This window comes from Aestuariivivens sediminis (assembly GCF_022662105.1).
GTDB lineage: Bacteria > Bacteroidota > Bacteroidia > Flavobacteriales > Flavobacteriaceae > Aestuariivivens > Aestuariivivens sediminis.
Window position 1 is genome coordinate 576715 of record NZ_JAKMCP010000001.1, and the last position, 57671, is coordinate 634385.

At 39.1% G+C, this 57671-nt stretch carries 45 protein-coding genes and 1 tRNA gene (2 of these 46 only partly in view); 35 read left to right on the plus strand and 11 right to left on the minus strand.

The annotated features are described in order from the left end of the window. The 31 genes from MR054_RS02345 to cysC all read left to right on the plus strand — a co-directional run. Positions 1–1668 carry the 3' portion of a beta-N-acetylhexosaminidase gene (locus MR054_RS02345; RefSeq protein WP_242155798.1) on the plus strand. Its footprint begins 672 nt before the window's first position, so only the last 1668 of its 2340 coding nucleotides appear in the window; the start codon falls outside the window, past its left edge; the stop codon is at positions 1666–1668. 159 nt (positions 1669–1827) lie between these two features. Further along, positions 1828–4179, plus strand: a complete 2352-nt coding sequence (locus MR054_RS02350; RefSeq protein WP_242155800.1) for a PSD1 and planctomycete cytochrome C domain-containing protein — start codon at positions 1828–1830, stop codon at positions 4177–4179. A 4-nt stretch (positions 4180–4183) separates the two neighbouring features. Beyond that, on the plus strand, positions 4184–5644 hold the full coding sequence (locus MR054_RS02355; RefSeq protein WP_242155802.1) for a DUF1501 domain-containing protein: 1461 nt from the start codon (positions 4184–4186) through the stop codon (positions 5642–5644). Between the two features lie 3 nt (positions 5645–5647). After that, positions 5648–6691 (plus strand): NHL repeat-containing protein, encoded by a 1044-nt coding sequence (locus tag MR054_RS02360; RefSeq protein ID WP_242155804.1) that lies wholly within the window; start codon positions 5648–5650, stop codon positions 6689–6691. Continuing rightward, positions 6688–7503, plus strand: a complete 816-nt coding sequence (locus MR054_RS02365) for an FN3 associated domain-containing protein (RefSeq protein WP_242155806.1) — start codon at positions 6688–6690, stop codon at positions 7501–7503. The genes MR054_RS02360 and MR054_RS02365 overlap by 4 nt, the downstream gene beginning before the upstream one ends. Next, complete coding sequence (locus tag MR054_RS02370) at positions 7500–9614, plus strand: c-type cytochrome domain-containing protein (protein ID WP_242155808.1); 2115 nt, start codon at positions 7500–7502, stop codon at positions 9612–9614. The genes MR054_RS02365 and MR054_RS02370 overlap by 4 nt, the downstream gene beginning before the upstream one ends. Before the next feature lie 23 nt (positions 9615–9637). Then, positions 9638–11941: a GH92 family glycosyl hydrolase gene (locus MR054_RS02375; RefSeq protein ID WP_242155810.1), complete on the plus strand. Its 2304-nt coding sequence runs from the start codon at positions 9638–9640 to the stop codon at positions 11939–11941. 54 nt (positions 11942–11995) lie between these two features. Then, positions 11996–13636, plus strand: a complete 1641-nt coding sequence (locus tag MR054_RS02380) for a DUF4091 domain-containing protein (protein ID WP_242155812.1) — start codon at positions 11996–11998, stop codon at positions 13634–13636. 13 nt (positions 13637–13649) lie between these two features. After that, complete coding sequence (locus MR054_RS02385) at positions 13650–15146, plus strand: alpha-L-fucosidase (protein WP_242155814.1); 1497 nt, start codon at positions 13650–13652, stop codon at positions 15144–15146. Positions 15147–15178: 32 nt separating this feature from the next. Further along, entirely contained in the window at positions 15179–17626 is a 2448-nt protein-coding gene (locus MR054_RS02390) for a hypothetical protein (protein ID WP_242155816.1), read from the plus strand. Between the two features lie 18 nt (positions 17627–17644). Further along, positions 17645–19888, plus strand: coding sequence for a GH92 family glycosyl hydrolase (locus MR054_RS02395; protein ID WP_420868324.1), 2244 nt, complete (start codon positions 17645–17647; stop codon positions 19886–19888). A gap of 5 nt (positions 19889–19893) precedes the next feature. Further along, positions 19894–22092: a DUF4838 domain-containing protein gene (locus MR054_RS02400; protein ID WP_242155818.1), complete on the plus strand. Its 2199-nt coding sequence runs from the start codon at positions 19894–19896 to the stop codon at positions 22090–22092. A gap of 88 nt (positions 22093–22180) precedes the next feature. Further along, the gene (locus tag MR054_RS02405; protein ID WP_242155819.1) at positions 22181–22990 is read left to right on the plus strand and encodes an endonuclease/exonuclease/phosphatase family protein; all 810 of its coding nucleotides are present in this window, start codon (positions 22181–22183) and stop codon (positions 22988–22990) included. Between the two features lie 79 nt (positions 22991–23069). Continuing rightward, the gene (locus tag MR054_RS02410; protein ID WP_242155821.1) at positions 23070–24878 is read left to right on the plus strand and encodes an alpha-L-fucosidase; all 1809 of its coding nucleotides are present in this window, start codon (positions 23070–23072) and stop codon (positions 24876–24878) included. A gap of 5 nt (positions 24879–24883) precedes the next feature. Continuing rightward, complete coding sequence (locus tag MR054_RS02415) at positions 24884–26971, plus strand: alpha-L-fucosidase (RefSeq protein ID WP_242155823.1); 2088 nt, start codon at positions 24884–24886, stop codon at positions 26969–26971. 133 nt (positions 26972–27104) lie between these two features. Further along, positions 27105–28439: an L-fucose:H+ symporter permease gene (fucP, locus tag MR054_RS02420; RefSeq protein WP_242155825.1), complete on the plus strand. Its 1335-nt coding sequence runs from the start codon at positions 27105–27107 to the stop codon at positions 28437–28439. A gap of 25 nt (positions 28440–28464) precedes the next feature. After that, a complete protein-coding gene (locus MR054_RS02425) occupies positions 28465–30144 on the plus strand; it encodes a beta-N-acetylhexosaminidase (RefSeq protein WP_242155827.1) in 1680 nt (559 codons plus the stop codon). 127 nt (positions 30145–30271) lie between these two features. Continuing rightward, a complete protein-coding gene (locus MR054_RS02430) occupies positions 30272–31051 on the plus strand; it encodes an SDR family NAD(P)-dependent oxidoreductase (RefSeq protein ID WP_242155830.1) in 780 nt (259 codons plus the stop codon). A gap of 77 nt (positions 31052–31128) precedes the next feature. Then, the gene (locus MR054_RS02435) at positions 31129–31986 is read left to right on the plus strand and encodes a fumarylacetoacetate hydrolase family protein (RefSeq protein ID WP_242155831.1); all 858 of its coding nucleotides are present in this window, start codon (positions 31129–31131) and stop codon (positions 31984–31986) included. 26 nt (positions 31987–32012) lie between these two features. Then, a complete protein-coding gene (locus MR054_RS02440) occupies positions 32013–33476 on the plus strand; it encodes a sulfatase family protein (protein WP_242155833.1) in 1464 nt (487 codons plus the stop codon). Then, positions 33473–34297 carry an amidohydrolase family protein gene (locus MR054_RS02445; protein ID WP_242155835.1) on the plus strand — a complete coding sequence of 275 codons (825 nt, stop codon included), beginning with the start codon at positions 33473–33475 and terminating at the stop codon, positions 34295–34297. The genes MR054_RS02440 and MR054_RS02445 overlap by 4 nt, the downstream gene beginning before the upstream one ends. 16 nt (positions 34298–34313) lie before the next feature. After that, the gene (locus MR054_RS02450; RefSeq protein ID WP_242155837.1) at positions 34314–35747 is read left to right on the plus strand and encodes an alpha-L-fucosidase; all 1434 of its coding nucleotides are present in this window, start codon (positions 34314–34316) and stop codon (positions 35745–35747) included. Continuing rightward, a complete protein-coding gene (locus tag MR054_RS02455; protein ID WP_242155839.1) occupies positions 35744–36523 on the plus strand; it encodes an L-fucose dehydrogenase in 780 nt (259 codons plus the stop codon). Before MR054_RS02450 ends, MR054_RS02455 begins: the two co-directional genes overlap by 4 nt. Positions 36524–36534: 11 nt before the next feature. Further along, the gene (locus tag MR054_RS02460; RefSeq protein WP_242084328.1) at positions 36535–36867 is read left to right on the plus strand and encodes an L-rhamnose mutarotase; all 333 of its coding nucleotides are present in this window, start codon (positions 36535–36537) and stop codon (positions 36865–36867) included. A 6-nt stretch (positions 36868–36873) separates the two neighbouring features. Beyond that, positions 36874–37611 (plus strand): (Fe-S)-binding protein, encoded by a 738-nt coding sequence (locus MR054_RS02465; protein WP_242155841.1) that lies wholly within the window; start codon positions 36874–36876, stop codon positions 37609–37611. Positions 37612–37621: 10 nt separating this feature from the next. Next, positions 37622–39007 carry a lactate utilization protein B gene (locus tag MR054_RS02470; protein WP_242155842.1) on the plus strand — a complete coding sequence of 462 codons (1386 nt, stop codon included), beginning with the start codon at positions 37622–37624 and terminating at the stop codon, positions 39005–39007. After that, the gene (locus tag MR054_RS02475; RefSeq protein ID WP_242155851.1) at positions 39000–39599 is read left to right on the plus strand and encodes a LutC/YkgG family protein; all 600 of its coding nucleotides are present in this window, start codon (positions 39000–39002) and stop codon (positions 39597–39599) included. The genes MR054_RS02470 and MR054_RS02475 overlap by 8 nt, the downstream gene beginning before the upstream one ends. A 138-nt stretch (positions 39600–39737) precedes the next feature. Beyond that, entirely contained in the window at positions 39738–42776 is a 3039-nt protein-coding gene (locus tag MR054_RS02480) for an aminotransferase class III-fold pyridoxal phosphate-dependent enzyme (RefSeq protein ID WP_242155853.1), read from the plus strand. 153 nt (positions 42777–42929) lie between these two features. Continuing rightward, complete coding sequence (gene cysQ / locus MR054_RS02485) at positions 42930–43748, plus strand: 3'(2'),5'-bisphosphate nucleotidase CysQ (protein WP_242155855.1); 819 nt, start codon at positions 42930–42932, stop codon at positions 43746–43748. A 3-nt stretch (positions 43749–43751) separates the two neighbouring features. Further along, positions 43752–44168, plus strand: a complete 417-nt coding sequence (locus MR054_RS02490) for a DUF2061 domain-containing protein (RefSeq protein WP_242155857.1) — start codon at positions 43752–43754, stop codon at positions 44166–44168. Further along, on the plus strand, positions 44165–44758 hold the full coding sequence (gene cysC / locus MR054_RS02495) for an adenylyl-sulfate kinase (RefSeq protein WP_242155860.1): 594 nt from the start codon (positions 44165–44167) through the stop codon (positions 44756–44758). The genes MR054_RS02490 and cysC overlap by 4 nt, the downstream gene beginning before the upstream one ends. A gap of 166 nt (positions 44759–44924) precedes the next feature. Here the strand turns inward: cysC and MR054_RS02500 are convergent. Next, positions 44925–45006 (minus strand) — tRNA-Leu (locus tag MR054_RS02500). A 111-nt stretch (positions 45007–45117) separates the two neighbouring features. On the opposite strand from MR054_RS02500, the gene MR054_RS02505 reads away from it, so the two are divergent. Then, entirely contained in the window at positions 45118–46506 is a 1389-nt protein-coding gene (locus MR054_RS02505) for a dipeptidase (RefSeq protein WP_242084314.1), read from the plus strand. A 117-nt stretch (positions 46507–46623) separates the two neighbouring features. Beyond that, complete coding sequence (locus tag MR054_RS02510; RefSeq protein WP_242084507.1) at positions 46624–47502, plus strand: DMT family transporter; 879 nt, start codon at positions 46624–46626, stop codon at positions 47500–47502. A 44-nt stretch (positions 47503–47546) separates the two neighbouring features. Here MR054_RS02510 and MR054_RS02515 read toward each other — a convergent pair whose 3' ends face one another. Then, positions 47547–48749: an NAD(P)/FAD-dependent oxidoreductase gene (locus tag MR054_RS02515; RefSeq protein ID WP_242155861.1), complete on the minus strand. Its 1203-nt coding sequence runs from the start codon at positions 48747–48749 to the stop codon at positions 47547–47549. A 242-nt stretch (positions 48750–48991) separates the two neighbouring features. Here MR054_RS02515 and MR054_RS02520 point away from each other — a divergent pair, with 242 nt between their 5' ends. Continuing rightward, a complete protein-coding gene (locus MR054_RS02520; RefSeq protein ID WP_242155863.1) occupies positions 48992–50092 on the plus strand; it encodes a DUF4407 domain-containing protein in 1101 nt (366 codons plus the stop codon). A gap of 1 nt (position 50093) precedes the next feature. Here MR054_RS02520 and MR054_RS02525 read toward each other — a convergent pair whose 3' ends face one another. Next, positions 50094–50372 (minus strand): hypothetical protein, encoded by a 279-nt coding sequence (locus MR054_RS02525; RefSeq protein WP_242084311.1) that lies wholly within the window; start codon positions 50370–50372, stop codon positions 50094–50096. A gap of 442 nt (positions 50373–50814) precedes the next feature. Between MR054_RS02525 and MR054_RS02530 the strand changes: the two genes are divergently transcribed. Then, entirely contained in the window at positions 50815–52122 is a 1308-nt protein-coding gene (locus tag MR054_RS02530; RefSeq protein WP_242155865.1) for a S28 family serine protease, read from the plus strand. A 233-nt stretch (positions 52123–52355) separates the two neighbouring features. Here the strand turns inward: MR054_RS02530 and MR054_RS02535 are convergent, their stop codons facing one another. From MR054_RS02535 to MR054_RS02570, 8 genes are all read right to left on the minus strand, one after another. Continuing rightward, the gene (locus MR054_RS02535; RefSeq protein ID WP_242155868.1) at positions 52356–52934 is read right to left on the minus strand and encodes a PhnA domain-containing protein; all 579 of its coding nucleotides are present in this window, start codon (positions 52932–52934) and stop codon (positions 52356–52358) included. A 115-nt stretch (positions 52935–53049) separates the two neighbouring features. Beyond that, entirely contained in the window at positions 53050–53841 is a 792-nt protein-coding gene (locus MR054_RS02540; RefSeq protein WP_242084308.1) for a hypothetical protein, read from the minus strand. 169 nt (positions 53842–54010) lie between these two features. Next, positions 54011–54379 (minus strand): MmcQ/YjbR family DNA-binding protein, encoded by a 369-nt coding sequence (locus MR054_RS02545; protein WP_242155869.1) that lies wholly within the window; start codon positions 54377–54379, stop codon positions 54011–54013. 10 nt (positions 54380–54389) lie between these two features. Further along, complete coding sequence (locus tag MR054_RS02550) at positions 54390–54740, minus strand: DUF4260 domain-containing protein (RefSeq protein WP_242155871.1); 351 nt, start codon at positions 54738–54740, stop codon at positions 54390–54392. After that, positions 54740–55489, minus strand: coding sequence for a cyclase family protein (locus tag MR054_RS02555; protein WP_242155873.1), 750 nt, complete (start codon positions 55487–55489; stop codon positions 54740–54742). Before MR054_RS02555 ends, MR054_RS02550 begins: the two co-directional genes overlap by 1 nt. Positions 55490–55747: 258 nt before the next feature. Then, on the minus strand, positions 55748–56920 hold the full coding sequence (gene hemW, locus MR054_RS02560; protein WP_242155883.1) for a radical SAM family heme chaperone HemW: 1173 nt from the start codon (positions 56918–56920) through the stop codon (positions 55748–55750). Between the two features lie 66 nt (positions 56921–56986). After that, positions 56987–57547 (minus strand): crossover junction endodeoxyribonuclease RuvC, encoded by a 561-nt coding sequence (ruvC, locus tag MR054_RS02565; RefSeq protein WP_242155885.1) that lies wholly within the window; start codon positions 57545–57547, stop codon positions 56987–56989. Position 57548: 1 nt separating this feature from the next. Beyond that, positions 57549–57671 carry the 3' portion of an outer membrane beta-barrel protein gene (locus MR054_RS02570; protein WP_242155887.1) on the minus strand. The gene runs 513 nt beyond the window's last position, so the window shows 123 of its 636 coding nt (coding positions 514–636); the start codon falls outside the window, past its right edge — the gene reads right to left on this strand; its stop codon occupies positions 57549–57551.

Sequence of the window (57671 nt, forward strand, 5' to 3'; positions counted from 1 at the left end):
GATATAGGGGCTTATAGAGTAGACCAAGAAGACAAGCCCTGGAATGCCAGACCACCACAAAAAGAGGAAGTCAACAACCTGTATGGCGGGTATTTTACCCAGGAGGATATTAAAGATATTGTAGCTTATGCAGAACGTAGAGGTGTCAATGTTGTTCCCGAAATTGAAATGCCGGCCCATGTGACCAGTGCCATTGCATCCTATCCTGAATTCTCCTGTTTGGAAGAACCCGTAACCGTGCCATCCGGTGGGTTATGGCCAATAACAGATATTTATTGCGCCGGGAAAGAATCGACTTTCGAGTTTTTGGAAAACGTTCTAACAGAGGTCATGGCCTTGTTCCCTTCGAAGTACATTCATGTGGGCGGCGATGAAGCCACCAAAACCAATTGGAAAACCTGTAAACATTGTCAAAAACGAATGCAGTTAGAGGGATTAAAAAATGTAGAGGAACTTCAAAGCTATTTCATAAAACGCATGGAACGCTTTATAAGTTCCAAGGGACGTATTCTTATTGGATGGGATGAAATTTTAGAGGGTGGTTTAGCCCCTGGCGCTACGGTAATGAGTTGGCGGGGAGTAAAAGGGGGACTGGAAGCGTCGTCTGAAGGACATGATGTTGTCATGACGCCCGGAACGCATTGTTATTTTGACCATTACCAAGGGCCTATGGATACCGAACCAAAAGCCTGGGGCGGATTTACGCCGGTGAGCAAAGTTTATGAATTTGACCCCGTAGTAGATTCCATGACCCAAGCTCAGGCCGAACATGTTTTGGGTGGACAGGCGAATTTATGGGCTGAGTACATTCCAACAACGGCCCATTCAGAATACATGATCTTTCCGCGTTTGGCTGCCTTATCCGAAACCCTGTGGAGCCCAAAAACCAACAGAAGTTGGGCGGAATTCTCATCGCGCTTAGTCCCTTTATTTAAGCGTTATGAGTATCAGGGCATTAACTATGCCAGAAGTGCATACGCTATTACCGCAGAAACCGAAGTAAACGATTCTACTCATGTGATTACAGTTGCCTTAAAGACCGAATTTCCAGATACGGATATCCGATATGCATTAAATGATGATCATCTTGAAACCTCCGGCACATCCTACACCATGCCCATTGAAATTGATTCAACAACCACCATTAGGGCCTCTCGCTACGACCATAATGCCCCTGTAGGCCAAGTTTTTAACAAAACATTTAATTACCATAAAGCGGTAGGCAAACCAGTAACCTATAACACCTTGTACAGCAATAGCTACCAAGGTAAGGGCGCCAATAATATGGTAAATATTGTTCGTGGAACAAAGAACTTTCATGATGGACAATGGCAAGCATGGATTGGAAACAATATGGATCTGGTCATAGATTTAGAATCTTCGACAGAACTATCGGAAGTGACCATAGGCACCATGGAAAATCAAGGTCCATCCATTTACTTTCCGACTCAAATCGAGGTACTATTGTCCACCGATGGTAAATCCTTTAGCTCCGTAGGCAAAATCGACAGACCATTTAAAGTCAATCCAACAATTGAACTGAAAGACTTTACCATTAGATTTAATAAACAGCAGGCCACGCATGTACAGGTTAAGGCAGTAAGCCTAAAAAAGACTCCAAGTGGTGGAGGTGCATGGCTCTTTGTTGATGAGATTGTAGTCAATTAATTTTATCGCTTCCAGCTATGTACGACTGTTATTCGTCGAAAATTTTTTGAATTTTTTGTACATAAGGTCATCTTAGAAGCCAATTGTTAAAATATTCATTATATTTTAACAAGAACAAGATTTTTTTTAAATTAATCTATTAATTAACAACACCTTACAATGTTCAAATCCCAAGACAAAACGTCATTAAAATTAGCATTGTATTTTATTGTCCCCTTTATCATATTATTACTGATTAAGTATAAATTAAATAAAAATACGACTGCATATTTACCACAAAGCAATGATACCTCCCACTTAGGATCTGCTCCATCCCATATGAAATTACCTGAAACCGTCGATTATATATTTCATGTAAAACCCATACTTTCAGACCGTTGTTATTTATGCCATGGGCCAGACGAAGGTACCCGTGAAGCAGGATTGCGACTGGACACTAAAGAAGGGGCTTATGCTGCTATTGGTGAGCATTTAGACAGACACGCTATTGTTCCGGGAGATGTTGAAGCCAGTAGATTGGTATCTAAAATCAACTCCCAGGATCCTGAAAAGGTAATGCCCCCTCCAAGCTCCAACCTGAGTCTATCCGAATATGAAAAAAAGATCTTGACCAAATGGATAGCGCAAGGTGCCGTTTGGAAAGACCATTGGTCCTTTATCCCGCCAATAAAAAAAGATATCCCTAAGGTTTCAAACACGAAATGGCCCAGTAATTCCATAGATTATTTCATCTTAAGCAATTTGGAAGAAAAGGGTTTGGTCCCTACAGAAAAAGCATCAAAAGAAAAATTAATTCGGAAAGTCTATTTCGATCTTACCGGATTGCCTCCCTCCATAACGGATATTGATACCTTTATTTCGGATCCAAATGAAGATGCCTATGAAAAAGTGGTCGATAAATTATTGGCTTCAGAAGCTTATGGCGAACGAATGGCTTCCAACTGGCTGGATGTTGCCCGTTATGCCGATACGCATGGATATCAGGACGATTTGGAACGCATTATGTGGCCGTGGCGCGATTGGGTCATTCATGCCTTCAACAAAAACCTCCCCTATGACAAGTTTATAAAATGGCAAATTGCCGGCGATTTGCTTCCCAAGGCAACCTTGGAACAAATTGTAGCTACTGGTTTTAATAGAAACCATAAAATCACTCAGGAAGGTGGGGTGATCGATGAAGAATACCGGGTAGAATACGTCATTGACCGAACCATTACCACCTCAACAGCCCTACTTGGTTTGACCATGGAATGTGCCCGATGTCATGACCATAAATATGATCCTATTTCACAAAAAGAGTTCTACAGTATGTATGGTTTTTTCAATAAGGTAAAAGAAAAGGGCAGAATTGAATACGACGAAATACCAGAACCCAATCTTCTGATTACGGATAAGGAAATTGAGGAAAGTTTATCTTTTATCAACAAGCCGGATTCCATTCCGGATATTAAGCTTATGGTTATGGAGGATGGGGCCACCGAACGACAAACCTTTATCTTAAACAGAGGGCAATATGATGCGCCTACAAAAGAAGTTAGTCCGGGCACACCCAAAGCCATATTATCATTTCCGGAAACACTCCCCAAAAACAGATTAGGGTTGGCGGAATGGCTTTTCAGTGAAGACCATCCTTTAACGGCAAGAGTTGCCGTTAACAGAATTTGGCAACAAATTTTCGGTATAGGCATTGTATCGACGGTCGACGACTTTGGAAATCAAGGTGCCTTACCTACTCATCCGGAATTGTTAGACTGGTTAGCCGTTACCTTTAGGGAAAAAGGTTGGGATATAAAGCAAATGATTAAAATGATGGTCATGTCGAGTACCTATCAACAATCGTCCAAAGCAAGTCCGGAACTCCTGGAAATTGATCCTGACAACCTTCTTTTAGCGCGTAGCTCAAGAAGTAAATTAACCGCCGAAATGGTTAGAGACAATGCCCTGGCAGTTAGCGGCCTGTTGGTTCATAAAATCGGTGGCCCAAGTGTAAAACCATATCAACCAGAGGGCTTATGGGCGGAAACCACTTCGGGTCAAGGTCTTACAAAATATATTATGGATGCAGGCGAAAGTCAATACAGACGCAGTTTGTATACCTTTTGGAAACGAACCGTACCGCCTCCTGCCATGATTACTTTTGATGCTGCTACGAGAGATATTTGTTCCGTGAAGCGACAAAAAACAAGTACCCCGCTTCAGGCCCTGGTCATGTTAAACGATCCTCAGCTTATCGAAGCCTCTGAGCATTTAGCAAAAGACCTGTTAAGTGCAGAATCGTTAAACGATGAAGATCGCGTAAAAACCATTTTCAGGAAAATTACCTCGCGATATCCCGACGAAGAAGAAACCGACAAGTTGATGGACTATTTGGAATCGTCAAAAGAAAATTTTGAAATCACAACCGAAAATTCAAAGGAGTCAGACTTAAACAAATCCAAAAAGGAGCTCTATGCCCTTACCACTTTAACGAGTTTGATATTTAATCTAGATGAAGCAATAGTAAAAGGATAAAACAATGGAAGAACTCAATAAACATTTTATTAATAACAACCGAAGGCATTTTCTAAAAAAACTTGGATTTGGTATTGGTGGTTTGGCTGCGGCTTCATTATTGGATCCTTTCTCAAGCATCTCTGGTCAGAATCAATTTAATCAGGCTACCGGACTTAATTTACCTCATTTTGCCCCCAAGGCCAAACGTATAATTTATCTTTTTCAAAGTGGTGGCCCGTCACAATTGGAATTGTTTGACTACAAGCCTTTACTGGATAAAATGAGGGGGCAAGATCTTCCCGATTCGGTAAGAAAAGGACAACGCTTAACGGGAATGACCTCAGGCCAGGAACGATTTCCCTTAGTGGGAAGCAATTTTAAATTTAATCAATATGGTGAATCACAAGCATGGGTAAGTGACTTAATGCCTTATACCGCCAAAATAGTCGATGAACTCTGTTTCATTAAATCGATGCACACAGAAGCGATTAACCATGATCCGGCCATTACCTTTTTTCAGACCGGATCCCAACAAACGGGTAGACCCAGTATGGGCTCATGGTTTAGTTATGGCCTGGGAAGCTTAAATGAAAATTTACCTGCATTCACCGTCCTATTGTCCAGAGGTACAGGACGTCCCTTTTCACAACCCTTATATTCCCGTCTTTGGGGCAATGGATTTTTAAGTTCATTACATCAGGGTGTTCAATTTAGGTCAGGGAAAGACCCTGTATTATATTTAAAAGATCCGGAAGGCATGACTCGTGGTGAACGACGAAAAATGCTGGATTATATTAGTGAACTTAACCATAAACAAGAAGAAGAATTCGGGGATCCTGAAATTAACAGTCGTATTGCCCAATACGAAATGGCCTACCGTATGCAGACTTCGGTTCCTGAGACCATGAATATAGATGATGAGCCCGAACATATCATAAAAATGTACGGTGCTAATGCTTCAACACCCGGTACCTATGCTGCTAATTGCTTATTGGCAAGGCGATTGATAGAAAAAGATGTAAGGTTTGTACAACTATATCATATGGGATGGGACCAGCATTTTGATTTACCCTCTCAAATAGAACGGCAAGCAAAAGATATTGATCAAGGTACTGCTGCTTTGATATTAGATCTAAAACAAAGAGGATTATTGGAAGACACCCTGGTAGTCTGGGGAGGAGAGTTTGGCAGAACCAACTACAGTCAGGGAACTTTAACCGAAACGAATTACGGCAGGGACCATCACCCAAAATGCTTCACCATGTTTATGGCTGGTGGTGGTGTAAAACCTGGATTTACCTATGGTGAAACCGATGATTTTGGGTATAACATTGTTAAAGATCCCATGCATGTCCATGATTTACAAGCGACTATTATGCATCAAATGGGTATTGACCATACCAAGTTTACCTACAAACATCAGGGTAGGCGTTTTAGGCTAACCGATGTTTCAGGTCATGTAGTTAATGATATTTTAGTGTAATCTATGAGCCGTAGAACCTTTTTAAAACAATCGTCGTGTGCATCTCTGGGAATTTTGCTATCTCCATTGTACAATAACGCATTTTCGTTTAGCAAACAAAAAGATGTCATCATCGGACACCATACACACCAATATAAGGTGGATATGAATTGGGGGAATTTAGATCCTTTAAAAACGCCCGTTAAGGATTGCCATGAAATGGTTCAGGATTCCAAGGGACGTATAGTTTTACTTACCAATCACACGAAAAACAATATCATCATTTACGACAAATCGGGTAAATTATTGGAAACCTGGGGTACGGCATTTCCCGGTGGTCATGGATTGACCTTATGCAAAGAGAACGGAGAAGATTTTTTATTGATAACCGATTATGACAGGCATCAAATTATTAAAACCACTATTGACGGCAAAGTTGTTTTTGAAATAGATTACCCAAAAGAAACGGGACATTATAGTAAAAAAGAAGACTTTAAACCCACTGAAACTACAGTATTGGAGAATGGCGATTTTTATGTTGCCGACGGGTATGGAAATCAATACATCACCCATTACAATCACAAAGGTGAATTACTGAATATTTTCGGTGGGCGTGGTACCGGTAATTCCCAATTTTTAAATGCGCATGGTATTTGCTACGACAACCGAGATAAGACCAACCCGGCGCTGTTAATTTCGGCGAGAGAAATGAATATTCTCAAACGCTTTAGTTTGGATGGCACCTATTTATCTTCCATACCGGTTCCCGGAGCATTGATTTGCAGACCTGTTGTTCACGGCGACCATATCTATTTTGCCGTTCTAAAATCAAAAAAAGCACCAAATGCGGACTCCGGATTTCTATTAATAATGGATCATAAAAACCAAGTGGTATCATGCCCGGGAGCAACTGCACCTTCATATAACAATCGTAATTTAGAGGAACTTTACCAAACGATTAGACTTTTCCGGCATCCACACGATGTGTGTATCGATGATGACGAAAACCTGTATGTCGCTCAGTGGAATTCAGGACAAACCTACCCTATTAAACTAATTAGAGTATGAAGCTAATAGTCATGGTATCCCTTTTGGTCTTTATTTCATGGAGTTGCAAAAAAAAGACCGAAAGTGTTTATTTACAACAAGATCAGATTCGCATTGTTCAACCCAGGTTGGAAGCTACAAACCAATTAATAGATTCCATCGCGTATCTTACTGCACGTTTAAAATTAGAGGGGAGTAAAATATATTATACGACTAATGGGGATGATCCAACAGAAAATACCACAGAATATAAAGCCCCCCTGAAAGTATTATCCCCCGGAACCTATAAGTTTCGGGCCTACCATCCTGATTGGAAAGAAAGTGATATTGCGGAAATAAAATTTTACAAAAGGGGTATTCCAATAGATACCATCATTTGGAATACCAACCCAAATAAGCGTTATCAAGGTGTTGGATCACTAACATTACATAACAATAAAAAAGGAGCGTTGGATTTTATGAATGACCAATGGTTAGGTTTCGATACCATTGCCGATGCTACAGTGCATTTAAAACATGCGGTATTTGTGAAATCAATTCATATTGGGTATTTATGCGACCCGGGTTCCTGGATTTTCCCACCAGAAGGCATAATGATAAAAACCTCTGCCGATGGTACAAAGTTTACACATAAAAATGTAAACCTCCAACCTTTGGATAGTATGTTACCCCCAACATTGAAAAATGTTGAAATTACCATCGGAGACACCATAAAACATATCCATGTTACCGTTAAAAATGTAGCGTCTATTCCAGATTGGCATGAGGGTAAGGATAACAAGGCATGGCTCTTTATGGACGAATGGGTATTAAACAATAACGGTATTAGATGAAATTTTTAAAAACAAAACATGTTATTACAGTTACGGTATTGCTTCTAGTAATACTTGTTGTTTTTGTAGAACCTTCAAGGTTTATTCTATTTTTAGGTCGATTTCACCCTGTAATCCTTCACCTTCCTATTGGTGCCTTGATCCTAACATTCTTTATAGAGATTGTAGGACGGATTACCAACAACTATCCTAAACAGGTAATACAATATGCGTTGGGATTTTCTTCCTTTTTTGCTGTAGTCGCCTGCATTTTGGGATATTTTTTATCCTTTGAGGGCGGTTATGACACCAACACGCTAAATAACCACTTATGGTTAGGGGTCATTTCCACTGTTCTAATAACAGGACTCTTTTTATGGAGCCAATCAAAAAGTAAAGCAGGGTCCAAACTTTTTTTACCATTTTTTACACTTAGCTTAATTGCTATAGCAATTACAGGTCACCATGGAAGTATCCTTACCCATGGCAGTGATTTTTTAACCCAATATGCCAAACCTCCCGCAACAATAAAACCCATCACCCATATTGACAGTCTTCATATGTTTGACGATGTGGTTTTTAAAATCCTTGATTCCAAATGTATCCAATGCCACAATCCCACGAAACGAAAAGGGGAATTGGCTTTGAACTCACCAGAAAATATATTGCAGGGTGGAGAAAACGGAAAGGTCATTGTTGCAGGGGATGCCGAAAATAGTCAACTTTATAAAAGCATCCATTTGCCCCTTTCAGATGATAAACATATGCCTCCAGAAGGCAAACCCCAGCTAACGAATAACGAGCAGTGGCTTTTGACGTATTGGATTAACAATAATGCCGATTTTGAGCATAAAATGGTTCATCTGCCAAAAAATGATACCTTAAATACACTGCTTAAAAAATACCTTGTTTTTGAAGATCTAAATATCAAAGAAGCTTCCTTGAGGGATGTCAACAAGGTTAAAGAAGCAGGTTTTACGGTTTTCAAATTAGTTCCTAAACAACCTGAACTGAGCGTTAAATTTGAAAATAAAACCATTAGCAACGACGCTCTTAAAATTTTGGAAAAGCTTAAAAATCAAATAATAGAATTGGATTTAAGTCATACGAATTTATCGGATGATATGACTTCCGGGTTAAACAAATTTAAAAACCTTAAAAAGTTACACATAAACAACACCAAAATTACCGATGAATCCCTAAAGCATTTACAGAAGGCCAAGCGACTTGAAACTTTAAACGTCTATGGTACCGAAATTACGAATGATGGACTAATTGCATTATTGCAACACATTGTTCCAAAGCATATTTATGTTTGGCAAACCCTTGTAGATGATACTACCATTGCGTCTTTGCAATCGAAGTACGACACCCAAATATTTTCGGGTGTCGATAAGGATTTCGTTGAAATTACAAATTTAGAAGCGCCTACATTTCTAAACGATAAAAACTTATTTGTAGATACCATTTCGATTCGATTAGTCTCTAAAATTAAAAATGTAAAAACGTATTACACCACAGACGGAACGGAACCTGATACCACATCCCTTTTGTACAAAGACAAAATATTTTTAGACCGTCCTGTGCAATTAAAGATAAAGGCCTTTAAAGAAGGTTGGTTGCCAAGCGAAACCATAGAAAAAAATTTCTTCAAAATAAAACAGGAAGTATCGAAATACACTTTGGTTAAACAACCCGACGATCGTTACCCCGGAAGTGATAAATTATTCGACCTGAAAGAAGGCAGTACATTATTTAGAGATGGAAACTGGATAGGTTTTTCGGGGGATAATGTGGACACCACCATTGATTTGGAATCGGTTAAACCAATTGATAAAATTTCAGTAAATTGTCTGGAAAATGTGGGGAACTGGATTCTATTTCCTAAAAAGCTGAGCGTCTATTCATCTTTAGACAAAGATTCAGAATTTAAAAAAATAGGCGAGTTAAACATTAACAGGCAGGGGCGCTATGGAAATGGCACTGAAATAAAAAAATATACGGTCAATATTCCCAACACTAAGACCCAATATTTAAGGGTAGTTATAGAAAACTTTAAAACACTCCCCAGTTGGCATGAAGGTGCAGGAACCGATGCATGGCTTTTTGTGGACGAAATACTTATACAGTAACTAAAATACTAAACTGATTAACGATGCTAAACACATTACTCACATGGTTCTTAATTATCATTTGTTTCTTTTCATGTACACAAAAAGAGTCCCAGGAGTCTCCCCGCACGTCTTATCTTGATTATGTAAACCCATTAATGGGAACCGATTCGGATTTTAGCTTGTCTAACGGGAATACTTATCCGGCCATTGCCACGCCTTGGGCTATGAATTTTTGGACCCCTCAAACCGCTAAGATGGGTGACGGTTGGACCTATAAATATGATGATAAAACGATAAGAGGTATTAAACAGACCCATCAGCCAAGTCCATGGATTAACGATTACGCTGCCTTTTCAATGATGGCGGTTACCGGGAACTTAAAATACAAGGAAGATGATCGTGCCTCTTATTTCTCTCATAAAGCTGAAATAGTAAAGCCCAATCATTACAGCGTATATTTAGCGGATTATGATGTAACTGCCGAGGTTTCCCCAACGGAGCGTGCGGCCCATTTTAAATTCACTTTTCCAGAAGCCGATTCATCCTATATTTTACTCGATGCCTTCTTTAAGGGTTCCTGGGTTAAGATCCTTCCCGAGGAGCGCAAAATTGTAGGATTCTGTCGAAATAATAGTGGTGGCGTTCCCGATAATTTTCACAATTATTTTGTAGCACAATTCGATAAGGACTTTGACCTTACCCATACCTGGGGCGATGATTGGACGCTCATGGAGAACTCCACTGAAAACAAGGGCCAACATGTTGGAGCCATTATTGGCTTTTCAACCACAAAAGGAGAACAGGTCCATGTTAAAGTGGCATCATCGTTTATAAGTATGGAGCAGGCTGAATTGAATTTAAAATCGGAAATAGGAAAGGACACCTTTGAAGATACAAAAGAAAAAGCACGATTGGCCTGGGAAAAAGAATTGAACAGGATCCAAATTGAAGATGACAATATTGATCATATTAGAACCTTTTATTCGTGCCTGTACCGCGTCCTATTGTTTCCGAGGAAATTTTATGAATACGACACTGACGGAAACATCGTTCATTACAGTCCATACAATGGCAAAGTTCTACCGGGCTACATGTTTACGGATAACGGTTTTTGGGACACCTTTAGGGCGGTGTTCCCATTTTTCAATTTAATGTATCCCGAATTGAATAGTCAAATCATGGAAGGTCTCGCAAACACCTACAAAGAATCGGGTTGGCTGCCGGAATGGGCAAGTCCCGGACATCGTGACTGTATGATTGGCTCCAACTCCGCGCCAATAATTGCTGATGCCTATTTAAAGGGCCATGTGAAGGAAAAAGATATTGAAGTCCTATTCGAAGCGATTTTAAAAAATGCCAGAGTCTCTGAAGGGCGTCCCGTAAATTCTGTAGGTCGGGAAGGGCTGGATTACTATAATTCACTGGGTTATGTTCCCTATAACGTGGGCATTAAAGAGAATGCTGCAAGAACATTGGAATACGCCTATGCCGATTTCACCATAGCTAAAATGGCAGATAAACTTGGGAAGCATGACATCGCAAACAGGTTTTATCAAAAATCGAAAAACTATGAAAACCTCTTTGATGCCTCGACCAACCTCATGCGGGGTAAAAATGAAAACGGCCATTTTCAAAAGCCATTTAATCCTTTAAAATGGGGGGATGCCTTTACAGAAGGAAATAGTTTGCACTACACTTGGTCTGTATTTCATGATATACAAGGGTTAATAGATTTGATGGGAGGCCAAGCTAATTTCATTTCAAAATTGGATGAGGTATTTTCCATGCCTCCGGATTTTGATAATTCCTATTATGGATTTACCATACATGAAATACGTGAAATGCAAATTGCCAATATGGGGAATTATGCCCATGGCAATCAACCCATTCAGCATATGATCTATTTATACAATTATGCTAGTGCCTCATTCAAAGCACAGGAAAAAATAAGAGACGTTTTGACCAAGTTATATAGTGCCACTCCAGACGGCTATTGTGGTGATGAAGATAATGGCCAGACATCGGCATGGTATGTGTTCAGTTCCATTGGGTTTTATCCCGTTACTCCGGGAGTAAATCAATATGTTATGGGCGCTCCCCTATTTAAAAAAGCTACACTCTCTCTAGAAAACGGTAATACGTTTACCATTTCTGCCCCTACCAACAGTTCGAAAAACATGTATATCAATACGGTTAGGCTTAACGGAACGCCATGGAACAATAGCTATATTGATTTTGAGACCATTCAAAATGGGGGTGAAGTTGAATTTGAAATGAAGGACACGCCTAATAAGGCATGGGCAAACAAACTTGAAAACACGCCCTTTTCAATGAGTAAAGAATAAAAATTAGTTTAGAAGACCGGTTCTGACCGATCGCTATATCATCAGTACATTTAAATGAAAAGTGTTGTACTCTTTTTTCTGCTTTTAGTAGCAAATGGATCATTTGCTCAATTATGGCTTGTAGATCCCTTACAGGCTATTTATCCGGACGTGAATGACCTAAGTCATTTTAGGCCAAAACTGAAACAGGACGTTGTAATCGGTGGTTTGGCAGATGTGCATTTACTGTTAAAAATCCCCATTGGAGAAACATTTACGGTTACCGCATCAAAAAATGGTGAAGCGTTAGAAGGTGTATGGAGCGAGCTCATTGATGTTCCTGTGGAACAAAATACAGGAATAGATAGCCGTACCGAACAATATTTAAATAAAACAAATCCTTTTGTAATCCGCAGGGCTCCATTTCAGATATTTGAAGTTATTAGTCCACTGTCCCATCGGGTATTGACCAGTAAATCGACTTTTTCTGCATTACGTTTAGCCCTTCCGCCTTCCATGATTTCGGAAAAAGGAATTCACAAAATTGATATTCAGGTGCGGTCAAAATCAGTTCAGGGCACCGCTCGTTTTAAAATAAAGGTTCATCCTGTAGTGCTTCCAACCTTAGCTGATAGCCAGTTTTTCTATACCAATTGGTTTAATTTAAATCAAATGGAAAAGCAGCACGATCTCATTCGGTGGTCTGAACCATGGTTTACTATGTTGAGAAAATATGCTAAACTCATGGCCCACGGCAGACAAAATTCCATTACCATTCCTCATGAACTTCTAAAATATGACCATGGGAACTTTGTTATTGAAGACGCTAAAATGAAACGGTATATCCATATATTTAAAAGTGAAGGATTTAAATATTTTGAAGCACCACACCTCATGTACCGAGGCGATAATGATGATTGGAGTGACCCTGAGTTAAAGGTTATTTTAACAAAAAAGGGCTATTATTCTGAAAATGGTAAAAATGATATTGAAGCCATAATAAGTGTCATTTATGATTTTGTGAAATCCAATCACTTAGAAAAAAACTGGTTACAGCATATTGCTGATGAACCCACTTCAAATAATGCAGCCTGCTATAAAGATGTTGCCGAACAAATAAAAAGCCTGTTTCCCGAAGTCAGGATTATGGAAGCGACCAATGACAGGGATGGTTTGGTGGGAGCCATAGATATTTGGTGCCCCCTAATAAATGATTTTCAAGACAACGAATCTTTTTTTAGAGAACGGGAAAAACAAAATGAAAAAGTTTTGGTATATACCTGTTTGATACCGGGTGGTCAATGGCTAAACAGAACTCTGGATATGGAACGTTTACGACAGGTATACTTTGGTTGGGGTGCTGCTTTTTATAACACCGGTGGGTATTTGCACTGGGGCTTGAATCAATATCAATCCGATCCTTTTACACAAAGTGTGGTACATCATCCTTCTCCCGCAGCAACTGCAAATAATTTTTTGCCCGCTGGAGATACCCATATCATTTATCCCGGAACAAACGGACCGCTTTCGTCCATACGCTTTGAAGCCCATCGTATGGGTTGTGAAGACTATGATCTTCTGCAACTGTTAAAACAAAAGCAATCTCATAACTATGATAAGATTATAAAAAAATTGTTTAAAAGCTATACCGACTATAATTTATCAATAGCAGATTACAGAAGGACCAAAAAGAAACTCATAAATTCCATAAAATAACAACATTACAGTTATGACCTTTTATAGCAAGCCATTTTTAAGCCTCATTATCGCTCTCATATTCACTCAAAATGTGGTTTTGGCCCAGGCCATTTATGAAGACGAACGGTATGTCCCCGAAACGGATCCCTTGGTTATAAAAAAATTAGAACAATGGCAAGGATTGAAGTTTGGGCTGCTCATGCACTGGGGGACCTACAGTCAATGGGGAATAGTTGAATCCTGGTCCTTATGCCCTGAAGAATACGGTTGGTGTGAACGTAAAAAAGGCCGTAATCCTCAAAATTATTTTGCCTATAAACAAGAATATGAAGCCCTTCAAACTACCTTTAATCCAGTGAAATTCGATCCGGATAAATGGGCCAGGGCTGCAAAAAATGCGGGAATGAAATATGTTGTATTCACCACCAAACACCATGACGGGTTTTGTATGTTTGATTCAAAATACACCGATTATAAAATCACATCGCCTAACACCCCATTCTCATCACATCCAAAAGCCAATATTGCTAAAGAAATTTTTAAAGCCTTCAGAGGGGAAGGATTATGGACCGGCGCTTATTTCTCCAAACCAGATTGGAACGTAAAAAGTTATTGGGATCCCTACTTTCCACCCAAGGATAGAAACGTCAACTATTCCCCGACCGACTATCCCAAAAAATGGAATGCGTATGTTGAATTTACCCATAATCAAATCCTGGAATTAATGACCGATTACGGGAAAATGGATATCCTGTGGCTGGATGGTGGCTGGGTTGCTAAAACACCAAAAGCTGAAATTAATGAATGGTATAAACACACCATTTCTAATACATCAGACGGTTATTTAAAACACCGGATTGTAAATCAGGATATAAAAATGGATGCCTTAGTGGATAAGGTTCGTGAAAAGCAGCCCGGTTTAATCGTAGTGGACAGGGCCGTCCATGGAAAAAATCAAAATTATTTAACTCCTGAAAATCGCGTTCCGGAAAAAACCTTGCCTTACCCATGGGAATCCTGCATTATTTCGGGAGGTGGCTGGTCCTACACACCAAACGCATCCTATATGAGCGGTAAGGAAGGCATCCACATGCTCGTTGACATTGTTGCAAAAGGCGGCAATTTATTGTTAAATATTGCACCAAGTCCTGAGGGTGAATGGCAACAGGGTGCCTATGAGCTCTTAAAGGAATATGGCGATTGGATGACGGTTAACAGCAGTGCCATTTACAATACCGCACCCATTTCCCCCTATAAGGAAAACAATATTTGCATGACCCAAAATAAAGACGGGAATGTCTTTTTAATCTATTTGGCCAGAGAAGGAGAAGACAGGGTCCCATCAGAAATTGTTATTAAATCCATAAATCCCAAAACAGGGACGCAGATTCGTATGTTGGGATCTAAAAAGAATTTAAAATGGAAAAAACTCAATGAGGGTTTCAAAATAATAATCCCTGAATCGCTGCAAAACATGCCAACTTGCAAATATGCATGGACATTTAAAATTAACGAACTCGAATCATAAATAATTCAGGCGCCTTTAAACGAATTTTCGACATGACATTAATCAAATTTTTAAGACTCTCTCTGCTAAGCTTAAACATGGTTTGGTGTTCTTGTACGGATCAAAATTTAGAATTAACTTCTAAAAATGACACGCTGAAATTGGAGTTTTATAAAAATGGCCGTTTTAAAAGCATCACGGATAACACTAACAGTAAGAATTATTTAGATACCACAGATCCATCATACTTGATGTCCATAAGAATGGATAGTGTCTTTCATTATCCCCATGCCATGGACATTCAAGAAGATATTATAAGCCTGCATTATGGCTCGTCTATGGTTGCAAAAATTAAATTTGAATCCAAAGATGATTATTTCACCTTTGAACTAAAAGACATCCATGGTGCCGGACCACTCGATGTTATCACCTGGGGGCCATACCCCACTACGATTGGGGAAACCATTGGGGAAACTATAGGTGTGGTTCGTAACCATGACTTCGCCCTGGGCATTCAAGCATTAAATCTTAAAACTTTAGGAGGGTTTCCCTATAACGATAATGACTGCATGCCCGAGTTTGATGTTTTTTCCCAAGACGATATTACAAATATCAACTCAAATGACAAACCCCATGTTTTATATAGGATTGAAGCGGCAAAACCGACACCTAATGGATCCAGCTTACAAACATATTGCAGAAATCGATATAAAGACCGCATCATTGAAAATTTAGGTCATGAGAAGTTTCTCGCTCCAAAATATGATGACGGCGGCGTAATAGGTTCCAAAATTGCCTTTTTTGGAACAGCCTCAGATCAGGCATTGGAAACTATCGGTAGTATTGAAAAAGCCGAGGGACTGCCCCATCCTACCAAAGATGGGAAGTGGATGAAGACCCTTCCGGAAGCATCGGCTTCCTACATCATCATGGACTTTGATCAAGACCACATAGATGACGCCATTGAGGTTACAAAAAAAGCAGGGTTAAAACACCTTTATCATTATGGGAAAACGTTTGAGAGCTGGGGGCATTTTCAATTATTTGAGGACCATTTCCCGGACGGCTATGACGGATTAAAAGCTTGTGTCGAAAAAGCAAAAGAACATGGAATATCTCTTGGGGTGCATACGCTGTCTAACTTTATAAGCACTAACGATCCCTATGTAACCCCTGTACCGGATAAAAGATTAGCGGAAGTCGGGCAATCTGTAATTCTTTCCGATTTAGACGCCCATCAGACAGAGATCCCCATTGCATCACCCGAATTTTTCAATCAGTTTAAAAACAACAACTTAAGAACGGTTAGAATCAACGACGAACTTATTCGATATGGCGAGGTTAGCGAACGTCAGCCCTGGATGTTGTTGGACTGCCAGAGAGGTGCCTTTAATACCAAAAGATCAGCACACCGTAAAGGGACCACCATTGCTAAATTATTGGATCATGCTTATAAGGTATTTTTATCCAATACGGATTTAACACAAGAAATCTCTAAAAATATCGCCAACCTGTACAATACTACCGGATTAAGACAAATCTCATTTGATGGTCTGGAAGGCAACAAATCAACCGGTTTAGGTAACTATGGTGAGGCCATGATGCCCTATGTTTGGTATGCGCATTTAAACGACGACCTAAAAAACGGATTAATAATTGACGCCAGTAGAACGACGCATTTTTTCTGGCATATTTATACCAGGATGAACTGGGGAGAACCATGGTATGCGGGTTTTCGAGAGAGTCAAACAGAATACCGTATGAAAAATCAACCTTATTTCAGAAGAAATTTTATGCCAGGTATGTTAGGATGGTTTCAAATGACCCCAAAAATTAGCCTTGAGGACATCGAATGGATGTTGGCTCGTTCGGCGGCTTTTGATGCCGGATTTGCCTTTGTAACCTCTAAAGAAACCCTGAGTGCCCATGGGCAATCCGAAAACATTCTTGAGCTTGTCCAACAATGGGAATCCGCAAGATTGAGTGGTGCCTTTCCAAAAGCTCTAAAACAAGAAATGGAAGATTTAAAAACGGAGTACCATCTTGAAATGATATCTGAAAACAGTTGGCATCTCTTACCAACAAACATCGCCTCTTTTAGTCATACCAAAAAAGAGAAACAACCCGGAGAACCATTACATTCTTCCTTTAATTTTGACAACCCCTTCAAAAAACAACCTTTGCAATTTACCATCAAATTATCTGAGTCCACTAGCTGTCGTAACATAATTATGGAGTTGGATAATTATAAAAAAATGGTTTTACCAATACCCTTGTCCCCTAATCAAATAGTACGATATGAAGGAGGTGATAAGCTGATCCTTTTTGACCAGCATTGGAACAAGATAAACACTGTGGCATTGGAAGTCAGCGGCCTTGAAATCTCTAAAGGGAAACACACCTTAACGATAGATTGTGAATTCTTGGGTAATGACACATCCGAGATGAATATTGAACTAAAAACTCTAGGTAAACCTAAGGTATTAAGCAAAGTCCATTAGTAAACTAATAAAAATTTCATTTTGATCAAAAAAAGTAAATTATCAACCCAAATTATTTTCGTAATCTTAGGTGTTTTGGGACTGGTATTCCCAAGCCAAGCACAGGTAGATTATGTTGACCCTTTTATAGGAACTTCAAATTTTGGAGCGACCCATCCCGGCGCAATGGCGCCACGAGGTTTGGTAAGTGTATCCCCATTTAATGTGGCTGGACCCCAAAATGCCCCGATGGAAAAGGATAGTCGTTGGCTCTCCAATCCCTATGTGCACGAAAATTCATTTTTAACGGGATTTAGCCACGTCAACCTGAGTGGTGTAGGATGCCCAGATCTGGGGGTTATTTTAACCATGCCGACCACGGGTGAATTGGAAACGGATCATTTAAAATACGGTTCTGAATATTCCTTTGAAATTGCCAAACCGGGATATTACAGCACGACATTAAATAAATACAAATTGAAAGTTGAAACCACGGCCTCAACACGAGTCGGCGTTTCCAATTACTATTTTCCAGAGGGACAAGCCAATATCCTAATTAATTTGGGTCTGGGCTTAACCAATGAAGAAGGAGGCATGTTAAAAATTGTTTCGCCTACTGAAATTGAAGGCATACGTAACGTGGGTTCGTTTTGCTATTATAAACCTGACGAATCGTACCCCGTATATTTTGTGGCTAAATTTAGTGAACCTGCTGATAAATTTGGCATTTGGAAAAAACCCAAGCCTTACGATGGCTTAGAAGGCCAATGGATGGGATACAATGGCAAAACACGTTATTATAAACAATACAGAAAAGAGGTTATAGGAGACAGCATTGGCAGTTATTTTACCTATAACTTTAATAAACCGACCCAAGTTGAAGTTAAAATAGGGGTATCGTATGTCAGTATTAAAAACGCCCGCGAAAATCTCGAGAAGGAAACTGATGGGATGACCCTTATTGACGTTTATAAAAAAACCTCAGCACAATGGAACGATGCCTTATCAAAAATTGAAGTTGAGGGAGGTACAAATGATGATAAAACCATATTTTATACGGCCTTATATCACACTTTAATCCACCCCAACACCCTTAATGATGTCAATGGTGAATACCCTACCATGGCCGAACGTAAAACAGCGAAAACCAATGGGACCAGATTCACCGTTTTTTCATTTTGGGACACGTATAGAAACTTACATGCCTTAATGTCCCTTGTTTATCCCAAACAACAATCGGATATGGTAAAAAGCATACTGAACATTTACGATGAAAGTGGCTGGCTTCCCAAATGGGAACTCAATGCTACGGAAACGACAACCATGGTAGGTGACCCCGCCGGGATTGTATTAGCAGACACATATTTAAGAGGAATTAAGGATTTTGATATTGAAAAGGCCTACAGGGCCATGCGCAAAAGTGCCATGCAATTGGAAAATAATCCGCTTCGCCCCGGTATAAAGGATTATATACAAAAAGGGTATCTTACCACCAGGACGACCCAAAGCGGTTCTGTATCCACAACTCAGGAATACAATATATCAGATTTTGCGATCGCGCAATTAGCCAAAACTTTAGGAAAAACTAGCGACTATAAATTGTTCTCTAAGCGCGCTGTATCCTACAGAAACCTGTTCGACAAAGAATTTAACTTACTTCGTCCTAAAAATCATGATGGGTCATGGTACGCGCCTTTTAATCCAAACAAGGGCGCAAATTTTGAAAAAAATCTTGGTTTCATTGAAGGTAATTCATGGCAATATACCTTTATGGTAACTCATGACATTTTATGGCTCATGAAAAGTATGGGAGGTCAACATCAATTTGTAAACAAGTTGGATGAGGTCTTTGAAAAAAACCAGTTTGACATGGCCAATGAACCCGATATCGCCTATCCCTATTTATATAATTTTACCAGTGGTTATGAGTGGAAGACCCAAGACCGTGTTTCAGAATTAATAAAAACTTATTTTACCAACAAGCCCGCTGGTCTGCCGGGAAATGACGATACAGGAACCATGTCGGCATGGCTTATTTATAGCATGATGGGTCTATATCCGGTGTTACCGGCCAAACCATTATATACCATAACCACTCCGGTTTTTGATAAAATAACGATTCATCTCGATGAAAACTATTATAAAAATAAATCTTTGATAATCGAGAAAAAGGGTAGTGGACATATCGGTTCCATAACCATCGGTAATAGCACTCAAAAAACATGGTTTGTCAGTCATGATGAATTGGTTAATTCTGGTAAACTTCAAATTAATTTAAAATAAGCATCATGTTTAGATTTAGCATTAAATTAATACTCATATTTTTGGTACTATGCTCGTGTGAAGACAATACGCTTAACATTGTCAAAAATGGTGCTTCCAAGTATGACATTGTATATATAGATTCTCCCACAAAAAGCAACTATCAATCTGCAGAAATTCTTCAGAAGTATGTTCAACAAATTAGTGGCGCAAATTTAGCTATTGTTAATGAAAGTTCTCAAAGCCAAAAGGACAAAATTTATGTGGGAAATAGTACTGAGGGAACATTTGACGACCAACAAATAAAAATAATTGCACAAGGTAATAACATCCTCATTTCAGGAGGATCAGACCAAGCCACCAGAAATGCCGTATACGAATTTTTGGAACGCTTTCTGGGTTGTAAGTGGTATGCTCCCGAAGTAGATGATATTCCTAAAATGGAAACCATTGCTTTGCATTTACCTTTAGCATACCATTATACACCCGAAATTAAAACAAGAACGGTGCACTCTAAATTATTTTATGAAGACCCCGAATTTGCGGATAAACTTAAAGTGACGACAAAAGCGTTTCCCTATTATGTACCAGAAGGTCGCGTACATACATTTCATAAGTTCATCCCTGAAGACAAATTTTACGATACTCATCCGGAGTATTTTGCCCTTAGGGGAAACAAACGGCTGCCAACACAGTTGTGTTTGACAAACAGTAACGTGCTAAAAATAGTCAAAGATTCCGTTAATGCCCTGTTTAACAGATACCCCGAAATGTCGGTAATTTCTGTTAGCAGCAATGATAACACGCAGTATTGTGAATGTGAGAACTGTAAAAAAATAGACCATCAGGAGGGGAGCCATGCCGGTACCATGATTCGGTTTGTCAATGAAGTTGCCAAGGCGTTTCCAGAAAAGACCATTTCAACACTGGCTTATCAATACACCCGAAAACCCTGTACAACAAAACCATTAAACAACGTCCTTATTACTCTTTGCTCCATCGAATGCGATAGAAGTGCCCCCATTGAAGACAAGTGCAAAGATTTTGCTAACGACCTTAAAGGATGGAGTCAACTTACCAAAAATATAAGAATTTGGGACTATACGACACAATTCACGAATTTTTTGGCCCCCTTCCCAAACTTGCTAACACTGCAACCCAATATCCAATTTTTTAGAAACAACAACACCAAATGGGTATTTGAACAACACAGCCATAATCCAAGTGAACTGTTTGAACTGCGCTCCTATCTCATGGCAAAATTGTTATGGAATCCTGACTTAATTGTTGATGACCTCATCACTGAATTTACCAATGGCTACTATCACGAAGCCGGAGTTTATGTTAAGGCATACATCAATACGATTCATGCTGAATTACAAAACTTTCCCGAATTCTTTTTGTTCTTATACGGCGACCCATCACAGGCCTTTGACAGCTATTTAAGTCCAACCCTTCTTAAAAACTACAGAACCCTTTTTGATAATGCCGAAAAATCCGTAGCCCACAAGCCTCAGGTTCTTAAACGGGTCAAAGCTGCGCGATTAAGTGTTGATTATGCCATATTAGAAGCCTGTAGAAAACATCTTTCAGATGATTTTGTTTTAAATGAATCTTCTCTAACTTTAATCCAACACTTTATAAAAAGCTGCAAAGAAGCCAATATTACCCAAATGAACGAAATGGGTTATACGGTTAAGGACTATGGGGAAACCTATTCCAAATCTATTGAAGTGGCCATGCAGCCCAATAAAGCTTCAGGAAAACCTGTAACTTTATTGACCAAACCCAAAAAATATGCTGAAGAAAACCCCCAGGCCTTAACAGACGGTGCTTTAGGAGGCAGTAACTTTTATGCTAATTGGCTGGGTTTTGAGGGTAATGATCTTATCGCTACCGTCGACTTAGAAACCCAGGAAGAAATAAGTTATCTTTCTACATCCTTCTTACAAGTAACGAATCACATTGTATTTTTTCCAATACAAGTTAGGTATTACGGTTCAGTGGATGGTGACCATTACACCCTTTTGGGAACAGTTATCAATAACGAGCCCCTGCGTAAGACGAGTAAAGTTAACGATATTAAATCCTTTGACCTGAATATAAGTAAGACCAATTTCCGCTTTATTAAAATTGAAGCCGTTAATTATAAGAAGGCCCCCCTATGGCATAACGCCTCGGGTTTAGCCTCCTGGGTTTTTGCAGATGAAGTCATCATAAATTAAGTAAACTCAAGATATAATGAAAACTATATTTTTAATGGGCTTTTTTCTTTTTTTAAGTTTGACAATGCCTGGCCAAACCCACAAAATAATGACTTATAACATCCGGTACGACAATCCGAATGATGGTGAGAACCAATGGACTAAAAGAAAGCACCTTTTAAGTCATCAAATCCTTTTTTATGAACCCGATATTCTGGGAATTCAGGAAGGATTGCATCATCAGGTATCCTATCTGGATAGTGTCCTTGTTCATTACAACTATATTGGGGTTGGTAGAAATGATGGCAAAACTAAAGGGGAATACAGCGCTATTTTTTATAATTCCAAGGCATTAAAAGTGATTAAAGAACATACCTTTTGGTTATCTGAATCGCCGGAAAAAATATCGGTGGGCTGGGACGCCTCTATGGAGCGCATATGCACCTATGCCCTATTTGAAGACCTAAAAACCGAAGCCCAATTTTGGGTGTTTAATACGCACTTCGATCATATTGGTGTTATTGCAAGGAAGGAAAGTTCGAAACTTCTTGTGGATACCATAAAACGTTTAAATAAAAAAAATGACCCGGTGATTATAACCGGTGATTTCAATTTAGAACCGGAAAGCGAACCTATTACATTTTTATCGCGGCAATTTAACGATGCCAAATGGGCTAGTCTTGCTCCTCCCTTTGGTCCGGAAGGCACCTTTAATGGCTTTAATTTTAATGTCCCCGTCAATAATCGAATCGATTATATTTTTACCAGCAAGACCAATATCGAGGTAAAGAAATATGCCATATTAAGTGACTCCAATAATTGTAAATACCTGTCTGATCATTTACCCGTCTTTGCAGAAATCGAATTAATTAATAATCAGGAAGGATCCGACAATGGGATTAAAAACACAGGGGGATAATCATAGAACTTAAGGGTTGTAACCTGTATAAAGGGTAGCTTAAATAATGATATGTAATAAAGATTTTAAATTTAGATATATGGGAAAGAACCTGGTTTGGTGTTTTATGTTTATTGGATTAACACAAATGCTGTATTCGCAGAGCATCAGTACACTGGATTACACTAAAGAAATCACTGAGCGTCCTTACCCGGAATGGTTTAAGGATGCCAAGCTGGGGATTTTTATTCATTGGGGGTTATATTCTGTGCCGGCATATGGCGGTAAAGAATCCTATGGCGAATGGTTTTTAAGGGGACTTCAGGTGAAAGACAGCTTACGGACCAACTTCATGAAAAATACCTACGGCCAAAACTTTACCTACAAGGATTTTGCACCCTTATTTAAAGCTGAATTGTTTAATCCGGAGGAATGGGCGACCTTATTTAAAAGAGCCGGTGCTAAATATGTTGTGTTGGTCTCCAAACATCACGACGGCTATACCCTTTGGCCAAGCAAGTACAATAGAAATTGGAACAGTATGGATGTCGGTCCAAAAAGGGATATTGTCGGTGAATTGACCACAGCGGTGAGAAAAACTGACCTAAAAATGGGACTTTACTATTCTTTAGCCGAATGGAACCACCCCTTGCACCGCTGGTACACGGATCCTCATGATAGCATAGCCCAATATGTGGACCATTACATGATTCCACAATTTAAAGAATTGGTTAAAACCTATAAACCCACGCTTATTTTTGCCGATGGCGAATGGTTTAATAGTGCTGAGCAATGGCATTCTGCAGAACTCATCCATTGGTATTATACTGTGGTGGGCAAGGACGCCATTGTCAATAATAGATGGGGCAGTGGGTTAGATGTTGGCTTTTTAACCCCGGAGTACAGTGCAGGGATAAAAGTAACCCATAGACCATGGACCGAAGTAAGGGGTCTTGGGAGATCGTTTGGTTTAAACCGTAACGAAGATCTGGAGGCCTATGGTACCTCTAAGGAATTAATACATCGCTTTGTACAGTCCGTGGCCAATGGGGGCGGCATGATTTTAAATGTGGGCCCCAAAGCTGATGGACAAATTCCTCTCATTCAGCAAGAGCGCCTGATACAATTAGGCGATTGGTTACACATTAATGGCGATGCGATATATGGTGCTGAGCCCTATTCGACTCCAGAAGTAGAAAAAGAAATTCATATAGAACGTATTGATGAAACCATCAACTTTAATTGGGTGAGAAACTCCCCTGTAAAGGGCCTCAAGGAAGACCATTTCTCTGTGGAATGGAATGGATTTATTGTGGTACCGGAAACCGGGAGTTATACCTTTGAGATTGAAGCAGATGACGAGGCAAGCCTGTTTATTGATGGTAAACTAATCATCAACGTAGATGCCACCAATAAAGGCACACAATCTGAAGTCATGGACGCCAATAACAGCACTGTTAACAAGGGCATTTTAAAATTAAAATCAGGTACAGCCTACCCCATTAAAATACGGTACAGTGAAAAAGATCTTAACGCATCCATAAAACTGTTATGGCAAAATAAGACTTTGGAAAAACAGGTGGTTCCTGAATCGGCTTTTTATTTGGATAAGGAACAAAGAAGACATGGACTAAAAGGAAATTATACTTCCCTAAAAACCTATTTGTGCTACACAAAAAACAAAGGCCATTTATACGCCATAAGTTTTGAATGGCCTGAAGACAAATTAATTTTGACGATTCCAAATCCGGGTAAGGATGCCAAAGTTAAAATGTTAGGCCTGGATAAGACCTTAGATTGGACCTACGACAACAATACCCTGATCATTAACACAAAAGGCATACACTATAATGAATTACCCTCGCATGATGCCTGGACCTTTCTCATAGAAAACCCTAATTTTAATTAAAGCCCATGCAGTTCAAAGCGTCATTCCTATTAATTCTTTCATTACTTTGTCTGACTTGCACAACGATCAAAGCACCAGAACCTTACGGCCCCCTTCCATCCGAACGACAATTAACCTGGCATGATATGGAATATTATGCTTTTATTCATTTTAACATGAATACGTTTACTAATATGGAATGGGGCGATGGAAGCGAAAAACCCGAACAATTCAATCCAACCCAATTAGATACCAGACAATGGGCCAAAACCATTAAGGATGCAGGAATGAAAGGGGTTATTATTACCGCTAAACACCATGATGGCTTCTGTTTATGGCCATCTCAATATACCGAACATTCCGTAAAAAATTCTCCATGGAAAAATGGTCAAGGTGATGTGCTAAAAGAGCTGTCTGAAGCTTGTAAGGCATACGGATTAAAAATGGGGATCTATTTATCTCCTTGGGACAGAAACCATGCGGCCTACGGCAAACCTGAATATGTGACCTATTTTCATAATCAGTTGCGGGAACTACTTACAAACTACGGTGATATTTTCGAGGTTTGGTTCGACGGTGCGAATGGTGGTTCAGGCTATTATGGCGGGGCCAATGAGACTCGAAAAATCGACAACAAAACCTATTACCAATGGGATAAAGCCATTGCGATTGTAAGGGAATTGCAGCCTAATGCCGTAATTTTTGGTGATGGTGGCCCTGGTGTGCGTTGGGTTGGTAATGAAGAAGGCTGGGCCAATGAAACCAATTGGTGCTTGCTAAGACGTAATGAAGTTTACCCAGGTTACCAAAAATACATTGAATTGCGCTCCGGCCATGAGGATGGGACGCATTGGGTTCCTGCCGAATGTGATGTTTCCATTCGTCCGGGATGGTATTACCATCCCGCAGAAGACAGTCAAGTAAAATCATTAGCGCATTTGGTAAAAATATATTACGAATCCATAGGAAGGAATGCCTCATTATTACTGAATCTTCCCGTAGATTACAGAGGGTTAGTCCACGAAAATGATGCAAGCCAATTAATGGCCTTTAAAACACAAATGGATAAAGACTTTTCTATCAATTTAGCTGCTTATACACAAGTGACGGCTACCAATGTTCGCGGTAATAGTTCCAGGTTTGAGGCGTTTCTTGTCAAAGACAATAATCCCGACACCTATTGGGCAACAGATGATAACATTACCCAGGCGGCCCTAACGTTAAGCTTTGAAAAACCAACAAAGGTTAACCGCATAGTATTGGAGGAATACATCCCCCTTGGGCAACGCGTGAAAGCATTTACCGTTGAAGCCGAAGTGGATGGTATATGGAAATTAATTGATGAACAAACGACCATTGGTAATAAACGGATCCTACGATTCGACACGGTGGAAGCATTAAAAATTAGAGTGACAATTTCTTCAGCCAAAGCAGCCATAACCCTGTCTAACGTGGCCTTGTACCATGCGCCTCATTTACTTACTCAACCCGTAGCTAACCGCAATTTAGAAGGTAATGTCACCTTGTCTGTGGCCGATAAGAACATTGAAATCTTTTATACCATTGATGGCTCGGAGCCTTCATCCCTTTCCACCAAATACCATGATTCCTTCATAATAAATGAACCCACAACTTTAAAGGCCATAGCCTATAATCCGGATAACAACGAGAAAACTTCGACCAGGTCCTGGTATTTTGATATTAGCAAAAAAGATTGGAAAATTATTAAAATTAGCTCCGGAGATATTTCCGAGGCTCAAAAATGCATAGACGATGATAACCACTCCTTCTGGTTATCCGGATCGAGTAGTAATACTCAAAACATTGTGATAGATCTTGGCAAAGTGTACAACATTTCAGGATTTAATTATGTACCCATGACAGGGCGCTGGCCCGTGGGCATTATATCCCAATATAAATTTTACGTCAGTAATGACCAAAACCATTGGACACCAACGGCACAAGGGGAGTTTGGCAATATTAAAAACAATCCCATAGAACAAATGATTACCTTTAATCCGGTAAGCGGTCGCTATATCAAGTTGGAGGGCATAAAATTAATTGACGATGCCCAACAGATGTCCATTGCAGAATTAGACATCAAGACCCGTTAAGAGGCGCGAAACAGCGCTCAATTAATAGTGGGAAAAACTATATCGAGAGCCTTTTAGAAGCTGTTCGGCGAAAAAAATTAAGATTAACCCGTGGGTTTAGTATTTTAAGCCCACATAACAGACTGCTCAATTTATGGATACATTTAGTAAAATTCCAGTAGTATCAAAAAAGGTTGTAATACCTTTTATTTTAGTAACCTCTCTTTTTGCGCTATGGGGTTTTGCCAATGCGGTAACGGATCCAATGGTTCAGGCATTTAAAAAAGTGTTGGAACTTTCAAATTCCCAGGCGGCTTGGGTTCAGATGGCGTTTTATGGGGGTTATTTTTGCATGGCGCTTCCGGCAGCCATGTTTATGCGTAAATATTCTTATAAAATTGGTGTTCTAATTGGGTTAGCCTTATATGCTACGGGAGCTTTATTATTTTTTCCTGCGGCACAGACAGAAAGTTTTTTATTTTTCTGTATTGGCCTGTACATTTTAACGTTTGGCCTTGCCTTTTTAGAAACAGCAGCCAACCCCTATATTTTGGCCATGGGGGCTAAGGAAACCGCAACTCAACGTTTGAATTTAGCCCAAGCATTTAATCCGGTAGGCCTTATAGCAGGTTTGTTAGTGGCTCAGCAATTTGTTTTAAAAAATTTACAGTCAGATGACGTTGAGAATTTCCGTGCCCTGGATGAGGCTTCAAAAGTACTGATAAGAACCTCAGATCTCATGGTTATTCGTAACCCCTATGTTATTCTAGGGTTGGTAATTACAGCCGTATTTGTTATTTTTTTATTGAGCAAAATGCCTCAATCCAAGGATGAAGGTGACATGCCCGGTATAGGTGACACCTTTGCAACCTTAGCTCGAAACGTAAAGTATATACTTGGAGTATTGGCGCAGATTTTATATGTAGGCGCCCAAATCATGTGCTGGACTTATATTTACCAATATGCCGAAGGCATTGGTATTGATAGTGTTACAGCAGGAAGTTACCAACTTGTAGCGTTTGGTTTATTTATTGTTGGTCGAGCTGTTGGCACCTACATGTTACGATTCTTTAGTTCCGGTAAACTACTGATGTACTTTGCTTTATTGGCCATGGCATTTACCTTAGGAACTATGTTTATACAAGACCTATTCGGTTTATACAGCCTAGTGGCCATTTCATTTTTCATGTCGTTAATGTTCCCGACCATATATGGAATAGCCTTAGGAGATTTAACCGAAGAGCAATCAAAAATCGGTTCGGCCGGTCTGGTTATGGCCATTGTGGGTGGAGCTCTTATGCCTAAGCTTCAAGGTATAATTATAGATGCCGGAGGCAATGGTGTGGCCGATACCAAAATTTTGGGAGTTTCAGAAGTTAATTTCTCCTTTATCCTACCCCTGCTCTGTTTCCTATATATAGCATGGTATGGTTTAAGGGTATTTAAAAGACATGAAGCCACAGACGATATATTACACACAGTACATTAACATAAAAACATCCTACAAATAACTTATGAGAGTAATCATTCTAGTATTTATAATCCTATTTGCTTTTTCATGCAACAATAAGTACAAAAACACAGAAAATAAGGATCAAGACTATCAAATCATACCCCAGCCCGTTTCAATACAACCTTCAAACGGGAAATTTTTAGTTGATTCAAAAACGAAAATTTCCGCGAGCGATGCCCTGCAGAACGAGGCCGGTTTTCTTGCTCAAATGTTAAGCTATTCTGCCGGTGTCACCATTAATACCGGAGATAATGGGAATATTCAACTACAACTGGATGACACTATTGAGAACGAAGAGGGCTATACCCTTTCGGTATCATATAACCAGATCACTATTTCAGGAAAAACTGCTAAAGGTGTATTTTATGGCATTCAAACGCTAAGGCAATTAATGTCTGCTTCTGTTGAATCTAAAATCAATCCCCTCGGCGAATTGACCCTCCCGGCTGTTACCATTACAGACCATCCCAGATATCAATACAGAGGGATGCATCTGGATGTGGCTCGCCATTTCTTTCCGGTAGATTTTATAAAAACCTTTATCGATTTAATTGCTCTTCATAAAATGAACACCTTTCATTGGCATCTTACGGAAGACCAAGGATGGCGGATAGAGATTAAAAAGTACCCCAAATTAACAGAAATTGGAGCCTTTAGAAATGGCACCATTGTAGGCCACCATCCGGGTACGGCAAATGACCAAATCCCCTACGGTGGTTTTTATACGCAAGAAGAAATCAAAGATATCGTGGCCTATGCCAGCGAAAGACATGTATCTGTTATTCCGGAAATAGAGTTACCCGGGCACAGTAGTGCAGCTATAGCTGCTTACCCGAATTTAAGTTGTTTTCCGGAGGAACCAACCGTGGTAACCAACGACATGATGTCCGAAAAAGGCAAAGCCATTCAGGATGCAGGAAGACCCAAAATCGTACAGGAAACTTGGGGTGTTTTTCCGGATGTGTATTGTGCCGGTAAAGAAGAGACCTTTGCTTTTCTTCAAGATGTACTGGATGAAGTTATTCCTTTATTCCCTTCAGAATATATTCATATCGGTGGTGATGAATGCCCAAAAGAAAATTGGGAAAGATGTTCGAATTGTCAACAAAGAATTAAAACCGAAGGTTTGGAAGATGAGCACGAATTACAAAGTTATTTCATAACACGTATTGAGAAATATCTAAATTCAAAAGGTAAAAACATCATCGGCTGGGACGAAATTCTAGAAGGAGGTTTGGCACCCAATGCAACGGTAATGTCATGGCGAGGTATAGAAGGCGGTATTGAAGCGGCCAAGCAAAACCATGATGTGATAATGACCCCGAACAGCTCCTGCTATTTTGATCATTATCAATCCGAAGATATAGAAAATGAACCTTTGGCGATAGGAGGAAAAACTACGGTTGGCGATGTGTATGCATATGAGCCAACTCCTGAAGAGCTGACTGATGAGGAAGGTAAATTTATTTTAGGTGCTCAAGGCAATGTTTGGACGGAATATATGAAAACGACCGATTATGTTGAATATATGATTTTACCACGGATGACCGCCTTGTCGGAAGTCGTTTGGACTCCAAAAGAGTCAAGAAATTGGGATGATTTCCACTCCAGATTACAGCATTTTTCTAAAAGATTTGATGCCATGGGAGTAAATTATGCCAAACATAGTATAGATGAGTAAATAGTTTGATTTTGTTTTTTGTTTGGGCAATAAAAGTATTGGCATTGATACTTTTATTGCTTTTTTTTTAGACAAGCCATAAAAGTATTACCTTACCGCTTGTAATCAGATGCTTAATAAAATGAGTATGTCAAAATTCAGCCTGAAAGGAAAATCGGCTATTATCACCGGGGGCGCCAGTGGCATTGGCAAGGCGATATCTACTGTATTTGCTGATCAAGGCGCGCATGTGCATATACTGGAATTGAATGCTGAGCATGACAAGAGTGTCATCCCGGATAGTATTGGAATTAGCGGCAAAGCTAATATTTACCCATGTGATGTATCGAATCATGAGCAAGTTATGGAAACCATCAAAAATATCGCGGAGCATGGTAATATAGACATTCTTGTCAATAATGCCGGAATCGCCCATGTTGGGAATGTGGAAAACACCAAAGAGGAGGATTTAGACCGGGTTTACAATGTGAATATTAAAGGCGTTTACAACTGTTTGCATGCCGTGGTCCCCATCATGAAAAAACAAGGCGGCGGTGTTATCGTTAATATGGCCTCTATTGCTTCGTCGGTTGGTATTTCGGATCGCTTTGCCTATTCCATGTCCAAAGGGGCCGTATTGACCATGACCTATTCGATAGCTAAGGATTATATTGCATCCGGTATTCGATGTAATTGTATTTCACCGGCAAGGGTACATACCCCTTTTGTAGACGGATTCATAAAAAAGAATTACCCGGGGAATGAGGCTGAGATGTTCGATGCCCTTTCAAAAACCCAACCCATAGGACGCATGGGTAAACCTGAAGAAATTGCCCATTTGGCCTTATATTTATGTTCAGACGAAGCCGCATTTATTACCGGGACAGATTTTCCTATTGACGGTGGATTTATTAAATTAAACGGATAAAAAGGCAAGGATGGACATTTGAACATAAATGTTCAATTAAAAAACGATTATACATAAAGTAGATAATTATAATTTAAATGAAACTCATACGATTTGGAGCAGTAGGCCTTGAAAAACCAGGTGTGCAATTAGATAACGGTGCTAGATTGGATGTATCCGGTTTTGGAGAGGATTATAGCGAAACCTTTTTTGGTGGTGACGGTATTGAACGCTTGGAAGCATGGTTAAAGGAAAATCAGGACCTTTGTCCGAAAGTAGAAAATAGGGTTAGATTGGGAGCGCCTTTACAGCGTCCCTCGAAAATAGTATGTGTAGGCCTGAACTACGCCAAACACGCCCAGGAGGCAGGCATGGCTATTCCCAGGGAGCCCGTTCTCTTCTTTAAGGCCACGTCTGCTTTGGTTGGTCCCAACGACGACGTCATAATTCCAAAAGGAAGTGAAAAAACAGATTGGGAAGTAGAATTGGCTATAGTCATTGGTAAAAAAGCATCTTATGTTAAAAAAGAGGAAGCCTACAACCATATTGCCGGTTATGTGCTTCATAACGATATCTCCGAACGGGCCTTTCAAATAGAGAAAGAAGGTCAGTGGTGCAAGGGCAAAAGTTGTGATACCTTTGCCCCTATTGGTCCATTCATTGCCACAAAAGATGAAATTCCGAACCCCAATAACCTCAACCTCTGGTTAAAGGTTAATGGTAAAGAATTACAGCATTCTTCGACCTCCGATTTTATTTTTAATGTCGAAGAAGTTGTATCCTATATCTCTCAATTCATGACCTTACTCCCGGGAGATATCATTTCAACAGGGACTCCTTTCGGGGTTGGATTAGGTTTCGATCCTCCAATATACCTTAAACCTGGAGATGTCATGGAACTGGGTATTGATGGTTTAGGGGTTTCAAGACAGGTAGCTAAAGCTTTCATTGAATAAATTAAAGAACCTATGTTTTTAGTACTATGAAACACCGTTTAATTATTATAGCCTTATTTGTTTCAACCTTTTTGGGATGTACACAACTTGGTAAAAACCGACAGGATTCCATTGAAATTAGGAATAAACCCAATATTGTCTTTATTTTCACGGACGATCAAAGTTTCAAAGCGATCCATGCCTTAGGTAATGAAGAAATCCTCACCCCTACTATGGATAAATTGGTCCATGAGGGCGTTACTTTTACACATGCCTTTAATATGGGTGGCTGGAATGGGGCTATATGCCTTGCTTCCCGAGCTATGATGATAAGTGGGCGGTCGATATGGCGGGCTCAGGAAATTTCCAAAGCCTATTCTCAGGACGACGCTTTGGATAAAACATGGCCACGATTAATGCAAACCCAGGGTTATGACACCTACATGACCGGTAAATGGCATGTTCAAGCCAAACCTGAAAAAATATTTAATCACGTAGGTCATGTCCTTAGAGGCATGCCTTTTGATACCCCTGAGGGCTATGATCGCCCGAAGGATAAAACCGATACCTTATGGAAACCCTGGAAAAAAGAATTTGGCGGCTATTGGAAAGGAGGTACACATTGGAGTGAATTAGTTAAGCAAGATGCCCTGTTTTTTCTTGATAGTGCAGCTCAAAAAAAAGAGCCCTTTTTTATGTATGTGGCTTTTAATGCGCCTCACGATCCCAGGCAGTCTCCCAAAGCTTATGTGGATCAGTACCCACTTGAAAAAATTACTGTTCCCAAAAGTTATCTTCCCGAATACCCTTACGCCGAAATTATGGGAGCCGGGCAAAATTTAAGAGATGAAAAATTAGCGCCTTTTCCCAGAACAGAATATGCAGTAAAAGTAAACCGGCAAGAGTATTATGCCATTACCACACATCTGGACGATCAGATTAAAGCTATTTTGAATGCTTTGGAAGATTACGGTCTAATGGACAATACCTATATCTTTTTTACGTCCGATCACGGATTATCCGTAGGGGAACATGGCTTAATGGGGAAACAGAACATGTACGACCACAGCATAAGGGTGCCTTTGATGATGGTTGGACCAGATCTTCCCAAAAACAAAAAAGTAGATGCCGGTGTGTATTTACAGGACATCATGGCCACGGCATTGGACCTTGCCGGTGTACAAAAACCAGAGTATATCGAATTCAATAGTCTTTTAAATTTAATCGAAGATCAGGACAAAAAAAGCAAATACAATGGTATTTATGGGGTGTATGAAGCAAGATCTCAACGAATGATTAGAAAAGATTATTACAAATTAATACTTTATCCAAAAACGAAGCAAATCTTGTTGTATAACCTAAAGCATGACCCCCTGGAGCTAAAGAATATCGCAACGGATAAAAAGAACAGGGCATTAATTAAAACTCTTTTTAAGGACTTGATTACTTTACAAAAGGAAAAAGGAGATTCGTTAGACCTAAAATCCATTTATAACAAGGTGATATCATGACCCTGGACAGCCATCAACATTTTTGGAATTACAATCCCGTCCGTGATGCCTGGATAGATGATTCTATGGCAACCATCAGAAAGGATTTTTTGCCACAGGACTTGCAATCTATTCTTAAAAAAAATGGAATTGATGGGAGCATTGCGGTACAAGCAGACCCGTCGGAAACAGAGACCGAATTTCTTTTAAGTTGCGCGAAAACCAGCCCTTTTATAAAAGGTGTTGTTGGATGGGTAGATTTATTGAATGACAACCTGGAAGAGCGTTTATCACATTATTCAAAAAACAAGCTGTTAAAAGGGGTGCGCCATATTGTTCAGGCCGAACCTAATGATTTTATGTTGCGTACAGATTTTCAGCATGGCATAAGCAAATTGGAACGTTTTAATCTTACGTATGACATCCTGGTTTTTCCATATCAATTGAACGCCGCCATAAAATTGGCACACAGATTTCCCAATCAAAAATTTGTATTGGACCATATGGGGAAACCTTTTATTAAAACTGGGGAAATAGACCAATGGAAAAAGGATATTATAGCCCTTTCAAAAGCATCGAACGTCTACTGTAAAGTATCAGGGATGGTCACCGAAGCCAACTTAACCCAATGGAAAATATCTGACTTTAAACCTTATTTAGACGTGATTTTTGAAGCCTTTGGGACCGATAGGGTTTTGTATGGCTCCGACTGGCCTGTTTGTCTGTTAGCGGCAAAATACGAGCAACAGTTGCGTATAATACAAGACTATATAAGTGCTTTTTCGAATTATGAAAAAGCAAAAATTATGGGAATCAATGCCCGGGATTTTTATCACTGCTAAACTTAAATTAATTAAAATGAAAACATTACTTTCTAGAACTCTGGTATCGTTGCTCCTGATATCCCTAATTGTTTCTTGCAAACATCATGAACAGCAAAAAGCCCCTGTTGATAAAGAAGCGATTAAAACAGATTATTTAAACGAATCTAAAGCTGAATTTGATGAGAGAATGGCCTGGTGGCGTAATGCCCGTTTTGGCATGTTTATCCATTGGGGTCCCTATGCTGTGCCTGCGGGCATTCATAACGGAGAAAAAATAAAAGGTATTGGGGAGTGGATCATGCTAAGAGCTAAAATTCCGATTAAAGACTATGAAATTTATGCCAAACAGTTTAATCCTGTAAACTTTAATGCAGATGCATGGGCCAAACTTATGAAAAGTGCGGGCATGAAGTATGTGGTTATCACTTCAAAACACCATGATGGCTTTGCGCTTTGGGACAGTGAGGTATCTTCATACGATATGGTTGATTTCTCTACTTATGGCAAAGATATTTTAAAACAACTTTCTCAGGCCTGTAAAAATCATGGGATTAAGTTTGGCACCTACCACTCCATTATGGATTGGCACCACCCTAAAGCGCAAAGCGATACCTACACAGGAGATCGAGAAATAAACGAGGAGGACAAAAAAGAATTTAAGGACTATTTGGAAAATTACCTTAAGCCTCAAATAAAGGAACTCATAACCCAATATGATACGGATATATTATGGTTTGATGGCGAATGGGTTAAAGAATTCACTCACGATCAGGGTAAAGCGTTATACCAATATGTTAGGGAGTTAAAACCAACTATCATTATTAATAACAGAGTGGATAAAGGGAGACAAGGCATGCAGGGAATGACCAAAGATGATGCGGATTATGCTGGCGATTTTGGCACACCTGAACAGGAAATCTTGGAAGGTACAGCCTCCTCCGATTGGGAATCGTGCATGACCATGAATGACACCTGGGGATACAAGTCGTATGACCAGAATTGGAAATCTGCCTCCGTACTCATACACAACCTCCTTGATATTGTTGCCAAAGGAGGTAACTACCTGTTAAATGTCGGACCCACAGCCGAAGGCCTCATTCCACAACCCAGTGTTGAACGTTTAACGGCAATGGGGACGTGGTTATCAACCAACGGAGATGCCATCTATAAAACCGAACGTCTCAAAAACAACTTCAAACAAGGGGAAGACCTTCGTTTTACCAAGAAAAAAGACACGAACACTATTTATGCCATTACCCTGAAAAAACCAGATAAAATAGTCACTTTAAATTCTATTGAACCCGAGGAAAATTCAACCATAAATGTATTAGGGTATACCAGCGATTTAAAATGGGAATACAGCAAAGAATCAGGATTAAAAATTCACCTTCCGGAAGATATATTATCATCTTGGAACGAAAATAGTTTTGCCTGGTGTTTCAAAATTATAGGTAAAGAAATACAATGAATTTAAATTTAAGGGATAAAGTCATTATCGTAACGGGAGGGTCCAAAGGGATAGGATTAGGGATCGTTAAAACGCTCATTCAGGAAAAGGCCATTCCTGTGATGATTAGCCGGAATGAACAAAGCTTATTAGACGTTGTCAATACCCATAAATTAAAAGGTGTGAATTTAACATATGCCGTTACCGAGCTCACCGATGATGAACAATGCAAAGCTGCAGTATTGGAAGTTATAAAAAAATATGGGCGTATCGATGGTCTGGTAAATAATGCAGGTGTAAACGATGGTATTGGATTGGAAGGTGGCAATTACGAGAATTTCATACAATCGCTCAAGCGCAACCTGGCACACTATTATTCCATGGCACACTATGTATTACCCGAATTGAAAAAAAGTAAGGGAGCCATTGTAAATATTGGTTCAAAAACCTCCGTTACAGGACAAGGAGGAACTTCGGGATATGCTGCAGCCAATGGTGGCAGAAATGCTTTAACACGTGAATGGGCCCTAGAATTACTGCCTTATGGCATAAGAGTCAATGCCGTCATAGTGGCCGAATGCTATACGCCCCTCTATGAAAAATGGATTCAGACCTTCGATAATCCCGAAAAAAAACTAAAGGACATTACCCAAAAAATTCCACTTGAGAACAGAATGACCACCATTGAAGAAATTGGAGATACCGTGGCCTTTTTACTCTCGAATAGATCAAGTCATACCACTGGTCAGCTCATTTTTGTAGACGGCGGATACACCCATTTGGATAGGGCATTATAAAATATGTTTAAATGAAACGATATTGTTTGGCAATAGACCTAAAAAACGATCCTGAGCTTATTGCAGAATATAAAAGACACCATAAAAACGTTTGGCCGGAAATTTCAGAAAGTATTAAAGCAGCAGGTATCGATAATGCCGAAATATACTGTGTTGGCAACCGTTTGTTTATGATTCTGGAAGTTAATCCTTCATTCTCTTTTGAAAAGAAAGCAGAAATGGATGCTCATAATCCGCACGTACAAGAATGGGAAACCTTAATGTGGCGGTATCAACAAGCCTTGCCTGTTGCCAAAGCGGGTGAAAAATGGCTTTTAATGGAAAAAATTTATCAGCTTAAATAAAACGCAGTGAGCATAGGACTATTCATCCCTTGTTATATCGATCAATTATACCCTAAGGTGGGTATAGCGACACTCGAACTTCTGGAAAAACTAAATGTACAGGTGACCTATCCTTCCGGGCAAACCTGCTGTGGACAACCCATGGCCAATGCTGGTTATGAAAGAGAGTCTTTAGGAGCATGCCAAAACTTTGTGAAAAACTTTAAGGATTTCGATTATGTTGTGACCCCGTCCGGCAGTTGTGCCTATCACGTAAAAAAACACTACAACATTATGGAGCAAACGCCTACCACCCAAAAAGTGAGGAACAACATATTCGAGCTTTGCGATTTTATAATCAATGTGTTAAAAATTAAGGATGTGGGCGCCACTTTCCCCTTTAGGGTTGGTTTACACCAAAGCTGCCATGGCCTCCGCGGTTTACGTTTAGGGTCATGCTCAGAACGTGTTGGAAACCATTATTCGTATATGGAGGATTTGCTACAACAGGTTAAGGGCGTTCGAATTATGCCGCTTAACAGGGCTGACGAATGTTGTGGGTTTGGCGGTACTTTTGCCGTAACCGAAGAAGCCGTATCCATTAAAATGGGTAAGGATAAAATAAAAGACCACCTTAACAACGGTGTAGAAATTATTACCGCAACAGACATGTCCTGCTTAATGCATTTAGAAGGCTTAATAATGCGTAACAAACAACCCATAAAGGTGATGCACATTGCAGAAATACTAAATAGTGGCAGTTAACAAAACAACCATGAGTCACCCAAAATTAGCAAATATCTTTAATGAAGACGAAAAGAAAGTCGACTGGCACGACAAAGCCTTATGGTTTGTACGACACAAAAGGGATCTTTCTGCGCATAAAGTAAAAGGTTGGGAAACGCTGCGTGAATTCGGGCATCAAATCAAAGCCCACACGCTTGCAAATCTGGACCAATATTTAATTGAATTTGAAAAAAATGCTCTTAGCAATGGTATTGAAGTCCATTGGGCCACAAATGCTGAAGAACACAATAAAATTGTACACCGTATTCTAAAAGAATGCCAGGCAAAAAAAGTGGTTAAGAGCAAATCCATGCTTACGGAAGAATGTCACCTAAATCCCTTTTTGGAAGAGCGTGGCATTGAAGTTATTGATACCGATTTGGGTGAACGCATTGTGCAATTAGCGAAGGAATCTCCGAGTCATATTGTTTTACCTGCCATCCATAAAAACAGGCATGAAGTTGATGATTTATTTCAACAACATTTAAACACCAAACCATGCAATGGTGACCCTCAATACCTTACCCAAAAAGCTAGAAAACATCTTCGTGAAAAATTCATTAATGCCGATGCAGCCATTACCGGAGTAAATTTTGCCATTGCCGAAACCGGAGGTTTTGTAGTTTGCACTAATGAGGGTAATGCCGATATGGGAGCCCATCTTGCCCCAGTTCATATAGCGTGTATGGGAATGGAAAAACTCATTCCAAAGCAAGATCATTTAGGGGTATTTTTGCGTTTACTGGCTCGATCGGCTACCGGACAACCCATAACGACATATTCCTCGCATTTTAAAACCCCAGCAAAAGGCCTTAAAATGCATATCGTTATCGTCGACAACGGACGTTCTGAGCAATTGGGCAAACCTGATTTCAGGGCATCGTTACACTGTATACGATGTGGTGCATGTATGAATACCTGTCCCATTTATAGACGTAGTGGCGGACATAGCTACAACTATACCATACCAGGACCCATTGGCTCTATTCTTTCCCCTGGAAAAGATTTAAAAAAGCACAGTAGTCTGCCCTTTGCCTCTACCCTTTGTGGATCCTGTTCTGATGTGTGCCCTGTTAAAATTGACATTCACTCCCAATTGTATAAATGGCGACAAATTATAACCAAGGAAATGAAGCAGCCTATGCTAAAACGGAAATCTATGAAAATTATGGGTAGCCTCTTTTCAAATCCAACACAATTTAATCGCTTCGCCAAATTCTGCCGATGGGCCTTGCGGAACTTACCCAAATCCATTTTATATGCCAAACCCAATGTTTGGGGAAAATCAAGAGAATTACCCAAAGGTCCTAAAATGAGTTTTACCGAATGGCATCAAAACAGAGAAAACACAAAAAGAATGAAAAATAATGGATAGTAGATCTCAAATATTAACAAAAATAAAAGCGAATAAACCCGAACCTATGGATTTACTCCATATTGACCCAAGCATTTTTGATGAAGGTCTGGATGTAGTACCTGCATTTACTAAAACGCTTGAGGCCGTTGGGGGTAATGTATGTCCCATAGATTCAATGGAAGCGGTGCATTCAAAACTAAAGACCTTGCTACCCAATGCCCGATTTACTCATTCTACACTTGAAAATACCCATGAAATCAACACGTTTTCTTTCGATGCTATTGAAAGACCCCATGACTTGGAAGATTTGGATATCTTGATGGTGAAGAGTGATTTGGCCGTCGCCGAAAATGGCGCTGTTTGGATTGATGATTCAAAATTCCCCATACGCGTACTGCCCTTTATTACCAAGCACCTGGTTTTTGTTATAGAAGAAAAAGCAATAGTTCCTTACATGCATCAAGCCTATGAGAAAATCCGAGACTTTAACTTTGGAGTCTTTATTTCAGGCCCTTCAAAAACCGCAGATATTGAACAAGCCCTTGTTATAGGCGCACAGGGCGCCCTTAGTTTAACCGTTTTGCTGTTAACTGCAGATACCACCCCTTAACCCCCCTTGAAATGGGTATTGCCATAGTGAATTGAACATTAAATAAGTCAACATCTTTACTTATAAAAATCGTTATTTAACAAAGGAATATCATAAATTTAAAGTTTAAAAGCTAACGGTATTTATGCTTTCGATTTAATGAATTTTAGCAGATTAAACATATCCTCTAAACAAGCCGAAGGGATTCTCTTGAGGCTCTATAACCTCGAAGGATCAGCATGGCCTTTACCGGGTGAAATGGATTTTAACTTTAAAATACAGACCTTAGCTTCCAACGACTACATTCTGAAAATTTCACGCCCCAATGACACCCTGGAGCTACTTGATTTTCAGCAACAGCTATTACAATATATTGAAGCTACTGGCAGCCATTTGATTGCTCCTAAAGTGGTTCAAGACATTTACGGTAAAAGCCTATCTGAAATTACTGATGCTTATGGACACAGGCGTCATGTTCGTTTGTTAACTTGGATCCCCGGAAGGATTTGGAGCGATGTTAATCCACAATTGGATGATTTACGTTTTAGTTTGGGGAAACAGTTTGGCCTTTTAACAAAAACATTACAGGGGTTTGACCATGACATGGCGCACCGTGAATTTGTATGGGATGTGGCCCAGGCGCTTTGGACAAAAGACCATATCGCTTTATTTAAGGGCGAGGAAAAAGATATCCTGAGTTCATTTCTGGAGCAATTTGAAGCCTCACAAAAGCCCTATGCCTTATTAAGAAAAGCCGTGGTACATAACGATGCAAACGACAACAATATTATTGTTTCAGAAGATCTGCGCAAGCCAACTGTAAAAGCTGCCATCGATTATGGCGACTCAGTTTACACACAAATTATTAACGATTTGGCAATCGCCTGTGCCTACGCCATGATGAATCACAACGATCCTCTGGATGCGGCCCTTCCCGTTGTTAAAGGATACCACAGTGCCTTTCCCTTGCTGGAAGAAGAATTGGACTACCTGTACATTACCATCGCTATGCGTTTGGTGATTTCGGTTACCAAATCTGCTATCAATAAAATTAAAGAACCCGATAATAAGTACCTACTTATAAGTGAAAAACCCGCTTGGGCAGTCTTGAAAAAATGGCATTTAACTTCAATGGCATTTGCCACTTATAGCTTTCGATGGGCCTGTGGTTATACAGCGCATCCCCATGAAGAAAAATTTATCGAATGGTCCGAAAGCAATACCTTTTACCTTTCGGATCTATTCCCTAGTATTGGCAAAAATGACATTCATTCTCTTGATTTAAGTGTATCGGGCAAATGGGTAGGGCATCAGGAAGAATTTAATGATTTAGCCCTTTTCGAATTTAAAATTAACCAGCTTCAAAAAAAGGTTCCCCATAAAATCATCGCCGGAGGTTATTTGGAACCCCGTGTTCTATACACCTCTTCGGCTTACCATAAAATTGGTAATAGTGGTAAGGAAAGCCGGACCATACATTTAGGGATTGATTTCTGGATTCCTCATGGTACTCCTGTTTGTGCTTTGCTTGATGGCGAAGTAGTCATGGCTGTAAACGATGCCGGAGATAAGGAATATGGGGGCCTGGTTGTTTTAAAGCATGCTCGTGGCACCTTAATTTTTTATACCCTTTATGGGCATTTAAGTGTAAAAAGTGCCACAAGGCATAACGTTGGGGATCTTATAAAAAAGGGAGACATCATCGGCTTATTGGGTAATTATCCCGAAAATGGCAATTGGGTACCCCATCTTCATTTTCAAATGATGTTGTCCTTATTGGATTATAAGACCGATTTTCCCGGAGTCGCCTATCACAGGCAAATGGAGGTTTGGAAAGGGATTTGTCCGAATCCAAACCTACTGTTTAAACTAAGACCCCTTGACCAAAAGAATTCAGTTTCTAATAATGACTTGATTCGTTACCGAAAACAACATCTGGGAAAAAGCCTAAGTCTTCAATATAAAGTCCCTGTAAAAATGGTTCGGGGCTCAGGACAATATCTTATAGACCAATATGGCAAAAGCTATCTGGATACCGTAAATAACGTGGCCCATGTTGGACATGAGAACTATGGCGTTGTAAAAGCAGGTCAGGATCAAATGGCTCTCATCAATACCAATACACGTTATTTACATGAGTATATTAACACCCTGACAAAAGAACTTTTAGAGACCTTACCACCACGATTAAATGTAGTGCATTTTGTAAATTCGGGAAGCGAAGCCAACGAACTGGCCATTAGAATGGTAAAGGCAGCTACCGGTGAACGGGATATTATAGCGTCGGAATTTGGGTATCATGGCAATACCAATAGTTGTGTCGCCATATCATCCTATAAATTTGATAGTAAGGGCGGACAGGGTGCTCCGGAGCACACCCATATTTTTCCGATCCCCGATGCCTTTAGAGGCAAATACAGGGGGAATAACACGGCCAGTGCCTATGCCGATGAAGTACAAAGACAAATAGATAAAGTTAGAAAAAAAGGACGTGGTGTTGGTGCTTTTATTATTGAACCCATTATTAGCTGTGGAGGTCAAATTGAACTGCCCAAAGGATTTTTGAATGAAGCCTACAAGAAAATTAGGGCGGCCGGCGGGCTTTGCATTTCTGATGAAGTGCAGGTAGGTTGTGGTCGTGTAGGAAAAACATTCTGGGGATTTCAATTGCATGATGTCGCTCCTGACATTATTACAATAGGCAAGCCCTTAGGGAATGGGCATCCTCTGGCTGCGGTGGTTTGTACTCAAGATGTAGCCAATGCATTCGCCAACGGTATGGAATATTTTAACACCTTTGGTGGTAATCCGGTATCTTGCGCCATTGGGGCTGAAGTTTTGAGGATTGTGAAACAAGAAAACCTGCAGGAAAATGCCAGGCTTATAGGCCAATTTTTAAAATCAGAATTAAAAACGCTGGCTAAAACATTTCCCATTATTGGCGAGGTTCGTGGTCAAGGTTTGTTTTTGGGAATAGAGTTAGTGGATAGCGATTTGAACCCCTTGCCAAAACAGACTGATTACCTGGTTAACCGTATGAAAGACCATGGCATTTTAATGAGTTCGGATGGTCCCAGCGGTAATGTGCTAAAAATTAAACCCCCGATGATTTTTACAAAGGCAAATGCCAAAGATCTCATTTTTTACCTGAGTCAAATTTTAAATGAGGATTTTATGAAATCAGGAAATATAGATTAATCCCCCTTGTATGGTGCATTTATTTTACATTCGAAACAAGATTCTCCCTAGGTTCAATCCGCATGCAACCCTTGTTTTAAATGATGTTTCAAATCGATTTAATTATCTTAAATTTAGTCTTTACCTAAAAGTTTGTATTATAAAAAATTCCTTATGTTTGATAACATGTCGACCCTAGACCACTACTTGAAAATAGCCATAAGGGCTTCACTAATTGCAGGAGAAGAGATCCTTAAAATTTACCATTCGGATTTTTCAATAGGTTATAAAGACGATAAATCTCCACTTACACAGGCAGATTTGGTGTCAAACGAAATTATTAGAAATAAACTTGAAACAACTGGCATACCCATTATAAGTGAAGAAAGTAAACAAGTGTCATACTCCACAAGAAAAAGCTGGAGCCAATGCTGGATTGTGGATCCCATTGATGGCACCAAAGAATTTATAAAAAAGAATGGTGAGTTTACTATAAATATTGCACTTATAAAAAATGGAATAACAACATTAGGCATCATTTATGTACCTGTAGATAAGGCACTCTATTACACCAATTCAAATAAAACAAGAGCATACAAAACGGTTATCCAAGATGTGAACCACCCTCTGGAGCACATTCTATTTCAAGACGAGCATTCCATACAGCTTTCTTTAGAACACCATACGAAAGTACGGGTGGTAGGTAGTCGATCCCATATGAATCAGGAGACTCTGAATTATGTTGAAAGTCTCAAAGAAAAAGGCAAGCAGGTGGACATTGTTTCTAAGGGCAGTTCATTAAAATTTTGTCTAATGGCTGAAGGGAAAGCGGATATTTATCCTAGATTTGCGCCTACGATGGAATGGGATACCGCAGCGGGTCAGGCCATTTGTGAAGCTGTTGGATTAAAGGTAATTGACCAGCAAACGGACAAACCAATGACATACAACAGGGAAAATTTGTTAAACAGTTATTTTTTAGTTTCAAGGTAAAAGATGTCCTCTAACATACACAAAAGACATATAGCAAAGGCAATAACCTGGAGAATAATTGGAACATTCGATACCTTTGTATTATCCTGGATCATAACAGGAAACCCATTATCGGGGCTTAAAATTAGTGGCTTGGAGCTGGTAACAAAAATGATTCTGTACTATGGTCATGAACAACTTTGGTATAAAGTTAATGTAACCGAAAGCCAGAAAAGACATTTGTTTAAAACCGTAACCTGGCGCATCATAGGAACTTTAGACACCATGTTAATCGCATGGATTATTACAGGCAATCCATTAACCGGGTTTAGCATTGGCCTTGCTGAAGTGCTTACAAAAATGGGATTATATTATTTACATGAACGGGCATGGTATAAAATAAATTTTGGCTTAGATAAACGAAGATCTTCAAAACAATGACAAAACATCTTACAGACCACAAATACAAAATTAGCAAGGAGGAGCGTCAAAAATTAAATGGGCATAATTCATTTTTGGTTTTTTTTACTGGTTTATCGGGCTCAGGAAAATCGACATTAGCCAATGCATTGGAAGTAAAACTGAACCTGATGCATATTCACACCTATGTTTTGGATGGGGATAACATAAGACGTGGCATCAATAAAAATTTAGGGTTCTCTCCCGAAGATCGATCGGAAAACAATAGGCGAATAGGTGAAATATCAAAACTATTTGTCGATGCCGGCTTGGTGGTTCTTGCTGCTTTTGTGGCCCCCTATGAAAAGGACAGAAATTTTATTAGGAACACTGTCGGATTGGATAATTACATCGAAGTTTTTGTAAACACCAGTCTGGAAGAATGTGAAAGAAGAGATGTTAAAGGTTTATATAAAAAAGCCCGGCAAGGAAAAATTAAAAATATGACCGGTATATCGGCTCCCTATGAAATTCCGGAAAACCCGGATGTGGTAGTATCCCATGTAAATACGGTTGCCGAATCTGTTGCTATTATTTTTCAACATATAAAAGGCAAATTGGACCTAAAATAAAAAGCCTCCTGTTTCCAGGAAGCGCTATCGTTAGGGCGGGGAGACTCCCTTCCCTTCGTCTACGCTCAGGGTAAACTCGCTCAGGATAAACTTCTCGCCTCCATGGCATAGTCCCATAAAAAGGTAATCCATAAAAAAAGCCTCTTGTTTCCAAGAAGCTCTATCGTACGGGCGGGGAGACTCGAACTCCCACACCTCGCGGCACTAGATCCTAAGTCTAGCGTGTCTACCAATTCCACCACGCCCGCTAAATCCCAATATCGGGATGCAAATATAATCAAGATTTTTAAAATGCAACCCTGAAACCCTTAAAAACATTCTTTTTTTATACTTTTGAAATCAACTATATTATACCTTCCATGAGCACCATCCAATCCTATATTACGAAGCACAAGGACCGTTTTATCAATGAACTTATAGAATTGCTGAAAATACCATCCGTAAGTGCAGATTCTAATTATAAGAATGCTGTTTTAAAAACGGCTGAAGCTGTAAAAATAAGCTTAGAAAACGCCGGTTGCAGTTCAGTTGAAATTTGCCAAACCAAAGGACATCCCATTGTTTATGGGGAAAAAATAATTCATCCACATTTACCAACTGTCCTGGTTTATGGGCATTACGACGTACAGCCACCTGATCCATTAGATTTATGGCATTCGCCTCCATTTGAGCCTGTTATTAAAACCTCGGTTAAATATCCAGAAGGTGCTATTTTTGCTCGGGGTGCCAGTGATGACAAAGGTCAAATGTACATGCATGTTAAGGCCATGGAGTACATGACTGCTAACGACCAATTGCCTTGCAACGTGAAATTTATGATTGAAGGGGAGGAAGAAATCGGCAGTCCTAGCTTAAGTGTATTTGTTAAAAATAATCGGAAGAAATTAAAAAATGATATCATCCTGATTTCCGATACGGGAATGATTGCCAATACCACACCATCCATCACCACGGGCTTACGTGGCCTAAGTTATGTTGAAGTAGAAGTTACTGGACCAAATCGCGATTTACATTCCGGCCTCTATGGTGGTGCCGTAGCTAATCCTATCAATATTTTGTCGAAAATGATTGCCTCGTTGCATGATGCTAACAACCATATCACCATTCCGGGATTTTATGATAAGGTCGAAGAACTTTCGGAAATTGAAAGAGCAGAAATGGCAAAAGCTCCATTTGACTTAGAAGATTATAAAAAGGCCTTGAATATTGATGCGGTCTATGGAGAAGCCGGGTATTCAACCCATGAGCGAACCTCTATAAGACCAACCTTAGACGTTAATGGCATTTGGGGAGGCTATACCGGAGAAGGTGCTAAAACCGTTATTGCCAGTAAAGCCTTTGCCAAAATATCTATGCGATTGGTACCCCATCAAGACTGGGAGGAAATTACGCAATTATTTACGGATTATTTCAAAAGTATCGCTCCAAAAGGTATAAAAGTCAATGTAATTCCCCATCATGGTGGACAAGGCTATGTCACTCCTTTGGATCATATAGGATATCAAGCCGCCAGTAAGGCCTACCAGAAAACCTTCGGAAAAACGCCTATTCCGCAACGGAGCGGCGGTAGTATTCCCATAGTATCCCTTTTCGAAAAAGAATTGCAAAGCAAAACCATTTTAATGGGCTTTGGTCTGGATAGTAATGCGATACACTCTCCTAATGAACATTTTGGCATTTGGAATTATTTAAAAGGTATAGAAACCATTCCGTTCTTTTACAAATACTTTACGGAGCTTTCTCAATGAATAAGGTATTGAATTGCTTTAATACCATTACTAGTTTCTATAAAAGAATGACATGGAACGCCCTTGTCAGCACTAAAGTGTACGAACAGATTCTAAATTACTAACCTATTTGAATTGATGCAGAACAGTCATTTAAACTATATCTTCCTTCTTTTATTAGCCACTTTATTTATTAGTACATCCGGTGCGTTGGGCAAATTCATTGATATGCCTGTTCCTGTCATCATCTGGTGGCGCTCCATATTAGCTTCATTATTGTTGTATGGGTTTTGTAGATATAAAAAATACCGTTTGGTGCTGAGATCACGAAAAGACTTGATCCTTTTCATTTTAAGCGGGCTCTTTTTAGCAACACATTGGATAACCTATTTCTATGCCCTGAAACTCTCAAATGTGGCTATTGGTATGTTGTCCCTGTTTGTATACCCTATATTAACGGCTCTAATAGAACCCCTATTTATAGACACAAAATTTGATCCTGTATATATATTACTGGGAATAATGGTTTTGTTTGGGATTTATATCCTGGCACCGGAATTTAATTTGGAAAGTGCCCATGTGAGGGGTGCATTATTTGGGTTGCTCTCGGCTTTGTTCTTTTCTATACGCAATATTATCTCCAAGCAAATGGTATCGCGTTACAATAGCACTGCCATTATGTTCTATCAAATTACGATTATCAGTGTCGTATTATTACCTGTATTATGGCTTCAAGACACGTCTAACATTAAGACGCAGTACCCTTATATTATTATTCTCGGAGTTATTACAACCGCCGTAGGACACACGATGTTAGTGAATAGTTTAAGGCATTTTACGGTGAGTACAGCAAGTATCATTAGCAGCATTCAACCAATTTTAGGCATCGTCATTGCCTTTATTTTTCTAAACGAAATACCAAGTTGGAATACCTATATTGGTGGATTCATTATCCTTTTAACCGTAGTTATCGAAAGCATTCGATCCAATAAGAAAAACAAGGAGCTATCAAAATAACAACACTACCTAAGTGATAACCCCTTGTCTTCAATCAAACCACACTATGGTAATTGAGAGTACCCATGTTTTGTTTTCCAAAGGAAATACTTTTCGAATAATACTTTAGAAAAATCAAATATGACATTGGGTATCATTATGGCGAAAAGACGTGGCTTAAAAAGATTGTTACTTAAAATAATAACTTCTTTTTTACCTGCATCCATCACACAAATACCAGGTATTTTACCCCATGCCTTTTGTTTTAGATTTGTTTTACCCTGGGTAACTCTATGGATATTTTCAGCGACAATTTTACCGGTTTCATCAGAAGGGTAACCCGTTTTAGGGGTCGAGAAAGGCACTTTACCGGGTTTAAAAGGCACCTTAACATCCACTGCTATACCAGCTGCCCAGACACTGGGTAATTCGGTATGTCGGTAATTGTCACCCACAGGAATATATCCTGCTTGTGTCGCTTTTAACCCTTCAGATTTTGAAACAAAATCAACACCAATGAACGGAGGCATAAGCATGGTGAACTTGCTATTAATCGTTTCACCTGTACTAAGAATAACCTTATCTTTTAGAACCTCTTTCACACCAACCTCCGTTCTATAGTGTATATTAAACATCTTCATAAAGGATTTAAGCATCGTTTGGCCACCGGTCATGCCATCGATACCAAAATGTCCTAAAAAAGTCTCCGGAGTAATCCAATACAGGTTTACTTTTTTACGAATATGCTGTTCACGCAGCCACTTTTCAACATTAAACAAAAACTCATAGGCTGCACCCATACAGCCTGCATTTTGGGTTGCTCCAATGACAATATCACCAGGATCTTTTTTAAAAGCGTCCAATGCAGCTCTGGTTTTCATGGCTCCATTTGGTGTACCGATATAATGTGCAAATTCCTTTACACCCGGTGCCACATCATATTTTACTTTTGGTCCGGTGGCAATAACCAAATGGTCGTATGGTATTTCACCCTTATCGGAAAGAACAATTTGTTTATCGGTATCTACGCGCAAGGCTTCGGCATGGATGAATTCAACGCCTTTTTTTTCAAGGATAGTATCCTTTCTAAAAGATATATCCTTAATTTCCCGCCTTCCAAAAGGCACCCAAATTAATGATGGAATAAACAAAAATAATGGCGATTTATCTACCATTATTACTCTATGGTCCTTTTTGCCTTTACGTTTCAACTCGAGAGCTGCAGTCATCCCTGCAAAGTTCCCTCCTATTATTACTGTTGTGGTCATGATTATTAATTTATATATCAAAATTAGACCATATAATCCATACCGTATGTTACAAAAGTCACATAAGGAGGAACCCTATTATTCCGCTCAAGTAAATCTGGTCTATTATAAACTGTACATTCTTTTTTACATTAAAATGTAACAATTCATCCCATTTCACGTTCTAATACATAATCAATCCTATGCCATTTTCTGCCAATAGTGCAGAGAAGCCAAAGGAACAATCAAAAAACAATCACGTTATGTTAAACCGCTTTTTTATTATCTGCTCGGGTAGTGATCCCCTTATTTTAGAGCATTGCTCTAAAGGTGAACAAAACAAATATGCCGGCATTGGTGCGACCGTTTTTTTTACAGCTCTTATGGCTTTTATTGCAGCCAGTTATGCCCTTTTTACCGTGTTCAACAATGTAGTCGTTGCTATTTTATTTGGATTTATTTGGGGGCTGCTTATTTTTAATTTAGACCGTTTTATTGTTTCTACTATAAAAAAAACAGGGCATTTGATGGACGAACTCATACAAGCCTCTCCACGAATTATCCTGGCTATTATTATTGCTATAGTTATTGCCAAGCCTCTTGAACTTAAAATTTTTAAGAAGGAAATTGACCAGGTATTGTTGGCCGAAAAGCATGAAATGACCCTTGCCAATAAACACCAGATCGAACAACAGTACGGACCGGATATTGAGGCTTTAAAAAGTGAAATGACATCCTTACAACAAGCGATCCATTCTAAAGAAGAAGAAGTTAATGGACTGTATGAGACTTACATTTCCGAAGCCGAAGGGACTGCTGGAACCATGCTTTTAGGCAAAGGCCCCGTCTATAAGGAAAAACGAGATAAACATGATGCTGCTTTGGCCGAACTCCAACAATTAAGGACAGAAAATCGTTCAAAAATACTAGCCATTGAAGGCCAAATTTCGGCATCGCAAAATGCGTTGCAAAATAAAATTACCAATACACAGCCCATTATCAACAATTTTGACGGCCTTATGGCTCGGGTAAATGCTTTGGATAAACTGCCCTGGTTACCATCATTCTTTATATTTCTCCTTTTCTTGGCAATTGAAACTTCTCCCATTTTTGCCAAACTGTTGTCACCAAAAGGTATCTACGACTATAAACTGGATGAACAAGAATCTGCTATAAGATCTCAAGTACTGCAGAACAAAAAACAAAGAGAAGTCATGCTAAATACTGATTATGCCATAAACAATCGTATTTACGACGATCTTAAATCTGAAGAGGAATTATATCAATACAAACGTAAAAAGGCCAAAGAAATATTGCAGTTGCAAGCGGATTCATTTTTTAGCAAACAAAAAAGTATTTTGTAAGTTAGACTAGGGTCTCCGATTTAAATTTATTGTATAATCGGGTTGGTCCACTGCCTATAATAGACACGTCCTTTTTGTTCATTACAGCCAAACGATGTAATTCCAATAGGTTTTTTATGCCGTACCGATCAATATGTTCAATTCCCACAACATTAACTACAATCTTGTTGCCCCTGTTTAAAATAAGGTTAAGTTCGCGTTCAAACAAATGAAAATTTCGTTTATTAAGAACACCTTTAACTTTTAAAAAATTTCCATAACTGGTAATTCGCAGATCCATATCACATAATGAGGTTAAAAATTAATTAGACTCAGGGTACAATAAATTGATTTTCAGTCAAATATATTTAATATATTTCACATTTTTTTGATTTTTCGATAAACGGTAACATCTTATGGGTTTGTTAGGTGCTTTTAAACGATATTACCTAATTTTGTATATTTAGATACCACTAATTACTCATATTAAGTTACTTGTCATGGAATCTTGTTCTTTACGTTTTGTACGGTGACCTATCTCAAAATTTATGTACAAACTAATCTGAATAAAGACATCACGGCTCTTGAGTGTCGGGTGCATTTTACTAACTCCTGAGGTTGATTTTATTATGATATTTTTTTGGTAACTTCTAAAAATAAATTTGCCTTGAATAGTTACAACAGATATCTCGTGTTAGACATGGCCCTTATACTACTTAAAAATCTCTTTAAAACTGTTATTTATGAACGCTAAGCATATACTCTATCTCTTTCTTCTTGTATCTATTTTAACCCATTGTAAAATTGCATCTCCAACATCGACTCAGGCGGATAAATCGACTTTTGAAAAGCTGGCAAGTATTCCCATTGTGGTAAAGATTGAAAAGCGTGATCCAATTAGCCATTTTGATGAGAATTATGAGATCTGGTTTGAACAACCTATTGATTACAACGATCTTTCCAAGGGCACCTTCAAACAACGGGTTTATTTAGGTTTCGAAAACACAAACAAACCGGTAATAGTTAACTTAAGAGGATATGGTATAGGTAACGATAAAGCAAATGAACTGGCGGATCATTATAAAACCAATCAACTGACCATTGAACATCGATATTTTAATACATCACGACCGGAAAACATTGACTGGAATACCTTAACTATTGCGAATGCTGCGAGAGATCAGGCTAGAATAATAGATGCGATACGTCAAGCCGTTTATCCGCATTCAAAATTTATTTCAACGGGAATATCCAAAGGCTGCCAGACAGCCATGGCCCATAGGCGATTTTTTCCAAAAAATGTTGACGCCTGTGTTTGCTATGTTGGCCCTTTAAATTTTCAACGGGAAGACCCCAGAATATATGAATTCTTAAAAACGGTTGGCACCAATCAGGATCGAGCGAAGATAAAGGCGTTTCAGGATTTATGCTTTGAAAATAGAGCAGCTTTACTGGAACAGATGAAAGCCGTCGCCAAGAAAAAGAATTTATCCTGGGAATTTGGAGTTGAAAAGGCTTTAGACTATACGATTCTGGAATATGCTTTTGCGTTTTGGCAGTGGGGAAAGGATCTGGACAACATTCCCTTGAAAACGGCCAGCATTCAAACGATTTATGATCATCTGATTGATGTGGTAGGCTATGGTTTCTTCGAAGCTTCGGCCGTTGAGTACCTCCAACCCTATTTTTGGGCCGCCCTTACCGAACAGGGTATCTATGGTTATGAAACGGGCCCGTTTAAAGACTATTTAAATACCGATGCAATTTATAAATTTGATTGGGCATTTCCCGATAGCATCTCCAAACCTTTTAATCCCATACCTATGAAAGAGATCAAATCATTTTTAGACACCTCTGCTGAAAAAATGCTTTTTATATATGGTGAATACGATGCCTGGAGCGCAACAGCGGTGAATTTAAATGGGACTGCAAAACGCAGGGAACTTTACAAATTTACTCTCCCCAAAGGAGACCATAAAACCCGTATTAAAAATTTTGATAAAGAGAGTCAGGAAAAAATATTTGACATTATAGACCATTGGTTAAAATAAAACTACAGGAAACGGGTTGGTAATCGGTAATATATTGAAGTCTTAATAAATTTTTGATCCCTTTTAAATATTGAATTTAGGGAATAATAGTCTATGAATTACAATCTTAAAATACTGCTCATGGTACTCCTGGCAGGAATCACCATTTATGGCTTAGTCACCGGGAAATATCTCTTCCTTATATTGATTTTACCATTTGGTTTTGGCTTGTTTCGAAAAAAAGATGAAAACAACTAGGTTTTTTTAACGTAATCGGTAATGATTACGATCTGTTGTCCTCCCACCTTGCCTTCAATATAGTCTTCATTATCCGGATCTAGGCGAATGTTCCTCACTACGGTCCCTTGCTTGGCAACCATACTTGAGCCTTTTACCTTTAAATCCTTTAATAGAACCACAGAATCCCCAACTTTTAAGGTGACACCATTGGCATCCTTATGAATGACTTTTTCACTTGGCTCTTTGTCATCTTCTGTGGCGCGGGCGAAAGTCAAGGAGGCATCATCTAAGTACATCATATCCAACAAATCCTTTGGCCATCCTTCTTGACGAAGTCTTTGCAGCAGTCTCCAGACCATGATTTTGACCGGAACATGTTCGCTCCACATACTATCGTTTAAACATCGCCAATGATTTGGATTCATGGGCGTATGGCCTTCAATTTGATCCAAGCATATTTGGCATACCAAAACATCACGGTCAACATTTTCATTTAATGAAGGGGGAATGGTGTATTGTTTAAGGTTTTCTTTGGTCCCACATAACTCACATGTATTATTGCTTCTCTCCCTTAAAGTTGCTAAAACATGCATTGATTTTTTCTTAATTTTTAGCAATATTACATCTAAATGTGTTCTGATACAAGCTCAGAAAAAAAGGCTGTCCCTTTTTTGACAGCCTTTATTGAGTATTATACGAATTCGTTTCTTAAAGCTTTATTGGAGAATATAGATAATCCCCATGACTTTTAAAATATTTATTTAACGCTTTTCGCTCGTCTGAGGTTAGAGCTTCACCCATTAATTCTTGGTGTTTATCGAGCATTTTCTCCAAATCGCACATAGATTCTACATACATAACTTCATTAAAATCCCTGCGATCTGAGCCCCACGCATGTCTTTCGGGATAATACGCTTTCAAATACTCATTTTTTTTAATTACATTTTCGACAACCTTATTATAGAGCCCATCCCATTCGTCCATGGATCCGCCTTCGGGAAAAGCCATTTTATTTTGACGCACATATAATATCATGTCCTCTGTAACTTCCCCTTCCAGTGGCTTTGCACCGGACATGGTGGCATAAATCTCATCGGAATGAAATAGGGAATAGGCAGAACCCAGCTTCTTTAAAAAGGCCGAACGTTCATCGTCATTAGGCCATGCTTCTTTTTCAAGCTCAGCATTTCTTGCCGCAGCTTTATCTATAGCATCCCAACTTGGATAGGATTGCGCATAGATAACCTCATTACTGTGTTCTGTCATTAAATGCATAAAATATCCCGCCCAAGATATATGTTCATTCTTTTTAGTAACCTTCTCCATATATTCTTTTTCCGCAGCCTTCCATTCCTCCGGAGAACCCTCGTAATTATTGTTCCAATACGATTTGGTAACCGTAACATATGCCGGTCTTGCATCTTCTTGTGCAAAGTTGGCGAAAGGAACAATTAGCAAAAGCATAACAATTGCTGAAAAAAATTGATTAGTCGTTTTCATAATTTGATAAAATTAAAGTTAGTATAAATAATAAATTAAAAATTTTGTTGTTAGATTATGGGTGGGGTTAAACCTTAATTAAAGCATATGCTAACCAAGGCATTCAAAACATGCTATCGATCATTTTTCTGGGAGAGAAATTAAATATACAATAAAATTTTGAATAATCTTACTTCCCCAATATGGTATCCCGCTGTTTTTTAGGCAATCCTTTGACAACCATCATGTAAGAATGATCAATGAGTTCCAAAATAAATTGGGCTTGAAGTTCACCTTTATAAATTGCAACAGTGTTCCAGTGTTTATTACTCACGTAGGGCCCCGCGTAAATACTTTCAAATTGTTCACGTAGCTCTACCGTGTAATCGGTATCACATTTTAAGGTAATGGATGCTTCACCTCTATCCCATTGATCTAAAGGGACTATAACAAACATTTTACCAAGCACCTTAAACACTAAGGTGCTATCATCGAAGGGGAATCCTTCAGTGGTTGCTTTTTTATTCAGGCAGTACTGCCGAAGTTGCTCAATATTCATAATACCATGATCATGACCCTAGCTCACCCAGATGGGTATGTTTGAAATTAGTGAAATATTTTAAACCATAGCCAAATATCCTATCCATGGAAGCATGGGAAAACAAGATAACCCCCACCAGTTGAACCCATTGATTTTGCACATAAACACCAACAATATAAACCCCAATTGCAATGCCCTTATGGTGTAACAGGTTATACAAAATGGCTCCAACTTTTACACTTACTATATAACCCAACATCCCTAAATCTGGTGCTAACAGTAAGACCAAAAACCACCACCAGGCAAAATCCAAATGGCCAAATAGAAGTATTCCCAAAAGGAACATAAACAATTCTTCAATTTTTAATAATAATTGCATTAGTCTTCAATTTTATATAAAATCGGTTTACTTGGCGAGGCATCATTTTCAAATGGCGCAATTTGTATATTCAAAAAATACTCACCGTCCTTAATGGCATTGGGCACAAAAATAAATTCAGTTATTGTTGCATCCATCCTAATCTTTCCTTTGGTATTCCAAAAGGCATTATGGCCGACTAATTTTCCCTCATCTTTTTCCTTATCGATACTGGGCTGGTCTATTAGTAAATGTTTAATTCCCTTTTTAACCAAATACGTCACAGCTTCTTCAGTTAAATAGGGCCAATTGGTATGTGAATACTGTCTGGTCAACTTTTCCTTGGTATTGGGTATTGTTCGTATAACAAGAGCCTCTCTTTTTTTATTGCCCAAAGCAAATTGTATTTGTTTTTTGGATATTATGCGATCTTCTTCCAAAGGTTGCGGAGCAACTGTTATTACTTCAGCCATAAAGAAAAATTGATTTAAATTCTTATTTATGGAATGTACCTTTTTTGTAATGTGTCCGGCACATTCCGTATGGGTGCCATGGGCATGAGGGTTAAAATGAATGTTGTTAAAATTGATGCTTGCCCCTTGGCGAACTGTAGCCACCCATTCCCCTTCACTTATTGGTTCAATCCTTGGTTCATTTAAATACCAGGCATTAACGTTTGTTTTTGCTGCTCTTAAGGGTATGGATATATCTAAAGGTTTTCTAAAATCTATTTTAAGTTTTCTTGAATGGTATTGAATTGTGGCTAACATAAAAAATTAAATTGGAAATATCGAATTAGGCTCAAATAAGCTTTAATATATAAATTTAATTCTTTTAGAAAAGAATTCTGAAAATTTATTGAAAAGAGCTTACGATTAGGTTCTTATACAAAAGACACCATGTAACGTTCTGAATGACTTAATTATGACATGAGTTCCATAGGTTTTTGGGCCATAAAATCTTTCACCCCCTTAAATGTATTACATTCTCAAGAGGAAGGTTAAAGGTTATAAAAAAAGATGTCAAAATTATGGCAACATAAACAAATCCGAAGCCATACCATCAACTAAAAACTTCCCTTTAGGAGTGGTTTTAAGGATTCCATTATGAGAATTCCTCTCACTATAATCAGTCGAAATAATCAGGAGATCTCTATCAATGAATTTTTTGGAGCGTGTTTTTAAATGATTTAAATAGGCCTTCCCAAATTCGTTTTCAATCTTATCAAGGGAGACACCCCAGACTGTTCTCAACCCTGTCATGATGTACTCATTAAAATGATCTGTCATGGTCAGGTTTTCTATGGTTTTGGGTAATGTCTCATTTTGAATGGCTTGTATATATTTTGCGTTATTCGATATATTCCAAGTGCGTTGATTGCCTTGAAACGAATGTGCTGAAGGTCCAAAACCCAAATAGGATTTCCCTTGCCAATAACCGGTATTGTGCTTCGAGAAATAGTTGGGCTTTCCAAAATTTGAAATCTCATAGTGTATAAAGCCTTCATTATTTACACGCTCTACCAAATGATTGAAATGCTGCAAGGTCAAATTGTCGTTTAATGACGGATATTTTCCTTTTTTTATAAAGTGATCCAGGGCCGTTTTTGGTTCTATGGTTAGGGCATAACTGGAAATATGTTTGATGCCAAAGTCAAATGCCATATCTAAGTTTCTATTCCATTTTTCCACATCCATATTTGGTATCCCATATATGAGATCAATTGAGATATTATCGAAATATTTCGTCGCCTCTGATAAACAGTTTTTGGCATCCTCTGCCGAGTGTGAACGATTCATACGCTTTAAATCGTCTTCAAAAAACGATTGAATTCCAATCGAAAGACGGTTTATCCCTAAATCTTTATAGTCTTGATATTTCAATGAATCCAATGCATTTGAAATGACCATATCATCAGGATTAGCTTCCAGGGTGATTTCGGGGGAGTTGGACACCGGATAATGGTCATAAACAGCTTCAATCAAACTCCGTAATTCCTGAATTGATAAAACAGATGGTGTCCCTCCACCAAAATAAATGGTTTCAATAGTTTCATTTTTAAGTTCGTTTTTCCTCAAGTTCAACTCCATTAATAAAGCAGCAATAAGGTCACCCTTCTTTTTAAATGATGTTGAAAAATGAAAATCACAATAATAACAAGCTTGCTTACAAAAAGGGATATGGAAATATATGCCACTCATTTAGTAGTCGTTTCAATGGGTAATATTCAGGTGAAATTAAATAAAAAATATGTAAACCGAATCCGGTTACGATTTACGATTTACCTTTTTAGGATTTTGCTTTACGAATGCCGTCCATCCGGAATAGCTCTTACCAACATTTTCTTTACCTAAATTATAAAAATGACATACTGCGGCTGCCAAGCCATCGGTTGCATCGAGATTTTTAGGTAACATTTTAAGCTCCAATACATTTTGCAGCATTTTTGCAACTTGTTCTTTACTGGCATTTCCATTACCCGTAATGGCCATTTTAATCTTTTTGGGTGAATACTCCGTAATGGGAATTTCCCTGCTTAGTCCGGCTGCCATAGCCACCCCTTGAGCGCGCCCAAGTTTCAACATACTTTGTACATTCTTTCCAAAAAAAGGGGCTTCAATAGCAATTTCATCCGGATTATGAGTATCTATAAGTTCTATGGTTCGTTCAAAAATTAATTTCAGTTTTAAATAATGATCATCATATTTTTTTAAATCGAGTTCGTTCAATTGCATAAACTGCATCTGGTTTCCAACGACCTTAATGAGTCCGAACCCCATAATGGTCGTCCCTGGATCAATTCCTAAAATTATACACTCTCTAACCATATTATTCACAATAATAACACCCACTTAAGGAGATAGAAGCACCCAATGTTAAGGTCAATACATGGCCATTAAACGACCCAAAACCATTTAATTCCGGTTCGAAATCCTTACTAAATCCATTGAT

What these genes read in the sequence shown, in the direction of transcription:
- MR054_RS02505 (WP_242084314.1), top strand. Translation starts at nt 45,118, where the DNA reads ATGAGCACCATCCAATCCTATATTACGAAGCACAAGGACCGTTTTATC.
- MR054_RS02365 (WP_242155806.1), top strand. Translation starts at nt 6,688, where the DNA reads ATGAAGCTAATAGTCATGGTATCCCTTTTGGTCTTTATTTCATGGAGT.
- MR054_RS02445 (WP_242155835.1), top strand. Translation starts at nt 33,473, where the DNA reads ATGACCCTGGACAGCCATCAACATTTTTGGAATTACAATCCCGTCCGT.
- MR054_RS02470 (WP_242155842.1), top strand. Translation starts at nt 37,622, where the DNA reads ATGAGTCACCCAAAATTAGCAAATATCTTTAATGAAGACGAAAAGAAA.
- MR054_RS02535 (WP_242155868.1), bottom strand. Translation starts at nt 52,934, where the DNA reads ATGCATGTTTTAGCAACTTTAAGGGAGAGAAGCAATAATACATGTGAG.
- ruvC (WP_242155885.1), bottom strand. Translation starts at nt 57,547, where the DNA reads ATGGTTAGAGAGTGTATAATTTTAGGAATTGATCCAGGGACGACCATT.
- MR054_RS02435 (WP_242155831.1), top strand. Translation starts at nt 31,129, where the DNA reads ATGAAACTCATACGATTTGGAGCAGTAGGCCTTGAAAAACCAGGTGTG.
- MR054_RS02410 (WP_242155821.1), top strand. Translation starts at nt 23,070, where the DNA reads ATGGGAAAGAACCTGGTTTGGTGTTTTATGTTTATTGGATTAACACAA.
- MR054_RS02390 (WP_242155816.1), top strand. Translation starts at nt 15,179, where the DNA reads ATGACATTAATCAAATTTTTAAGACTCTCTCTGCTAAGCTTAAACATG.
- MR054_RS02450 (WP_242155837.1), top strand. Translation starts at nt 34,314, where the DNA reads ATGAAAACATTACTTTCTAGAACTCTGGTATCGTTGCTCCTGATATCC.
- MR054_RS02440 (WP_242155833.1), top strand. Translation starts at nt 32,013, where the DNA reads ATGAAACACCGTTTAATTATTATAGCCTTATTTGTTTCAACCTTTTTG.
- MR054_RS02480 (WP_242155853.1), top strand. Translation starts at nt 39,738, where the DNA reads ATGAATTTTAGCAGATTAAACATATCCTCTAAACAAGCCGAAGGGATT.
- MR054_RS02425 (WP_242155827.1), top strand. Translation starts at nt 28,465, where the DNA reads ATGAGAGTAATCATTCTAGTATTTATAATCCTATTTGCTTTTTCATGC.
- MR054_RS02525 (WP_242084311.1), bottom strand. Translation starts at nt 50,372, where the DNA reads ATGGATCTGCGAATTACCAGTTATGGAAATTTTTTAAAAGTTAAAGGT.
- MR054_RS02545 (WP_242155869.1), bottom strand. Translation starts at nt 54,379, where the DNA reads ATGAATATTGAGCAACTTCGGCAGTACTGCCTGAATAAAAAAGCAACC.
- hemW (WP_242155883.1), bottom strand. Translation starts at nt 56,920, where the DNA reads ATGAGTGGCATATATTTCCATATCCCTTTTTGTAAGCAAGCTTGTTAT.
- MR054_RS02405 (WP_242155819.1), top strand. Translation starts at nt 22,181, where the DNA reads ATGACTTATAACATCCGGTACGACAATCCGAATGATGGTGAGAACCAA.
- MR054_RS02515 (WP_242155861.1), bottom strand. Translation starts at nt 48,749, where the DNA reads ATGACCACAACAGTAATAATAGGAGGGAACTTTGCAGGGATGACTGCA.
- fucP (WP_242155825.1), top strand. Translation starts at nt 27,105, where the DNA reads ATGGATACATTTAGTAAAATTCCAGTAGTATCAAAAAAGGTTGTAATA.
- MR054_RS02540 (WP_242084308.1), bottom strand. Translation starts at nt 53,841, where the DNA reads ATGAAAACGACTAATCAATTTTTTTCAGCAATTGTTATGCTTTTGCTA.
- MR054_RS02360 (WP_242155804.1), top strand. Translation starts at nt 5,648, where the DNA reads ATGAGCCGTAGAACCTTTTTAAAACAATCGTCGTGTGCATCTCTGGGA.
- MR054_RS02530 (WP_242155865.1), top strand. Translation starts at nt 50,815, where the DNA reads ATGAACGCTAAGCATATACTCTATCTCTTTCTTCTTGTATCTATTTTA.
- cysC (WP_242155860.1), top strand. Translation starts at nt 44,165, where the DNA reads ATGACAAAACATCTTACAGACCACAAATACAAAATTAGCAAGGAGGAG.
- MR054_RS02510 (WP_242084507.1), top strand. Translation starts at nt 46,624, where the DNA reads ATGCAGAACAGTCATTTAAACTATATCTTCCTTCTTTTATTAGCCACT.
- MR054_RS02415 (WP_242155823.1), top strand. Translation starts at nt 24,884, where the DNA reads ATGCAGTTCAAAGCGTCATTCCTATTAATTCTTTCATTACTTTGTCTG.
- MR054_RS02430 (WP_242155830.1), top strand. Translation starts at nt 30,272, where the DNA reads ATGTCAAAATTCAGCCTGAAAGGAAAATCGGCTATTATCACCGGGGGC.
- MR054_RS02375 (WP_242155810.1), top strand. Translation starts at nt 9,638, where the DNA reads ATGCTAAACACATTACTCACATGGTTCTTAATTATCATTTGTTTCTTT.
- MR054_RS02355 (WP_242155802.1), top strand. Translation starts at nt 4,184, where the DNA reads ATGGAAGAACTCAATAAACATTTTATTAATAACAACCGAAGGCATTTT.
- MR054_RS02550 (WP_242155871.1), bottom strand. Translation starts at nt 54,740, where the DNA reads ATGCAATTATTATTAAAAATTGAAGAATTGTTTATGTTCCTTTTGGGA.
- MR054_RS02380 (WP_242155812.1), top strand. Translation starts at nt 11,996, where the DNA reads ATGAAAAGTGTTGTACTCTTTTTTCTGCTTTTAGTAGCAAATGGATCA.
- MR054_RS02460 (WP_242084328.1), top strand. Translation starts at nt 36,535, where the DNA reads ATGAAACGATATTGTTTGGCAATAGACCTAAAAAACGATCCTGAGCTT.
- MR054_RS02370 (WP_242155808.1), top strand. Translation starts at nt 7,500, where the DNA reads ATGAAATTTTTAAAAACAAAACATGTTATTACAGTTACGGTATTGCTT.
- cysQ (WP_242155855.1), top strand. Translation starts at nt 42,930, where the DNA reads ATGTTTGATAACATGTCGACCCTAGACCACTACTTGAAAATAGCCATA.
- MR054_RS02400 (WP_242155818.1), top strand. Translation starts at nt 19,894, where the DNA reads ATGTTTAGATTTAGCATTAAATTAATACTCATATTTTTGGTACTATGC.
- MR054_RS02555 (WP_242155873.1), bottom strand. Translation starts at nt 55,489, where the DNA reads ATGTTAGCCACAATTCAATACCATTCAAGAAAACTTAAAATAGATTTT.
- MR054_RS02385 (WP_242155814.1), top strand. Translation starts at nt 13,650, where the DNA reads ATGACCTTTTATAGCAAGCCATTTTTAAGCCTCATTATCGCTCTCATA.
- MR054_RS02350 (WP_242155800.1), top strand. Translation starts at nt 1,828, where the DNA reads ATGTTCAAATCCCAAGACAAAACGTCATTAAAATTAGCATTGTATTTT.
- MR054_RS02520 (WP_242155863.1), top strand. Translation starts at nt 48,992, where the DNA reads ATGTTAAACCGCTTTTTTATTATCTGCTCGGGTAGTGATCCCCTTATT.
- MR054_RS02455 (WP_242155839.1), top strand. Translation starts at nt 35,744, where the DNA reads ATGAATTTAAATTTAAGGGATAAAGTCATTATCGTAACGGGAGGGTCC.
- MR054_RS02475 (WP_242155851.1), top strand. Translation starts at nt 39,000, where the DNA reads ATGGATAGTAGATCTCAAATATTAACAAAAATAAAAGCGAATAAACCC.
- MR054_RS02490 (WP_242155857.1), top strand. Translation starts at nt 43,752, where the DNA reads ATGTCCTCTAACATACACAAAAGACATATAGCAAAGGCAATAACCTGG.